At 60.0% G+C, this 57,135-nt stretch carries 56 protein-coding genes, 1 other RNA gene and 1 pseudogene (1 of these 58 only partly in view); 33 read left to right on the top strand and 25 right to left on the bottom strand.

Annotated elements, in window-relative coordinates:
* The 20 genes and pseudogenes from T370_RS0105440 to T370_RS0105350 all read right to left on the bottom strand — a co-directional run.
* On the bottom strand, positions 1–1,180 hold the 5' portion of the coding sequence (locus tag T370_RS0105440; protein WP_029435022.1) for a mannose-1-phosphate guanylyltransferase/mannose-6-phosphate isomerase. It extends 230 nt beyond the left edge of the window; the window shows 1,180 of its 1,410 coding nt (coding positions 1–1,180); its start codon is at positions 1,178–1,180; the stop codon falls past the left edge of the window.
* A 119-nt stretch (positions 1,181–1,299) separates the two neighbouring features.
* Positions 1,300–2,763: a glycosyltransferase family 4 protein gene (locus T370_RS0105435; protein WP_029435021.1), complete on the bottom strand. Its 1,464-nt coding sequence runs from the start codon at positions 2,761–2,763 to the stop codon at positions 1,300–1,302.
* Positions 2,763–3,917, bottom strand: a complete 1,155-nt coding sequence (locus tag T370_RS0105430) for a hypothetical protein (RefSeq protein WP_029435020.1) — start codon at positions 3,915–3,917, stop codon at positions 2,763–2,765. Before T370_RS0105430 ends, T370_RS0105435 begins: the two co-directional genes overlap by 1 nt.
* A gap of 14 nt (positions 3,918–3,931) precedes the next feature.
* A complete protein-coding gene (locus T370_RS26185) occupies positions 3,932–4,444 on the bottom strand; it encodes a KdsC family phosphatase (RefSeq protein WP_345917527.1) in 513 nt (170 codons plus the stop codon).
* Positions 4,427–5,143 (bottom strand): annotated as a pseudogene (gene kdsB / locus T370_RS26180) (3-deoxy-manno-octulosonate cytidylyltransferase); the annotation flags it as partial. The pseudogene kdsB and the gene T370_RS26185, both read right to left, overlap by 18 nt.
* A gap of 1 nt (position 5,144) precedes the next feature.
* Positions 5,145–5,972, bottom strand: a complete 828-nt coding sequence (gene kdsA, locus T370_RS0105420) for a 3-deoxy-8-phosphooctulonate synthase (protein WP_029435018.1) — start codon at positions 5,970–5,972, stop codon at positions 5,145–5,147.
* A gap of 15 nt (positions 5,973–5,987) precedes the next feature.
* Positions 5,988–7,613: a polysaccharide biosynthesis/export family protein gene (locus T370_RS0105415; protein WP_248604220.1), complete on the bottom strand. Its 1,626-nt coding sequence runs from the start codon at positions 7,611–7,613 to the stop codon at positions 5,988–5,990.
* A 201-nt stretch (positions 7,614–7,814) separates the two neighbouring features.
* Positions 7,815–8,996, bottom strand: coding sequence for a KpsE/RkpR family capsule polysaccharide export protein (locus T370_RS0105410; RefSeq protein ID WP_016361075.1), 1,182 nt, complete (start codon positions 8,994–8,996; stop codon positions 7,815–7,817).
* Positions 8,980–9,645, bottom strand: a complete 666-nt coding sequence (locus T370_RS0105405; RefSeq protein WP_005030100.1) for an ABC transporter ATP-binding protein — start codon at positions 9,643–9,645, stop codon at positions 8,980–8,982. The genes T370_RS0105410 and T370_RS0105405 overlap by 17 nt, the downstream gene beginning before the upstream one ends.
* Complete coding sequence (locus tag T370_RS0105400) at positions 9,642–10,376, bottom strand: ABC transporter permease (protein WP_248604219.1); 735 nt, start codon at positions 10,374–10,376, stop codon at positions 9,642–9,644. Before T370_RS0105400 ends, T370_RS0105405 begins: the two co-directional genes overlap by 4 nt.
* Positions 10,377–10,415: 39 nt before the next feature.
* Positions 10,416–10,772, bottom strand: coding sequence for a DVU3141 family protein (locus T370_RS0105395; RefSeq protein ID WP_016361074.1), 357 nt, complete (start codon positions 10,770–10,772; stop codon positions 10,416–10,418).
* Positions 10,772–11,659 carry a KpsF/GutQ family sugar-phosphate isomerase gene (locus T370_RS0105390; protein WP_248604218.1) on the bottom strand — a complete coding sequence of 296 codons (888 nt, stop codon included), beginning with the start codon at positions 11,657–11,659 and terminating at the stop codon, positions 10,772–10,774. Before T370_RS0105390 ends, T370_RS0105395 begins: the two co-directional genes overlap by 1 nt.
* Before the next feature lie 485 nt (positions 11,660–12,144).
* Positions 12,145–13,098, bottom strand: a complete 954-nt coding sequence (locus T370_RS0105385) for a hypothetical protein (protein WP_029435013.1) — start codon at positions 13,096–13,098, stop codon at positions 12,145–12,147.
* Positions 13,091–14,179, bottom strand: coding sequence for a GNAT family N-acetyltransferase (locus T370_RS0105380; RefSeq protein WP_029435012.1), 1,089 nt, complete (start codon positions 14,177–14,179; stop codon positions 13,091–13,093). The genes T370_RS0105385 and T370_RS0105380 overlap by 8 nt, the downstream gene beginning before the upstream one ends.
* On the bottom strand, positions 14,172–15,389 hold the full coding sequence (locus tag T370_RS0105375) for a DegT/DnrJ/EryC1/StrS family aminotransferase (RefSeq protein WP_248604217.1): 1,218 nt from the start codon (positions 15,387–15,389) through the stop codon (positions 14,172–14,174). Before T370_RS0105375 ends, T370_RS0105380 begins: the two co-directional genes overlap by 8 nt.
* A 151-nt stretch (positions 15,390–15,540) precedes the next feature.
* The gene (locus tag T370_RS0105370) at positions 15,541–15,951 is read right to left on the bottom strand and encodes a DMT family transporter (RefSeq protein WP_005030088.1); all 411 of its coding nucleotides are present in this window, start codon (positions 15,949–15,951) and stop codon (positions 15,541–15,543) included.
* Positions 15,948–16,310: an EamA family transporter gene (locus T370_RS0105365; protein ID WP_005030086.1), complete on the bottom strand. Its 363-nt coding sequence runs from the start codon at positions 16,308–16,310 to the stop codon at positions 15,948–15,950. Before T370_RS0105365 ends, T370_RS0105370 begins: the two co-directional genes overlap by 4 nt.
* Positions 16,307–17,269: an alpha/beta hydrolase gene (locus tag T370_RS0105360; RefSeq protein WP_029435010.1), complete on the bottom strand. Its 963-nt coding sequence runs from the start codon at positions 17,267–17,269 to the stop codon at positions 16,307–16,309. Before T370_RS0105360 ends, T370_RS0105365 begins: the two co-directional genes overlap by 4 nt.
* A gap of 52 nt (positions 17,270–17,321) precedes the next feature.
* On the bottom strand, positions 17,322–18,707 hold the full coding sequence (locus T370_RS0105355) for an aspartate aminotransferase family protein (protein WP_034505823.1): 1,386 nt from the start codon (positions 18,705–18,707) through the stop codon (positions 17,322–17,324).
* Positions 18,708–18,829: 122 nt separating this feature from the next.
* Complete coding sequence (locus T370_RS0105350; protein WP_029435008.1) at positions 18,830–19,570, bottom strand: HAD-IB family phosphatase; 741 nt, start codon at positions 19,568–19,570, stop codon at positions 18,830–18,832.
* Between the two features lie 293 nt (positions 19,571–19,863).
* Here T370_RS0105350 and T370_RS0105345 point away from each other — a divergent pair, with 293 nt between their 5' ends.
* From T370_RS0105345 to T370_RS0105310, 7 genes are all read left to right on the top strand, one after another.
* Positions 19,864–21,570, top strand: coding sequence for a sensor histidine kinase (locus tag T370_RS0105345; RefSeq protein ID WP_029435007.1), 1,707 nt, complete (start codon positions 19,864–19,866; stop codon positions 21,568–21,570).
* A 154-nt stretch (positions 21,571–21,724) separates the two neighbouring features.
* Positions 21,725–23,113, top strand: a complete 1,389-nt coding sequence (locus tag T370_RS0105340; RefSeq protein ID WP_034505820.1) for a sigma-54-dependent transcriptional regulator — start codon at positions 21,725–21,727, stop codon at positions 23,111–23,113.
* Positions 23,110–24,084, top strand: coding sequence for a MipA/OmpV family protein (locus T370_RS0105335; protein WP_029435005.1), 975 nt, complete (start codon positions 23,110–23,112; stop codon positions 24,082–24,084). Before T370_RS0105340 ends, T370_RS0105335 begins: the two co-directional genes overlap by 4 nt.
* A gap of 236 nt (positions 24,085–24,320) precedes the next feature.
* Positions 24,321–24,626, top strand: a complete 306-nt coding sequence (locus tag T370_RS0105330; RefSeq protein ID WP_029435004.1) for a helix-turn-helix domain-containing protein — start codon at positions 24,321–24,323, stop codon at positions 24,624–24,626.
* The gene (locus T370_RS0105325; protein ID WP_029435003.1) at positions 24,616–25,791 is read left to right on the top strand and encodes a type II toxin-antitoxin system HipA family toxin; all 1,176 of its coding nucleotides are present in this window, start codon (positions 24,616–24,618) and stop codon (positions 25,789–25,791) included. Before T370_RS0105330 ends, T370_RS0105325 begins: the two co-directional genes overlap by 11 nt.
* Before the next feature lie 595 nt (positions 25,792–26,386).
* Positions 26,387–26,992: a hypothetical protein gene (locus T370_RS0105315; protein ID WP_029435001.1), complete on the top strand. Its 606-nt coding sequence runs from the start codon at positions 26,387–26,389 to the stop codon at positions 26,990–26,992.
* A 15-nt stretch (positions 26,993–27,007) separates the two neighbouring features.
* Entirely contained in the window at positions 27,008–29,680 is a 2,673-nt protein-coding gene (locus tag T370_RS0105310) for a hypothetical protein (protein WP_029435000.1), read from the top strand.
* A 775-nt stretch (positions 29,681–30,455) separates the two neighbouring features.
* Here the strand turns inward: T370_RS0105310 and T370_RS0105305 are convergent.
* Together T370_RS0105305 and ahpC are read right to left on the bottom strand one after the other, a co-directional pair.
* Positions 30,456–32,129, bottom strand: coding sequence for an FAD-dependent oxidoreductase (locus T370_RS0105305; protein WP_005030062.1), 1,674 nt, complete (start codon positions 32,127–32,129; stop codon positions 30,456–30,458).
* Positions 32,129–32,692, bottom strand: coding sequence for an alkyl hydroperoxide reductase subunit C (gene ahpC, locus T370_RS0105300; protein WP_029434999.1), 564 nt, complete (start codon positions 32,690–32,692; stop codon positions 32,129–32,131). The genes T370_RS0105305 and ahpC overlap by 1 nt, the downstream gene beginning before the upstream one ends.
* A gap of 636 nt (positions 32,693–33,328) precedes the next feature.
* On the opposite strand from ahpC, the gene T370_RS0105295 reads away from it, so the two are divergent.
* The 6 genes from T370_RS0105295 to T370_RS0105265 all read left to right on the top strand — a co-directional run bounded on the left by T370_RS0105295 (position 33,329) and on the right by T370_RS0105265 (position 42,887).
* A complete protein-coding gene (locus T370_RS0105295; protein WP_029434998.1) occupies positions 33,329–35,077 on the top strand; it encodes a TraB/GumN family protein in 1,749 nt (582 codons plus the stop codon).
* Between the two features lie 316 nt (positions 35,078–35,393).
* On the top strand, positions 35,394–36,284 hold the full coding sequence (locus T370_RS0105290; protein WP_029434997.1) for a GNAT family protein: 891 nt from the start codon (positions 35,394–35,396) through the stop codon (positions 36,282–36,284).
* Between the two features lie 9 nt (positions 36,285–36,293).
* Positions 36,294–37,382, top strand: coding sequence for a radical SAM/SPASM domain-containing protein (locus T370_RS0105285; RefSeq protein WP_029434996.1), 1,089 nt, complete (start codon positions 36,294–36,296; stop codon positions 37,380–37,382).
* Positions 37,383–39,627: 2,245 nt separating this feature from the next.
* Positions 39,628–40,416 (top strand): ParA family protein, encoded by a 789-nt coding sequence (locus T370_RS0105280; protein ID WP_005030052.1) that lies wholly within the window; start codon positions 39,628–39,630, stop codon positions 40,414–40,416.
* A gap of 766 nt (positions 40,417–41,182) precedes the next feature.
* Positions 41,183–42,154 (top strand): hypothetical protein, encoded by a 972-nt coding sequence (locus tag T370_RS22665; RefSeq protein ID WP_034505814.1) that lies wholly within the window; start codon positions 41,183–41,185, stop codon positions 42,152–42,154.
* Between the two features lie 403 nt (positions 42,155–42,557).
* Complete coding sequence (locus tag T370_RS0105265; protein ID WP_005030048.1) at positions 42,558–42,887, top strand: HU family DNA-binding protein; 330 nt, start codon at positions 42,558–42,560, stop codon at positions 42,885–42,887.
* 49 nt (positions 42,888–42,936) lie between these two features.
* On the opposite strand, the gene T370_RS0105260 is transcribed toward T370_RS0105265, so the two are convergent.
* The 3 genes from T370_RS0105260 to T370_RS0105250 form a co-directional block, all read right to left on the bottom strand.
* The gene (locus T370_RS0105260; RefSeq protein WP_029434994.1) at positions 42,937–44,544 is read right to left on the bottom strand and encodes a GGDEF domain-containing protein; all 1,608 of its coding nucleotides are present in this window, start codon (positions 44,542–44,544) and stop codon (positions 42,937–42,939) included.
* 8 nt (positions 44,545–44,552) lie between these two features.
* Positions 44,553–45,344, bottom strand: a complete 792-nt coding sequence (locus tag T370_RS0105255; protein ID WP_248604216.1) for a substrate-binding periplasmic protein — start codon at positions 45,342–45,344, stop codon at positions 44,553–44,555.
* Between the two features lie 1,252 nt (positions 45,345–46,596).
* A complete protein-coding gene (locus T370_RS0105250; RefSeq protein WP_051643742.1) occupies positions 46,597–47,049 on the bottom strand; it encodes a helix-turn-helix domain-containing protein in 453 nt (150 codons plus the stop codon).
* A 268-nt stretch (positions 47,050–47,317) separates the two neighbouring features.
* Between T370_RS0105250 and T370_RS0105245 the strand changes: the two genes are divergently transcribed.
* From T370_RS0105245 to T370_RS0105160, 20 genes are all read left to right on the top strand, one after another.
* Positions 47,318–47,596 carry a hypothetical protein gene (locus T370_RS0105245; RefSeq protein WP_029434991.1) on the top strand — a complete coding sequence of 93 codons (279 nt, stop codon included), beginning with the start codon at positions 47,318–47,320 and terminating at the stop codon, positions 47,594–47,596.
* A 101-nt stretch (positions 47,597–47,697) separates the two neighbouring features.
* Positions 47,698–49,959, top strand: a complete 2,262-nt coding sequence (locus tag T370_RS0105240) for a DDE-type integrase/transposase/recombinase (protein WP_081847487.1) — start codon at positions 47,698–47,700, stop codon at positions 49,957–49,959.
* 69 nt (positions 49,960–50,028) lie between these two features.
* Positions 50,029–50,766: an AAA family ATPase gene (locus tag T370_RS0105235; RefSeq protein ID WP_081847486.1), complete on the top strand. Its 738-nt coding sequence runs from the start codon at positions 50,029–50,031 to the stop codon at positions 50,764–50,766.
* A 1-nt stretch (position 50,767) separates the two neighbouring features.
* Positions 50,768–51,349, top strand: coding sequence for a hypothetical protein (locus T370_RS23465; RefSeq protein WP_029434988.1), 582 nt, complete (start codon positions 50,768–50,770; stop codon positions 51,347–51,349).
* The gene (locus tag T370_RS0105225; protein WP_051643741.1) at positions 51,346–51,774 is read left to right on the top strand and encodes a hypothetical protein; all 429 of its coding nucleotides are present in this window, start codon (positions 51,346–51,348) and stop codon (positions 51,772–51,774) included. Before T370_RS23465 ends, T370_RS0105225 begins: the two co-directional genes overlap by 4 nt.
* Complete coding sequence (locus T370_RS25350) at positions 51,710–51,916, top strand: hypothetical protein (protein WP_029434986.1); 207 nt, start codon at positions 51,710–51,712, stop codon at positions 51,914–51,916. Before T370_RS0105225 ends, T370_RS25350 begins: the two co-directional genes overlap by 65 nt.
* A complete protein-coding gene (locus T370_RS23460) occupies positions 51,900–52,310 on the top strand; it encodes a host-nuclease inhibitor Gam family protein (RefSeq protein WP_051643740.1) in 411 nt (136 codons plus the stop codon). The genes T370_RS25350 and T370_RS23460 overlap by 17 nt, the downstream gene beginning before the upstream one ends.
* 11 nt (positions 52,311–52,321) lie before the next feature.
* Positions 52,322–52,615: an HU family DNA-binding protein gene (locus T370_RS0105210; protein ID WP_029434984.1), complete on the top strand. Its 294-nt coding sequence runs from the start codon at positions 52,322–52,324 to the stop codon at positions 52,613–52,615.
* Between the two features lie 10 nt (positions 52,616–52,625).
* Positions 52,626–52,880: a hypothetical protein gene (locus tag T370_RS0105205; protein WP_029434983.1), complete on the top strand. Its 255-nt coding sequence runs from the start codon at positions 52,626–52,628 to the stop codon at positions 52,878–52,880.
* A 3-nt stretch (positions 52,881–52,883) separates the two neighbouring features.
* Positions 52,884–52,948: hammerhead ribozyme type II (locus T370_RS24160), an RNA gene on the top strand.
* Positions 52,949–52,966: 18 nt separating this feature from the next.
* On the top strand, positions 52,967–53,161 hold the full coding sequence (locus T370_RS24815; protein WP_156034334.1) for a hypothetical protein: 195 nt from the start codon (positions 52,967–52,969) through the stop codon (positions 53,159–53,161).
* On the top strand, positions 53,158–53,370 hold the full coding sequence (locus T370_RS0105200; RefSeq protein ID WP_029434982.1) for a hypothetical protein: 213 nt from the start codon (positions 53,158–53,160) through the stop codon (positions 53,368–53,370). Before T370_RS24815 ends, T370_RS0105200 begins: the two co-directional genes overlap by 4 nt.
* A 5-nt stretch (positions 53,371–53,375) precedes the next feature.
* The gene (locus tag T370_RS0105195; protein ID WP_156034333.1) at positions 53,376–53,651 is read left to right on the top strand and encodes a hypothetical protein; all 276 of its coding nucleotides are present in this window, start codon (positions 53,376–53,378) and stop codon (positions 53,649–53,651) included.
* 8 nt (positions 53,652–53,659) lie between these two features.
* Positions 53,660–54,091: a hypothetical protein gene (locus tag T370_RS0105190; RefSeq protein WP_029434980.1), complete on the top strand. Its 432-nt coding sequence runs from the start codon at positions 53,660–53,662 to the stop codon at positions 54,089–54,091.
* Positions 54,088–54,711 carry a regulatory protein GemA gene (locus T370_RS23455; protein WP_051643739.1) on the top strand — a complete coding sequence of 208 codons (624 nt, stop codon included), beginning with the start codon at positions 54,088–54,090 and terminating at the stop codon, positions 54,709–54,711. The genes T370_RS0105190 and T370_RS23455 overlap by 4 nt, the downstream gene beginning before the upstream one ends.
* Positions 54,711–55,055, top strand: coding sequence for a Mor transcription activator family protein (locus T370_RS0105180; RefSeq protein ID WP_051643738.1), 345 nt, complete (start codon positions 54,711–54,713; stop codon positions 55,053–55,055). The genes T370_RS23455 and T370_RS0105180 overlap by 1 nt, the downstream gene beginning before the upstream one ends.
* 77 nt (positions 55,056–55,132) lie before the next feature.
* A complete protein-coding gene (locus tag T370_RS0105175) occupies positions 55,133–55,492 on the top strand; it encodes a putative holin (RefSeq protein WP_051643748.1) in 360 nt (119 codons plus the stop codon).
* A gap of 2 nt (positions 55,493–55,494) precedes the next feature.
* The gene (locus tag T370_RS0105170) at positions 55,495–56,211 is read left to right on the top strand and encodes a transglycosylase SLT domain-containing protein (protein WP_029434976.1); all 717 of its coding nucleotides are present in this window, start codon (positions 55,495–55,497) and stop codon (positions 56,209–56,211) included.
* Positions 56,201–56,818 (top strand): hypothetical protein, encoded by a 618-nt coding sequence (locus T370_RS0105165; protein ID WP_051643737.1) that lies wholly within the window; start codon positions 56,201–56,203, stop codon positions 56,816–56,818. Before T370_RS0105170 ends, T370_RS0105165 begins: the two co-directional genes overlap by 11 nt.
* Positions 56,799–57,135 (top strand): DUF2730 family protein (locus T370_RS0105160; RefSeq protein ID WP_029434974.1); only part of this gene is annotated, 337 nt, incomplete at its 3' end. The genes T370_RS0105165 and T370_RS0105160, both read left to right, overlap by 20 nt.

Raw genomic sequence — 57,135 nt, 5'->3', positions numbered from 1 at the left:
GCTTCTGCAGGGAGAGCTCTTCGCCAGGCTGGACGATGATGCGCTTTACCTGGAAGCGATCCCCGCTGGCTAGTGATTCATAGCTGCCCCAGGGGCGGTGGACCAGCGTGGACTGGTGGCATTCCGGCCGCCGTGCATGCTGAAGGCGGCTGAATAGCTTTTTGATATCCTGCGCACGCTGGCGCGGGAGCACCAGGACGGCATCCTTTGTCTCCACCACGACCAGATCCCGTACGCCCAGAACCGCAAGCAGGCGGTGCTGGGCGTTCAGGTAGCAGCCCTCGGTATCTTCGAGCAGCACATCCCCCGTCACGGCGTTGTCCTGCGCATCCCTGTCGCTGTTCTGGAAAAGGGCCTCCCATGATCCCAAATCGCTCCAGTTCAGAGCCAGCGGCATGACCACGGCCCGTTCCGTCTTTTCCATGACCGCATAGTCGATGGAGTCGGAAGGGACGGCTAGGAATGCGTTGCGTCCCGGGCGGATGAACGTGCCGTCCGTCTGGCGGTCCCGCCATGCGGCACGGCAGCCTGTATCCATATCCGGCACATGCCGTGCCAGCTCTTCCAGAAAGACCGAGGCCCGCAGCAAGAACATGCCGCTGTTCCAGACATAATTCCCTTGGGCGAGAATGGACTCAGCCGTTACCGCATCGGGCTTTTCCACGAAACGGGCGACATGGAAGCCTGCCCCAACGGCCTCGCCCTGTTCAATGTAGCCGTACCCCGTTTCCGGGCCTGTGGGCATGATGCCGAAGGTCACGATGGCACCGTCTTCCGCCAGCGGCACGGCCTGAAGCACTTTCTGGCAAAAGGCCGCATCGTCGTCCAGTGCATGATCCGCAGGCAGCACCAGCATCAGGGGATCTTCCTCCCATTCCCGCAGGAAAAGGGACGCGACGGCAATGGCCGGGGCCGTATTGCGCGGCTCGGGCTCAAGAAGGACGTCGGCTTGCAGCCCGCAGGCTTGCAGCCCGTGCAATGCATGGAAGCGGTGTGCTTCGTTACAGACCACAACCGCTCTTTTGCAGCCCGGCAAAGACTGCATGCGGCGCATCGCCTGCGCAAAGAGGGTGGGCTTTTCTCCGAAGTCGACAAACTGCTTGGGGCAAAGTTCCCGCGAGAGCGGCCATAGGCGCGTGCCGCTACCGCCACAAAGGATAACTGGGATGATATCAGGCATGATACTTTCCTTGTCAATATGAAACTTATGGAACTATTAAGATTAGGTATAGGTTTATGACGGCATACCGTTCGGATTTATGATGCTGCTGGCCATGGAGGCGATACCAGACGCCGGGCCTAGTTCAATTTCTGAAGCCTCTTCCCTATGAAACGCAATATCGGATTTTTAGAATCCATGAAGAATTTTACCGGATCCGTCTTGAATTTGCGTATCAGTTTAGATCTACGCATCCTTTTGTCTATTGTTACCGCGTCTATTGCCTTGTCAGCGTTAGCCTTGTTTGAAACTACAAGTGACGCTCTGAAGTTTTCAACCATTTCCTGTGTAACAGTTTTGTTATAGTTGGAGCTTTTTTCTGATAGATAGTTATAGAATGTTTCAAAATGGGTATCCCATCTAGGCATTTTATATGCCTTCATTTTTTCTATTTTAGATGCACGGTATTTTTTATCAGATGCAAATTTCAAAATTTCGTTTTGCCATCCTAACGAATCTATCAGCGGAACGTATGTCAGCAAATCCTGGCCAGCTTCATGGAATATTTCAATATCAGAACATATTACTGGCGTATTCAATGCGATGGCCTCAACCAGAGGCATGCCCCATCCTTCTGTAAAGGATGGAAAAAGCAGCGCCGTAGAATTGGCTACGAGCTGTATCAATTCGTTATCGCTGAGTCCCTGAAGATGGAAAACATGATTCTGAAGATACGGGCAACGATTCATCATATACATTGCGGAATCGTTTTTCCAACCATTTTTGCCTACAAATATAAGCTTTGGTATTGACGCCAACTTATTTTTCTCAATCATATCTCTCCATACATTTAAGAGAAGGATATGATTTTTTCTGGATTCTATTGTGCTGACATATATGAAATAATCTCCCTGTACTATAGGCTTGTTGCTTATGTCTACATCAAGGAAACGATCTTCGATGCCTATTTTGTTTATCAGGCACTTAGGCCGCGTAATATTTTGTTTATCACAAAAATTATACAGCCTTTTTTGTGTAAATTGGGAGTTTACAATGATTATATCAGCAAACAATGCCATTGCTTTGACACGTATTTTATGCTGTTCTTCATCGGGTTCATTGACATGCTCAGGGAAATCTATCGGAATAAGGTCATGCAGGAAAAATATGAGCTTCATTTTTCCCAAAGTCTTAAATACATAGTACGCCTCAACCTTTCCGACGCCATAATGTGATATGTTTACATAGCACCCGTTCGGTTTTTTGGTTATCAGCTCAAATACATTTTTATCTATGCATTTTGCAAACCTGCCGATGGTCTTTTTTATCAACGGCACTTTTGACGCATCATTGATTGATAGCGTTTTCTTCTGGAAAGATACTTTTTTGGATAGTATCCATTTATCATATAAGTATTTGACGATGCTGTCGCCATATTTTTTTTCAACAGCACAAAATACGCCTTTTATTATTGTTAAATAATAGATTTCTTTTTTGCTATCAAGAATTGATTTAGCATAATGGATATCAACTCGATCTATTCCTGTTGGAGTATTTTCATCGAGTCTGGCAATAAACCTAGTTATGTCGTAAAAAAAAATCATTATCTTCCCCACTTCATTTGCAAAGAAAACTTCATAGCATCGATGTATGGATTGGGCGTCGTTTTTATAAAGTCACCTTTATTATGGAGAATATAATCCCAGAAATCCTTTCTCATGAAATCAGCATAAACCGGATTGTAGAATAAAGACATGTTATCTTTATCTTCAAAAAAATATTTCTTTTTCAAAAACCTTTCGCTTTCCAAACCAAAGAATTTCGCTTCAAAAATCCCGCCGCTCGACAGGCCTATGATTTTTACAAACTTTCCGCATCCAAAACAGTCATAAATGTTGAAGTCAGCTATTTTTACCTTCAACGATGAGCAATACTCTATTATTGAACCTGCTTGCTTATTATGAGGATGAGGCTTATAGTACAAATTCGGGTACTTGAGTGAAGATTCCAAAAGCTTTTCCTTTACGAAATCTTCGTTTGCTATTTCACCGTCGCAAATCAATGAAGAATCGATAGGCATTTGCCCAAGGAAGAGGACGGAACATTGCTCAACGCTATCAAAAAGAGCAATCCTAGATGCTTTTGCTTGTGTAATCCTAGCAAATTCGTTGACGATATGATAATCCAGTGCGCATTTCTGAATGCGTTCATACCATTCTGTTACGTTCGTTCTTACGCCATAAAAATAATCTGGAAGGAAACGTATCGGATAGTTTGAAAAATCAATATATGGAATATTGTTTTCGGTAAATATTTCCAATACGGATTCAGGCAGCTCAAACGATATTACAAGGCTACCTTTGAAAGCGGATACTATGTCCTCTGCTATGTATTCTTTATACTCTTCAGATGGAGAAAAGATTTTGGCCCATGAATTGGTGCAAAACGGCAAATCGCATTTTGAATAGATATTCCATCTGAGGCTATGCTGTCCATCGTCATCGCCATAAAAAAACTTATGGCTTATATTATCCAAAGATGCGACGATCTGAGAGCCTGCAATATGATACATCCATTTGCTGTTTTTTTTGAATGGAGTCTCAAAGATATCCTTTTTGCCATCTTCGATTCTCAGAAAGTCTTGTGTCACAATGACAGAGTTGAAGGAAATGTCCTTTTCCTTAATGGAAGTACGAATGGGCATGGCGGTATCTCTGTGAAAAGCTGTTTTTTCCTTAGAAAAAGTGCGAAGAGCCATTATGATATCCTTTTTCATATACTTATAATGTGTTCAACCAGTTCCCGAAACGCGCCTTGGCCACCGAAGCTTTCCAATACGAGATCGGCTTTGGCTTTCACGTAATCCGGCGCATCGCCCACGGTCACGGATACGCCGCAAAGGCCAAAGACCTCCATGTCCGGGATGTCGTCCCCGATAAAGGCCGTTTCCCCAGCGGCAACGCCGCAGCGCTCCATGATGCCTGCCAGCATCGCCCGCTTGTCGGGTTCACCCAGCACGGCCTCAGAAATGCCCAGATCGGCGAGGCGCCTGCGCAGGGCGGGGCAGTCCCTCCCGGAGAGTACTGCCACCCGTATGCCAGCCTTTTGCAGGAGCTTAACGCCTAGACCATCACGGGCATGAAAGCGTTTCAGGCATTCACCATCTGGCCCGTAGTACAGCCCGCCGTCCGTGAGCACCCCGTCCACATCGGTAATGACCAAGCGGACGCGCTTCAGCTTTTCCAGCGCCGCCAGGCGGCGGCGTCCCCTGATGGCCGCACGCACCCGTTCCAGATCCTCCGGCGTGTCTACCCCGGCGCCCATTGGCGGCACTTCGAGGACGCGGATAGGGATGCCCGCCTGGAGAAGCCGGAGCTGTTCCAGCTGTTCCAGCCTTTCCAATGGGGACGGCGGCAGTTGGCTGAACGCCTGCAGCGCCTCTGCCCTGTAGGCATAGATGCCGACGTGCCCTAGGAAGCGGGCCAGCTCCGAGGCGTTCCGGACATAGGGGATCAGGCTGCGACTGAAATAAAGCGCATTGCCCGCGTCATCGCAGACGACCTTGACCTGGTGCGGTGAACGTGCCTGCTCCTCGCTGATGGGGCTGCACAGCGTGGCCACCCGCACGCCGCCGTCGCTCCTGAAGGCGGAAAGCAGCTTTTCGATGGCCGAAGGCTCCAACAAGGGCTCGTCGCCCTGCACGTTGATGTAGATATCCGCAGCCAAGGAGCTGGCGACTTCCCTTACCCGATCGGAACCGGACTGGCAGTCTGGGGAAGTCATAAAAACCTTTCCTCCGAAAGCTCGCACGGCATCCGCGATACGAGCGTCATCCGTGGCCACCACGATATCGTCCAAACCTTCCGCACGGGATATCAATTCATAGACATGCTGAATCATTGGTTTACCGCAGATATCAGCCAGTGGTTTTCCTGGAAGGCGCGTTGAGGTATATCGTGCCGGAATGACTGCTATTACCTTCATATCATATCCCCTTTGCCAACTTATCAAAGGCCTGAAGATGTTCCAGCAAAACGGGCAATTCCCTGATAGCAATCATGTTAGGCCCATCACAGGGAGCCCTATCCGGATCCGGATGGACTTCCATAAACATACCGGCTACGCCTATGCTGGCCGCCGCCTTTGCAAGGACAGGGACAAACTCCCTCTGGCCGCCGCTGCATGTTCCTTGGGCACCGGGGAGCTGCACGGAGTGTGTTGCATCAAATACAACCGGATGGCCGGTGCGTTTCATAATTTCAAGGGAACGCATATCCACAACAAGATTGCCGTATCCAAAAGAAGTCCCTCGTTCACATAAGGAAATGCTATCGTTCCCTGCCGCCTTTGCCTTCTTCAGGATATTGGCCATCTCCCAAGGAGCGAGGAATTGGCCCTTTTTTATGTTGACAGGCTTTCCAGTCGCGGCGACGGCTTCAATGAGATCGGTCTGGCGGCAAAGGAACGCTGGTGTCTGGAGCATATCGACAACCTCCGCCACTGGCGCAGCCTGTTCCGGGCTGTGAACATCCGTAAGAACCGGAACCCGAACTTGCTCCCGAACATCTGCCAGAATAGACAATCCTTCTTCCATCCCAATCCCACGAAAGCTGGAAATGGAACTTCGATTAGCTTTGTCAAAGCTGGATTTATAAAGAAACGGAATCTTCAGATGAGTAAAAATTTCTTTGAGCGCTGACGCTGTCTCTAGGGCTTGTGTACGCCCCTCAATGGCGCATGGTCCTGCAATGAAGAAAAAGGGGCTCGTATTATCAATATGAATGTTTTGTGATTGAAACGAAATGGTAAACATAGCTTCTCCGGATAGCTACAACCCCACAGCAACCTTCGTCGCCACGGCAATTTGGTACAAAATCTGGGTGAAATCCTTAGCCAGCTGCATATTCTTGGAATCAAACCGGGGCATGACCAAGATACGGTCGCCCGGCGCTATGCCCATATTTTGGACTTTGCCCACTTCACCATTCTGCTTGGCGACAAGGATATTGTCCTTGTCCGCACGATCCGAAAGGCCGCCCGCGCTCTCGAGGTATTCGTGGAGGGACATACCCTTTTCATAGGTGATGGCCTTGGGTATCAAGACTTCCCCCGATACATGGACGACATCCGTTTTCTGCGGGATAACAATGACGTCGTTGTCCTCAAGCAGGAGATCCTTGACTGTGCCCCCGCGCGAAACGACGACTACGCCGTCAGGCTCCAGCGTTGCGGCACGACGCACAAAATCCTGAATCAGCTCCGCTTCCCGAACCCGGATGTTGGCTTCATCCACGGACGAAGACGTTGACGTGAGCGCGCTCTGTTCAAGCCTGCGCAGCGAATCGGCAATAATCGCCTTTTGCTGTGCGGCTACACTTTGGCGGCGGATATAGATCGCGGACGTATCAGCAATGGCCGGCTCAATTTCCACGTATTGCAACAACGATTTGAGGGTCGTGTCTTTGCGGACGGGGAACCGGGAAGCTCCCTGAATGGCCCCTGTAACTGCGGCCATGATGGTGCGCCCACGCTTATCGGCCACGAAATCGACAGTGTCCCCGTCCGCAAGCTGAAACTGCGCGAATTCGGCAATGGGGATGTATACGTTGAACGGCGCACGGTTGCGTATCCCGCTGATGCTGACGTGCGAAGCGCTGTTCAACGGCGTAGCGAGATCGAGAAGGTGCGCCCCGGTCGCCGTGCCCATGAATTCATAACGGGCCTGCTGGCGAAGCAGACCGAGAGCGGCGACACTGCTCCCACGTTCATCCACCAAAATCACGTCCCCATCCTTGAGCCGGATGGAAGGCATTTCCCCGCGCAGGGCGAAATCATACAAATCGACCGTCCCGATAAGGGATTTTCCCCGCATCACCTTGATGTGCCGATAACTTCCCCGCTCGGGCGTGATGCCGCCCGCCCTGTCCAGATACGACATGACGGAATCCATCGGCCCACCCGCGTATCTTCCGGGATGGTTCACGAAGCCCGCCACGTAAACGGCTACGGGTTGAGAGCTTTGAAGATTGACGTAAATATTGACGTTGTCGGTGAAGACGGAGGCAAGGCTTGACCGGACGGCTCCCAGAAGCTGCCCCTGCTTCAGCCCGGCCACCCGGATCGGGCCTACTTCCGGTAAAAAGACATTCCCCTGCTGATCGACCATCAGGACATCGTCATACGTCTTGGCTCCCCAAATACGGACCACTATGCGGTCTCCCGGAAGGATGACGTAATCGGCGTTCACACTTTCCGAATAGGTGGAGGCAAAATTCCCCTGAAACAAATTGGCGCCGAAGGGAGGCAGCGTCGCCGAAGCCGGACCGCGCAGAGGCGATTGCGCCCAGGCTGGCGGGGCATCGAGGACGGTAGGGACCGGCGAACTTTCGCGGCTGCCCCATATGGAGCCCTGCGAAGGGAGGCGATATGTCCCCGGAGCTTGCTGCGCGGGCATGGAAGAAGGAACGCCGGGAATACCTCCCGAACTCGCCGGAACGGGATTGGAAGATCGACCGAGCGGCTGTCCATAAGCACTTCCGCCTGTTTGCTGGACGGTATTCTGCGCCCCCGCCGCATACGGCGGAAGGCTTAGCAAAAGAAGGCTTCCGGTCGCAAAAGCCAGGTATGTTTTCCAGTGCATCATATGGTTCATCGGTTAAAACCCTGCGTGTTCTCGGATAGAAGCGGTGATGAGCGAACCCAGCCCGAGAAGAAGCAGGGCGCCGACAAAGACATAGGCCGTGAAAAGGAAAGGACGCGGATAGAGGGACTCATCCGGCAACGTAGGCTGCTGGAACGCGACGACATATCGGGATTTGGCCACTTCGTGGACTCTTGCGGACTCAAGCGCGGACATGGCTGTTACAAGCTGTTTCTGGGCGAACTCGGCTTCGATGGTGAGATCCTCATACTCGCCTACCACAGCGTTGAGATTGCCCTCCTGCGAGCGGAGGCCCGCCAATCGCTGCTTTTCCTGATCCAGTTGGCTCTCCACAGCTTTCAACCGCGTTTGCAGCGCTTTTGTCGCCGGAGCGCTGGAACGCATGAACGACTGGGCTTCCGCCAGCTGCGCACGCAGTTTGACGGCTTCACCTTCCAGTTCCGTCACCACCCCCTGCAGACCAGCGGCCGTCACCCTGGGGTCGAGGAGGGTATGCGCATCCCGGAAGTTACGCATAGCTTCCTGTGCCTTCCTGACGCGCGCCTCCGCCCTCTGGACTTCCGATTGCGCCAGTGAAACGGCGTCCTCCCGGGCACGGAGGTTCATGGTATTCACAAGGGCTTCGCTGCGGGCCAGTACGGCGGCGGCGATCTTCTGCGCCATTTCAGGGGAGTAGGCTTTCGTTTCCAAGGTGATGATGCCCGTATCCTGATCGAGGGCGGGAATGACCGCCCATTTCCAATACCGGAGCTGCTCATCCTGAGTCGGATTATTCGTCAGGCGTGAAAAGACGTCGTGGCCCTTGTCGGAAAAATGCAGATCAACGCCGAGTTCTTTATCAATATCATGAATGATATCTAGCGATTGAATGTACTCAACTACGATATGCGCGTCCGCCCCCGTCGAAGACGAGGAGCGGAGCAGTGCGGAGGCGATATCCAACCCGCCTCCAGACGAATCAGCGCTGCGAATAGCGAAACGCGTCTGGGAAACGTACATGGGCGAAGCCCACAGCAGGTAATAAAGGAACACCGCTACTGTGGGCAGCAGTACAACACACGCAAAAATCTTCCCTTTTCGCGGCAGCCTGCCCCAGCAGGCACGCGCACTGGAAAAAGATCGACGGCCTGACTGTACGGCCAGGGTGAGAGGCGGCGGATTATCGCTTTTGAGCATCACAAATTTCCTGATAGCGGGTAAGCGCGTCCTCCAGGTTGGCAAAGCACATCAGCTTGCCCCCAAAGAGAACCGCAGCGTTATCGCAGTTTTTACGTATTGTTGAAACGCTATGTGAAACGACGATGAGCGTTGAACTGGCTTTGCGTTCCTGAAAAACGCGCTCGCCTTTGGCTTGAAAGGCCGCGTCGCCCACGGAATAGGCTTCGTCGATGAGATAAAAATCGAAACCGATGGCCATGCTGAGGCCGAACGCCAGCTTGGATTTCATACCTGACGAGTACGTGCGCACCGGCATATCCATATATGGGCCCAGCTCCGAAAAATCTTCCACGAACTCAGTTACTTTACGGATATCGGAACCATAGATGCGGGAAGTGAAGCGCAAATTCTCCCGACCCGTGAGGCTCCCGTGGAAACCTCCCGCAAAGCCGATGGGCCACGACACCCGGCTTTTGCGGACGACCTTTCCGCTGTCGGGGAGTTCCGCGCCGCCGATGATCCGCATGAGCGTCGACTTCCCAGCCCCATTGAGGCCGAGAATCCCCATGTTCTCACCGGGACGGAAGGTTATGTTCACATCATCGAGCACAACCTTTTTCCCTCGGGGGAGGGGATAGGACTTGGCAATGTTATGCAACGCAATCATTGCTCGGCCCTCTTGCGCGCATAACGCTCCAACAATCCGCCAAGGCACAACGAAACCACGCAGAACGCCACAATGTAGAGGTAATCGTAAGTGGGAGCCACGTATCCGCGCGATAAGCTCTGACGCAGCAATTCAATGAGCTGCATGACCGGGTTGAGCAGCAGGATGTCCGCAATGTTCTTTGGAAACATCGAAACGGAAAAGAAAATGCCCGATGCAAAGAACAAGATGCGCAGTATCATGGGCACGATTTTCTCCAACGTCGGCCAAAAGACCGCCAATGAAGCGCACAGCATCCCGCAGCCGAGCCCGAGCAAAGGCGTCAGAAGGAATGCGGCGAAAAGCCCCGTCCAGTCGGAGACATAAAGGGATGTGCCACAAAAGGCCGCAATGCCTGTAATCACGCATCCGGAAGAAAGCTGCGTCCCCCACACGACAACGGTCCGGGAGAGCATCAAATCAAGCGGCGTTACCTGCGGAAAGGTCAAAAGCGCCTTGTTGCCATTGACCGCAGTCATACATTTGGTAAGCGTTTCGCTGAATGTGGCCCAGAGGCCAAACCCCGCAAGCAGGAACATCAAAACGGACATGCCGTGCGGAGCCCGCGCCCCGGCTATCTCCCGTATCCCCCAGAATATCCCGATGCCGAACATCGTCTGGATCACAGCCCACAGATACCCGAGCCGCGACGAGCCATAGAGCGTATGCACTTCACGGAGGATCAGGGCCATAATCACCCTTCCCTGCACAATCCAACCCGACGACATGGATTACCTCGGCAGCGGCTCAAAAATCGGTTCCACAAGCGTCCACTCTTCCGAAGGCCGGCGGCAAACGGCAACCGTCATTTCCCTGTGGGGATCCGTCAATGTGGCCCTGCGGCACAGCATCCGGAGCCCGGAAACATACGGACGCCCCACTGAAACCTCAGCGGGCCCTCCAAAAGGCGTTTTCTCGACGGAGGCAATGGTTCCTTCCATCTGTTCCCCAAGCTGGCTGGCGAATCCGGCATACCTGGTTTCCTGCGCCGCAACCCCGCTCTTTTCCCCGCGTCCGCCCTGCTGCACAGCGCATCCGCAAACGACCGTCAGGCATCCCACCATCAGGCAACGCAACATCGTAGACATCAATTGCCCCCCGCCCGCAGGCAGTCATGAACATTCAAAATGCCGACGGGCTCTCCGCTCCGTACGACATACAAACTCGTGATTTTGCTGGACTGCATGATCCCCAGCGCCTTGGCGGCAAGGCAATGTTCATCGACCGTGATCGGATTCCGGCTCATGACCCGTTCGGCGGTCAGCCCCAACAGACCGCCGTCCATATGCCGCCTCAGGTCTCCATCGGTAATGATGCCGACAAGGATGCCTTTCTCCATAATGCCGACACAGCCGAACCCTTTGCCTGTCATGATGCAGAGGATTTCCGTCATCGGGCTGTCAGGGGACGCTAAAGGGAGAGCTTCTCCAACGTGCATGATCTCGCGCACGGTCATGAGCTTCCTGCCAAGCCTTCCCCCCGGATGGAACCGATGGAAATCCTCCGCGCCGAATCCCCTTGCCTTGAGGAGGGAAAGGGCAATGGCATCTCCGAGCGCCATTTGAAGCGTCGTCGACGTAGTGGGAGCGCATCCGATAGGGCACGCTTCCGGCTCATTGGGGAGTAAAAGGACATGATCGGCGTGGCGGGCCAAAAAACTATCGCCCCGCTTCGTCACACCCGTAATCGGGATCCCATGCCGCGAAGCGAACAGGATGATATCGTTCAGCTCGGCCGTTTCGCCGGAGTTGGAAAAGGCGATGACCGCGTCATGCCGCGACATCATCCCCAAATCACCGTGGCTGGCCTCAGCGGGATGGATGAAATAGGCGGGCGAGCCAGTGGAAGCGAGGGTCGCGGCCACTTTTCGGGCTACGTGCCCGCTTTTTCCCATGCCAGAGACCGCGATGCGCCCGGAAATGGACAAGAGACAACGGATGACTTCATCGAATGAGCCATCCAAATCTTCTGCCATATGCCAAAGCGCCTCTGCCTGTTTTTTGAGGGTATCCCCGGCAAAAGACACAAAACTATTCATTCTTCACCCCTTAAAAAAGCGTAGCATTAGTTCCCACTCATCGATTTAATGAGTGGGTTCAAAAAATAAAAAACGTTCCGGAACCGAGATGAAACGGCTCTGGAACGTTTTTCTTTTATACTATAAAATAAGCTAATTACACGCTGAGAGAGAGAGAGAGAGAGAGAGAGAGAGAGAGAGAGAGAGAGAGAGAGAGCATACGGATCACCTCTATTTGCAAAATGCAATCAACTGAAATAACAAGATAAACTTCAATCTATAACCACTCTAACATAAAGGTTTTCCCGATGCAACGGCGGAAAATTTCTCTCTCGTAGAAAAAGGCTGTTTGAGAATGCTGGGAGGGGGCTTTTTCAGTCTATGCATACGACCCAAGGGACGGCACGATACTCTTGTCTCGGCCTCACCCTTTTTATCGGTTTCTAGAAGAAGCGGCGGAGGATTGGGGAAACGCGGGTAGAAGCCTCGGGCTCTCGCAACACCTTTCCAAGGCTCTCCAGCAAGGCGGCGTTTACAGCCCTCTGCCCTTCCTGCCAGCCGCGCAGAGCTTGCGGATCGCAGGGCTCCTGCCCGTCGAGGCGGCTCAGGAACCGCTTGAAGGGGCTCGCGTATTCGTAACCCGACACGTCGCCGCAGACATCCGCGCCGATCACCCTGCCCTCGCAGGCGGCAAGCACGGCCTCGGTATGGCTGAGCCGGAAGACGCCCTGATCCCAATTGGTCTTCACCACGTCTTCCGCGAATACGTCCTTGTCGATGGAAAGATAGATGTTCCCGGCATCCGCCAGTGCCGGGAGCAGCCCGCGCACCAGTTCGTCCGCCGATCCGAATGATCTGCAGCACTCCGCCCGCCCGATCAGGCGCAGCCACGCCGCGTCCGTGCCGACGCTCCAATACGTCAGCTTGCGCCGCAGGAAGGGCGTCAAGCGGTTCTCCCACGCGTGGGCAAGGCCGATGTCCCCCGAGGTGATGCCGATGACATGGACGCGCCGGACGCTCGGCAGCAAGGCGGCGTGCGACACCCACGAACCGCAATGGATGCCGAAGGGATAGCGCATGTTGTCCGGGTGGTTGTCGAAAACGACCACATCAAGGGACGCGGGCGGCAGGCGGCGGCACAGGCGGCGCAGCGGGATCAGCGTGACGTGGTGGAAGTCGCCGCTGCCCATGAACGCACAGCCGCAATCCACAGGCAACACGCCTTCCAGATGGGCTTCCAGCGCACTGAACGCCCGGCGCGTGCAGCCGAAGCGTATGGCCTCCTGCCACGGGCCCAGCGGGATGCGGCGTTCGCCCTCCGCCACAGGCAGGACCGAGCCGTCGAAATCGAGGATCACCGGCGGGGATGGCCGGAAGGATTCGCGGGGGTCATGCATGATCCGTATCCTTATCAGCCGCCTTCGCGCCCACGGCCTTTACGTCGGACTCAAACCAATGCCGGAACATGTACAGGATGCGGCGCAGGATCGGGTTGCGCACCCAGACCAGATGCCGGGTGAACGTAAACCGCGCCCCGAGGCCGGCTTTGACTTCAGGATCGGTCCAGCCCGCCACGTAGAAGCGCAGGCCGCGCTCCAGCGCGTGCTCGAGGTTCACGAACCAGCTCACGAAATAGAGGTCGAGCTCCCGTGCCTGCGGGTAGCGCAGCCCGATGTACTTGTCGATGAGCATCCCGCCGTGCTCAAGGCAGATGTTGTAGCCCACGAGTTCCCCGTCATGGCGGTAACAGAATACCACGCCGCCGATCTCCCGGCTTTGCAGCAGCCCCGCGAAGAAATCCCGCGTCAGCAGGTCGAAATGGATTTCGCTCTGGGCGTAGACGCCGAGGTAGAGGCCGTACAGCTCCTCCAGCACATCAAGGCTGCCGAACCGGGCGTCCCCCAACGGCACGGCTTCGATGTCCAGCCGTTCGCGCGACTTCAGCTTGCGGCGCAGGTTCTTGCGGCGGCTCTTGGAGAGGCGCGACAGGTATTCGTCTGTACTGGAAAAATCAATGGGAACGTAGGCCAGCGCCTGCCCTTCCACGACGATGAACCCCTTGTCCGGCGCAATCCGGGCCAGCCGCATGGCGGCCTCGTTGTCCCCTGCACCCAGCAGCGGGGAAACTTCCGGCACGTCCTTGACGATCAGCAGGGATTGCCCGGCGGCATAGCGCTCGCGGAAGCCGTCCAGAAGCGCGCCCGGCTCCAAGCCCTTCGGGAGCGGCGCGTATTCGGTGGCCGTGGTCCCGGCGAAACGGGCCGGGAAACGCAGCAGGCGCGACCACAGCCCGAACAGGGGAAGCCTGCGGATCTTCGCCAGAATCGCGGGTTCCAGCGTGGTCAGCAGATCGAAATCGGTTCCGAAGACGGGCAGATCCGCTTCGGAAGCGGCGGCAAAGCCCTGCGGCGGGTGGCGCAGGAACAGCTCCACCAACGCCTCGGGTTCGAGCAGATTGGCATGGCGGGCATCAGGCATGGCATATCTCCCCGGCAAGACGGGCGAACGCGGCATCGTCCAGCCAGTGCGTATTGGTGACGGTCAGCATCCTGCCCGCCAAATCCCGCGCCGCCGGGCAGGGCCCGCCCTCGACGGCACCCGCCAGATACGGATAGTCCGGCAAGGCCCGGACGAACAGCTTGGAAACCCCGAGCCCCGACCGCCACAGCGCGCCGAGCGCCCGGTCCCGCCGGTCCCGATCCGGCATGAGGACCATAAAGAAAGGCCATACCCCCTCCCCGCCCGGATCGTCGCGCAGGACTTCCGCGCCCGCCCGCTCCAGCATCCCGGCGCGGCGCACGGCCCGGTCACGTCCGGCCTCGAGGAACGCCGGGAGCCGCTCCAGCGCGTTCGCCGCCACGCGCAGGCGCAGCGGGTCCATGCGGTGCAGGGGGATGTCGTCCAGCGTGAAGGCGTCGCCCACCGCCGCGATCTCGTCGCCCCGGTCAAGCTCGCGCCGCAGCGGGCGCCCATAGGCCAAGGGCAGCAGCGCCGGGTTATAGGCCACGGCGTAGCCGAGCAGTTCAAGGACGCGCCGGGCGTTCCAGAGCAGGCCGGGCCGCAAGACGCGGGAGGCCGTCCCTTGAAGCTCGGCGTGCAGGTCCGGATCGCGGCTGAACAGCACGCCGCCCTCGTACGTGGTAAGCCCCTTGCCCACGGCAAGGCTGAAAAAGCCGATGTCGCCGGACAGCCCCACGCTCCGGCCTCCGAAAGACGCGCCGAGTGCTTGCGCGGCGTCCTCGATCACGACGGCTCCATAGGCATGGGCCACGGCGGAGACGGCGGAAATGTCCGAAGCCCTGCCGCCCAGATGCGCGGGGACCACGGCGAGCGCGGTTTCATCGCAGCAGCGCCCGAGCGCGCCGGGATCGATTCCAAACCCTCCGGGCAGCGTGTCGCACGCCACGGCCCGCAAACCGGCAAGCCGCACGGCCAGCGGGACGAGCGGGCAGGTGTAGGCCGGGACGACGACGCGGCTCCGGCCCGGATTGCGGCGGGCCAGCGTCCGCAGGGCCAACACGAAGGCGGCGGTGCCGGAGCAGGCCATGATCGGTTCGGGGATGCCGAGCCAGTCCCGCAGCCCCGCCGTGAACGGCTTTTCCGGCGCACGGAAGCAATCCCCCATGTGCATGGGCAGTCCTGCGGTGGGCGGCAGCTCGCGCATCCTGAAGCGAGTTCTTTTTAACATGGCAGAGAGGCGTTGGGGAAGGGAGGGAAAACCTTTCTGAAGAAAGGCTTTTCCCTCCCTTCCCCAAACCCCATCCCTCCTTTTCCAAAGACGTTTGTGTTTATCGAATCCTTGTCCGCAGTGTTTCTGGATACGTTTCAAAGAGAACGTCCTACTCTCCGGCCCGGACGGGGGCGGCTTCCGCCTCATCTTCGTCGTCCTTTTCGTCTTTTGCCAGACACAGGACGCCGAGCAGGATGAGCACCCCGCCGAGGATTTTATAGGCGTTCAGAGGCTCGTTGAACAGCCACACGGAAAACAGGGTCACGCTGATGAGTTCAAGGTGCGAAGCCGCGAACGACGGCCCCACCGGGGCATAGCGCAGGAGCGTCATCCACGTCACGAACGCGCCGAGGTAGCCCGCGATGGCCCCGTACAGCCACGGGTTCAGGAACAGGCGCATGAGCCAGTCAGGGCTCAGCTCCAGCGGCAGGGCCTGCGTGGAAGCGTATTTGAAGCTGATCTGGCTCAACGTATCGAACGACATCAGGATGAGGAAGCCGATGATGTAAAAACGCTTCATCCGCCCACCCCCACAATGGCCACCCCGAGCGTAATCAGGGAAATGCCGGTCACGCGCCAGCGGGTCAGCTTCTCCTTGAAGAACAGCCGCCCCGCAAGCATGATCACCACGATGTTGAACGAGCCGAGCATGACGCCCACGGAAAGCTCAACCTGCGAAAGGAACGCCATCCACACGAAAAACTCGAGCACGTAGCAGCAGATGCCGAACCACAGCCAAGGCCGGGAAGCCATGCGCTTCCAGTGCGCGAGGCCGCCCGCCCCGGCGGTATGCTCGCTGGCCGCCGCCTTGAAGAAAAGCTGCCCGCCCGTGTCCACGAGCATGTTGGCGATCCACAGGAAGACGATCAGCGCGGTCATCGCCCCGCCCCCTCCGCCGCTTTTTCCATCCCTTCCGCAACCGAGGAAGCGGGAGATGGAGCGGCGGCGTCCGGCGTTTGCGCAGAGGTCTCCGGCGCGGCGGGGACAGGCTCGCGGGCCACGGCGGCGAGGCGTTCGCGCTCCGCGTCGGAAAGCAGATTCCAGGCGAAACGCGCCGTGGCGTCGCCCACCACGTTGCGCTCCTGATCGATGGTGACCATATGGTAGCTTCTGTCGAGCAGGAGCAGTTCCGTGGGCCCGCCGATGTGGTCGCGCACATACAGGGCGTTGCTGCGCGCGCTGGCGATGTCGTCGTTGCCGGCGTGCACGATGAGCGTGGGCGTCTTGATGCTCGGCAGATCGCGTTTCACCGCCGCCACCAGCCCCCAGAGCTGTTTCAGCGACGCGCCGGGCGTGGCCGTAAAGCCCGCCGCCGCAGCGTCCCCGCTCTGCATCTGCGCGAGGATGCGCCCGCGCAGCTTGTCGTCCATGATGCCGTAGGGGAAGGCTTCCTCAAAACGGTAGCGCTTGCCGAAATAGGGCGTCTTGAGGATGAGCGGCAGAAGGAAGCTCAGCTTGGGGATGGTCCAGCCGTCGTACCGCAGGGTCGTGGAATAGAGGGCCAGCCCCCGCGCCCGCCCCGGATAACGCTGGGCGTGGCGCAGCGAGAGCACGGCCCCGGCGGAAAGCCCGCCCACGAACACCGCGTCCATGTGCTGCGAGAGCGCGTCGAAGGCGTCCTCGACGCTCCGCGACCAGTCCGACCAGCAGGTGGTGATGAGCTCCTCTTCCGAGGCGCAATGCCCGGCAAGCTGCGGGCACAGGACGGTGAAGCCGTACCTGTTCAGGCGCTTGCCGAGGATCTTCATTTCGGCGGGCGTCCCGGCAAGGCCGTGCACCAGCAAAAAGCCGATGCGCCCCCCCGGGAAGAAAGGGCCGAGTCGTTCAAGGCTCTGCATAGAAGGGAAAATCCTTGTCGTCGGGCCGGGGTTTCCCCCGGCCCGGCAAAAGTCAGTTTTTCGTCACGCGGCGCAGGATTTCATCCAGCAGGCGCATGGCAAGATCGACCTCTTCGCGCGTGATGTTCAACGACGGCGCAAGGGTGATCACATTCTTATAGTAGCCGCCCACGTCAAGGACAAGGCCGTACCGCTTGCCGTCGACCATGAGGTCGCCCTTGATGCCCTCGTCCACGATGCGGTCCATCATGGCCTTGTCGGGGGTGAAGCCGTCCGCCGCGCAGATTTCGGCGCGCAGGGCAAGGCCGAGGCCGTCCACGTCGCCGATGATGGCGTAGCGGGACTTCAGCTCGCGCAGGCCCTCAAGGAAGTAGGCGCCCATCTCGCGCACGCGGGTTTCGTAGTCCTCTTCCGCCAGCATCCGCATGGTTTCGAGGGCCACCGCCGTGCCGAGGGGGTTGCTGGCAAAGGTCGAGTGCGTGGAGCCGCAGGGGAACACCTGCGGATTGATATACCGTTCCTTGGCCCAGATGCCTGCGAGGGGGTTCAGGCCGTTGGTCATGGCCTTGCCGAAGACCACCACGTCCGGGGTGATGCCGAAGTTCTGGAGGCCCCAGAGCTTGCCGGTACGGTAGAAGCCCATCTGGATTTCGTCGTCCACGAGCATGATCTTGCGCTCGTCGAGGACCTTCTTGAGGCGCGGGTAATAGCCGTCCGGCGGGACCACATAGCCGCCCGTGCCCTGGATGCATTCCACATAGAACGCGGCGTATTCGGCTTCCCCGGCCTTGGGGTCCCACACGCCGTAATATTCGGTTTCGAACAGGCGCTCGAACTGGTCGGCGCAGAACATGCCGCAGTCGTCGCGGCGCTTGCCGTAGGGGCAGCGGAAGCAGTACGGGAAGGGCACGAACAGCGCGCGTTCCCCGAAGTGCCCGTAACGGCGGCGGTAGCGGTAGGAGGAGGTGATGGACGACGCGCCGAGCGTGCGCCCGTGGTAGCCGCCCTCGAAGGCGATCATGAGGCTCTTGCCGCCGCAGGCGTTGCGCACGAGCTTGAGGGAGTCCTCAATGGCCTGCGAGCCGCCCACGTTGAAGTGCACGCGGCCCTCTTCGCCCCACGCGTCCTTGATGGATTCGCAGAGCATGGCGGCGAGTTCGATCTTTTCCTTGTGCAGGTACTGGGAGGCGACCTGCGGCAGCGTGTCGATCTGGCGCTTCAGGGCATCGTTCAGGCGCGGGTTGGCATAGCCGAAGTTGACGGCGGAATACCACATCTGGAGGTCGAGATAGGGCTTGTCCTCGTAATCGTACAGGAACGAGCCGTTACAGCCCGCGAACAGCTTCGCCGGTTCCAGATAGTGCACGGTGTCGCCGTAGGAGCAATACCGGGATTCGGCTTCGAGAAGCGCCTTTTCGTCTGCTTTCGTGGTCTTCAAGACATTCTCCACAGGTTGGGGGTGAAATGTGAAAGGGGCCGGAGATCTTGGGGAAAGGAGGGATGCAGGTTCAAACAATCCCCTTCGAAATGGGATTTGTTCCAAAGGCAAAGCTCTCCGCCCTAGGCAGCCGGAGCCGCGGCGGGCGCGGCGATGGGCTTCGGCAGGGGTGCGCCGAACGCCTCAAGGATGTCGAAGAAATCAAGATAGGTGAAATACGGATACCCTTCGGCGGCACAGCGGCGGTGCAGGGCCTTGCCCTGCCGGGCCAGCGTGAACGAGGCCGAGCGCGCCAGACAGCAGTCGGAAAGCCCGTCTCCGATGAGCAGGGTCTTGCCGTCCCCCGAGACGGCCTCGGCAACGCCGCACTTGCACACCCCGGAAGCGCAGCCCTCGCGTCCGTAGGGGAATTCGAGGCGGTAGGCCCCTTCCCTGTAGACCATGCGGTTGGCGACCACGGGGACATGGCGCAGGCCGTGCCTGTTCAAGATGCGCTTGATGGGGTAGTCCATGCCGTCGCTCACGATGCCGAGGGGGATGCCTTTCGAGCGGCTGTACCGCACGAACTCCACGAACCCGCCGGTGACGGGGACCGTGTCCAGAAAGGCGTCCAGCCGCTCCAGCGGAGCCTCGATGAGCGGGATCTGCCGCTCCATGCACTGGCGGGCCGAGATGGCACCCCGCACCCATTCGTCCTCGATGGTTTTCCAGGCTGGCCGGGCGAACCGTTCGAGGATCGCGTCGGTCACGTCGAACGGCGTGACGGTGCCGTCGAAATCGCAGATGACGGAATACGGCCCCGCCGCGAAATCGGGCAACTGGAACACGTCTTGCTTCTCCGTGAAGGGGTGATCGGTATGCATGTGGAAACTCCGGGCTGTTTCCCCAAAATAAGCAAACAGCGTGCCACGGCGCCGGAAATCCGGGGAATGCCATTGCTTCCCCTATGATTGCAAAAAAAGGCGCGAGGCGGCGAAAACCGCGGGGATCGAGAGGAAGCAACATAAAATGAAGGAAACGAGCTACAAAAAATGGAGCTTGCTACAGGAAATGGTGTTAGACCCCGCCCAGCGGCTGCGCTATGCTGGGCCACACAACATGCGGTAGTCTCCGTCCCCCGGTTATCCTTAATAATATACGCTGTTCAGGGCGGGTTATGAAGTATTTTCGCGGATTGAAGATATCGCTCGTCGCCAAGCTGGTGCTGGCCTTCGTCCTGGTGGCGGTCATACCCATGCTGGTGGCGAGCAAGATCACCACGGAGCTCATCGCCGATGTGGTGAACAGGAACATCGAGCGCTGGCTCGGGGAAGCCACGACCTACATGCGCCACAGCGTCGAGGAAACGCACGAGCGCCTCAAGGCCGTGAGCCGCCTCCTCGATACCCGCTTCGACGGCAAGACGACCCTCAACAAAAGGGAAGCCGCGGCCCTTTCCTTTATGGATATCGACGCGCTGTGGCTCCGGGACGCGGAGGGGGGGCTGCTCTACGCCACCCTGCCCGAAGGCCGGATCGCGGAGCCGCTGTATCCCGGCGCCCTGTTCAGCTGGGTCCTCATGGCCGACGGTACGCGGCGGGTCGCCGTCACGAGCGAACGGGCATTCACGGCGGACGACGGCAAGGTCCGTACCCTCCAGCTTGCCAGCTGGTTCAGCATCGACTACTCGGACAGCAGCGCCAGCGGCCCGGTGATCCTGCGTATCTTCCTGCCGGAGGGCGGCACATTCCGGCAGGTCTATTCTTCGGCCTCGGACAAGCGTTTCCACATCCCGCGCAGCGCCTTGGAAGAGATCGGGAAAGGGGCCTCAACCGTCTTCATCCCCGAACCCGACTGGACCGACGACACCCCCGGCGCGCATTCCCTGATCGCCGTGGCGCGCGGCGAAAACGGCGAGGTCCAGGCGCTGTTCGTCACCTCCGCCCTCCTGCTCCCCTTCCGGGGCTGGCTGGCGAGCCCGGTGCTGTTCTGGGGCTTTTTCATCTTCGGGACCCTGCTCTCGGCGGGGATCGGGTACGTGCTGGCCCGCAGGCTGATAAGCCCCCTCCGCCAGCTCAACGAGGGCGCGCGCGACATCGCCGCCGGAAAGCTCGACTGCCAGCTTCCCGTCCGGGGGAACGACGAGATCGCCGAGCTGACCGCCGGTTTCAACGTCATGGCGCGGCAGCTGGAAATCATGCGGCACGAGAGCATCAAGTCCGCCCGGCAGGAGCGTTCGCGTATGCTCGGCGAAATAGCCCTCGGCTTCGCCCACGAGATCCGCAACCCCCTCGTGGTCATCAAGACCTCCGCCGAAGTGGTGCTCGCGTCCCTCGCCGTCAAGTCGCGGGAAGTCCGGCTGCTCGGCTTCGTGGTTGAAGAAGTGGCCCGCATCAACAACCTGATTTCCGAGTTCCTGGCCTTCGCCAAGCCCTCGCCGCTGAAACTCGAATATTTCCCGCTGTCCCCGCTGATACAGGAAATCGCGGAACTGAGCTCCGCCGAAATGGACAAGCGCGGCATCCGGTACAGCTTCTCCAACGAGGCGGAGGACGACCGGGTCCTCGGCGAGCGGAGCCAGATCCGGCAGGTCCTGCTCAACCTCGGGCTGAACGCGATGGACGCCATGCCGCAAGGGGGCACCCTCTCCGTGCGCCTGTACGCGGAAGGCGGGCAGATCCGCATCGAACTCAAGGACACGGGCTGCGGCATCCCCCCGAATCTGCTGTCCACAATCCATATGCCCTTCATCTCGACCAAAAAGAACGGGCTTGGCCTCGGCCTGTCAAAAGCCTATGCCATTATTGAAGAACACGGCGGCAGCATCTCCTGCTCAAGCACGGTCGGGGAAGGGACCGTATTTACCGTGTGCCTGAACAGGTAAGGCGGCTTCCTTTTGAAAGCATACGGTTTCAGGGGAAGGGAGGGGTTCCGTTCCGGCGGGGTTGAGGAGGGAGGAGCTTTTCCGGGAAAGGCGCTTCCCCCCAACACCCCAATATCATTTCACAAGCAATGCTGTCCCAGCAAACGGCGGAATCATGTATACAATCCTCATCGTCGACGACGAAGCGAACCTTTTGGAAGTGCTGGCCGTAGCCCTCGAAAACATGGGCTACGGCACGGTCACGGCGGAAACGGCCGAGGAAGCGCTGGCCGTACTCGAAGAACGGGAAGTGCACCTCGTCCTGAGCGATCTCCGGCTTCCGGGGCTGAGCGGGCGCGAGCTGATGGAAAAGGTCAAGGCCGCCAACCCGGATCTGCCCGTGGTGATCATGACCGCCTACGCCTCGCTCAAGGAGGCTGTGGAGATCATCAAGGAAGGGGCGTTCGACTACACGGTGAAGCCGTTCGAGCTCGACGCCCTCGAAGCCACCATCGCCAGCGCGCTGCGGTATTACGCGCTCGGGCGGGACAACCGGGATTTGCGCGAACAGCTCCAGACCGCCTCGGCCGGGCAATTCGTCGGGCAAAGCCCGGCCTACCTCGCCCTGCTGCGCAACGTCAGGGAAGTCTCGGCGAGCAGCGCCAACGTGCTCATCACCGGCGAATCCGGCACCGGCAAGGAAGTCGTGGCCAAGGCCATCCACTACGGCGGCCCGAGGGCCAAAGCCCCCCTCGTGACCATCAACTGCGCCGCCATCCCCGAACAGCTCCTCGAAAGCGAGCTGTTCGGCCACGCCAGAGGCGCGTTCACGGGCGCCACCAGCAACCGCAAGGGGCGCTTCGCACAGGCCGACGGCGGCACGCTGTTCCTCGACGAAATCGGGGACATGCCGCTGGCGCTCCAGGCGAAGATCCTGCGCTGCATCCAGGAGAAGGCCATTGAGCCCGTCGGCTCCAACACCACGCAAAAGGTCGACGTGCGCATCATCGCCGCGACCAACCAAAACCTCCTCGAAGCCATTGAAAAAGGGAAGTTCCGCCGCGATCTGTATTACCGGCTCAACGTCTACCCGATCATCATGCCGTCGCTCAGGGAACGCAAGGAAGACATCCCCCTCCTCGCCGAGCACTTCGCCCTCCGCGCCGCCGGGGAGATGGGCAAAGTCCCGGTGACGTTCACGGAGGCGGCCCTTGAGATCCTCAAGAACCATACGTGGCCGGGCAACATCCGCGAACTGGAGAACTGCATCGAGCGGCTCACGATCATCGCCTCCGGCACCGCCATCACCCCGGAACGGCTGGCCTCCTGCGCCGTGCCCGGCGGCGGGGACGCAAGCCGCCCCTCCGCGCCCGGCTCCGCCTTCCCGCTCGATCTCGATCGGCAGCTCGCGGAAACGGAACGCGACCTCATCCTGAGGGCGCTCGAAGAAACCGGGGGCGTGCAAGTCAAGGCGGCGGAACTGCTTAACATTTCAGAGCGGAGCATGTGGCACCGCATCAAAAAGCTCGGCATCAACATCATCAATAAAAAGGAAATGATATGACGCCCTTTCCGAACGGAACCGGCCCCGCCAACGCGGACACGGGCCCACCCGCTCCCCATGCCGCCGCTGGTACCGGGGGCACCAGCGCCATCGGCGGCGCACACGGGCGGCCATGCCTTTCCGGGGCGGCCTTCCGCCGTTTCACCCTGCCCGCCCTGCTGGGCCTGCTCCTGCTCGCCGCGCCTCTCCACGCCGCGTACGGGACGGAATCCGGCACCCCACCCTCCGGAGACATGGAATGGAAAGGCGAAGCGTCCACCCCCTCCAAGCGCTGCCCAACCCTCCCCTTCGACGGGGAACTCACCCTCGGCGCGGGCGGCAGCGTGAGCAGCTCCCCCTACAAGGGCTACGGCCCGGACTGGCTGCCGTTCCCCATGATCACCTATGAGGGGGAACGGTTCTTCATCCGGGGGTATACGGCGGGCGTCAAGATCATCAACCTGCCCTACTTGGAGCTTTCCGCCTTCGCCGGATACGACAGCACCTCTTTCGAGGCTTCCGAATCCTCCAACCGGCGGCTGCGCAGGCTTGAGGACCGTTCCCCGTCCGCCCAGGCCGGGATGGAACTGCGCCTGTTCTCGCCTTACGGCATGTTCCATGCCAGCGGGGCCGGGGACGTACTCAGCCGCAGCAACGGCTTCAACGGCGACATCGGCTTCATCCAGTCCATAGAATTCGGGCCGCTGGAACTGCTCCCCGCCGTCGGCGCCTACTGGAGCGACGCCCGCTACAACAGCTATTACTACGGCGTGACCCGGAAGGAAGCCCGCAAGAGCGGCCTCGGCGCCTATGCGCCGGGCTCGGGCTTTGCCCCGTATGTAAGCTTCGCCATCGACTACAGCCTCACGGAGCAGTGGGAACTGTTCTGCCAGGGGGAGGTGACGTTCCTGAGCGGCGCGGTCAAAGACAGCCCCATGGTCGGGGAAACGCACACGCAAAGCCTCACCCTTGGCCTGACCTACACGTTCTGACCGGGCGCGGAGGCGGGGAACCATACGCGAGGGAAAGATGCTTCTCCTGTTCCTCACGTTCAGGCTGTTTTTCAGGGGGCTGGGCAAGCTTGTCCAGCCCGGCGCGCTGCCGGGCCCCCGGATGCTTCTCTTTCTCGCCGTCTCCGCACCGTTTGCGGCGCTGCGGAATCCGCGAAAGGCTTTGACAACCATCTATAAAAGAACGATACTCTCCAATAAACGGAGTTTACCGCTCTATGTTGAACGATTATCTGAAAAGCCCGCGCGACGTGCGGCTCGAGCTGGCGGGACGGGCCAAGGCCGAACGGCTGCGCCAGAACCTCACGCAGGAAGCCTTGGCCCATGCCGCCGGGATCAGCCTGTCCACGCTCCGGCGCTTTGAAAAGACCGGGGACATCGCGCTGGCCTCGTTCGTGGAAATCGCGTTCGCCCTGCGCCGCATGGACGGGTTCGACGCCCTGTTCCCCGAACCCCCGGTGCACAGCCTGTTTGAAGCCGCGCCCCGCGAACGCAAGCGCGCGAGGAGGCCCGATGCGTCTTGAAGTATATCTGAATGCCCGGGGCGAAAGGCGGTTCGTGGGCTTATTGGATGAGCGCGGCGGGGACATCCTGTTCGAGTACGACAAGCGCTTCCTCGATTCGGGCATTGAACTCTCGCCTTTCCTGCTTCCCCTGCGGCCCGGGGTGGCGTCCGATCCGAAACGGACGTTCGACGGGCTGTTCGGCGTCTTCAACGACAGCCTGCCCGACGGCTGGGGGCTGCTCCTGCTGGACCGCCTGCTGCGGCGCAGCGGCCTGCCGCTGGAACGGATCACGCCCCTGTCCCGGCTCTCGCTGGTGGGGAGCGGCGGCATGGGCGCGCTGGAATATGAGCCCGTGACCCCGGACCCCGACCCGCTGCCCGAACGCATCGATCTGGACGGCGTGGCCGAAGAGGCGTGGCGCACCCTCAATGAGGACCCGCTGCCCGTGGAGACGCTGCGCACGCTCATGGCCCTGAACGGCTCCTCCTGCGGGGCGCGGCCCAAGATCATGGTCCGGGTGTCCGGCGACAGGCGGCTCATCGTGCCCGACGCCGTCGCCGAGCCCGGCTGCGATCCGTGGCTGATCAAGTTCCCGGCGCGCCATGACGATCCCGCCATCGGCAGGATGGAATACGCCTGTTCCCTCGCCGCGAAGCGGGCGGGGATCGAGATGCCGGAGACAGCCCTCTTCCCCGGCAGGGACGGGGCCGCCTACTTCGGCGTCCGGCGCTTCGACCGCGAGGACGGCGGCAAGGTGCATGTGCATACCGCCTGCGGGCTGCTGCACGCCTCGCACCGGTACGCCTCCCTCGACTACGAAAACCTGTTCCGGCTGGGAAAATCCCTCACCCGCAATCCCGAGGACGTGGAAAAGCTGGTCCGGCTCATGGCGTTCAACGTCCGGCTCGGCAATCAGGACGACCATTCCAAGAACTTCTCCTTCCTCCTCGATGCGAAAGGCCGCTGGCGGCTGGCCCCGGCCTATGACCTCACCCCCTCGCGGGGCGTGGGGGGGGAACAGACCTGCATGGTCAACGGCAAGGGGCGGGACATCACGGACAAGGACATGATCGCCGCGGCCTCGGTCGTGGACGTGCCCGCCCGCACGGTAAAGGCCATCCTCGAGCAGGTCGGCGAGGCCGTAGCCGCGCTCCCGGCCATCCTCGCGGAGGTTTCCGGCTGACGGAACCTCGCCTTCCGCATTCCCGGACATCGGCCTCTCCGCCGATCCGATCAAGAGGCCCATGCCGCGCCCGCGGGCGGCTTCCCGGATACCGCCCCGCTTCCACGCGCCGGGAAACGCCCCATAATGCCCCATATTCCCTCGCGTTATGCTACCAGCCGCCTCAACACGCCGGGGCTCCCGTGGAAGAGGCCGCGAGCCCGGCGGCATTGGGCGGAGCGTACCCGGGGCACACGGGAAAAACGTTGGCACCGCCTCTATCGATGGAGGCGATCTCCAGCCCATGCGCGGCCCCGCCCCGGATGGCCCGGCGCAGGCCATCCCCGCCCGGAAGCGCGCGGCCTCCCGTCCGGATGCTTCCCCGCATCCCGCGGAAAAGCGGGAACGGCAGGCACGGCCCTCATCGTCCGGGGAACCGCCTTTTCCGCATCCGGAGAAGGTGTTGCGGGAACAGCTTCGGCTGGTTATGACTTCTCTGAGCACGGATTTTGCTTGAGCCTTTTGCATGAAGCGCCCGCACGGAAATCCCGGCAACGTCGTTGGCAGGCCCGTGCGGCATGTTCCGCCGTTTTGCGGCATGACAAGGAGTCGGACAATGGACGCTACCATACAGGGATTGCGGCTGCCGGAAGGGTTCGCGGGGATGCTTGAAGACAACGGCCTGCCGTTGCCTCCCCTGCCTCTGGAGGCCATCAACGAACTGGAACAGACCGACGAATGGTTTTTCGCCACGGACGGGCGCGAGCCGCTCTCCGGGCTTGCCGGGCTTTACCTTGAGGATCTGGACGCCGTCTTCGACAGCCCCGAAGCGCCGCAAGGCCTCAGGGAAGGCCCCGTCCGCTATCTTGGCTGCGGGCTCCTCGGCGGGGGGCTCCAGAGTTGGCAGTTCCGCTATCTGCTGGATGCGGGCCGCCTGCGCCTCGGGCTGTCGCTTCCGTGGGGGGGCGCATGGAACGATCCCGAAACGGAACGCCTGTCCCTTGAGGCGGCTTGCAGCTTTATCGAGGCCTGCCAAGCCTGCCTGCCCCAATCGGGCGTGCTGAACGTCGTCCTCGACGCCGAGCGCTGCGCATGGCGTCTGGACACCCCGGAAGGCGACGTGCAGCAACAGGGCGAAGGCCTGTATGCCCTGCTGGATCTGATGCAGGGGCTCGATTCCGGGCTTGTCGGCATGTCCAACGTCAACTGGATGCGCGTCTAGCGCACGGAGGCCACCATGAGCTCCACGATTTTCTCCGCGACGTCCGGGACTTCCATCAGCGTCGATCCCCATGCGGACGTCGAAGGCGCCGGGCAGCAAAACCCCGCAGTTCCCCACGACGCCCAGAACGGGGCGCCGGCCCCCGGAAACCCGCCCAATGAGGATCTCCTCCAGGCCGAGGCGCGGCTGCGCCAGATGCTGGACACCGCCCTTGACCGTTCCGGCGGGCTGCGGGGCATCGGCGGGGATCTGTACGACGCCATCAAAACCGAAATCCCCCGACCCAAAGTCTTCCACGGCGGCTTCCGCATCCACTCCGCCATGCTGAAGGCCGCCAACGCCTGCGACGTGGCGGCGGCGAACCTGCGCCGCATCCCCATCGCGGACTTCCACGCCAATCCGCTTCCCGATGCCGCCTTCGCGGCGCTGGAAGCGTTCGTCGGCGCGCAGAACGAGCTCTACACCCAGATCGGCGCATTCCAGAAGGCCAGCGGCGTCAGCGCCGCCCTGCTCGATTCGCTGGCGCAGGCCACCCAGTTCCGGGCTTCCGAGGCGCTGAATTTCGCCGCCACCATGCAACTCGCGGCGATGCCCGCCGAACGGCGGCAGCAGATAGCCCCCGGTGTCGCGGATCCGCAGGCTCCCACGGCGGGGAAAGCCATGCAGGACATGGCGCACTTCATGCACGGCAGCGGTGACGTCGCCGGGGCATTCAGGGCCGACGCGGCGCGGCTTTTCGGGAGCATCGACGCGCTGGAAGGCCGCAAGGGGCAGATGCCGCTGGCCGAATTCCGGGATACGGCCACCCGGTTGCGCGCCGATCTCGAAGCCCTGCGCGGCCGCATCGACGGGGCGATACACCCCAACGCCGATCCCGGGGGCGGCCCCGTCCTCATCCCCGACCGCACCCTGTTCGCCCCCGCCGAGGCCATGCTCGCCCGTTCCGCCGAGCGGCTGGACGCCCTTGCCTCCGCCGATCCCAGAGCGGGCGTCAAATCCGCCGTGCGCGCGATCCTGCCGCCCGTGGACCAGTCCCTGTTTCCCTCGGCCTCGGCCCTGCCCGGCGGCCTCGGCACGCCGCTCGCCACGGGGCTCGCCCGCTACAACGCCAAGGTCAGCGAGATCATGACCCGCCTCGATGCCGGGGCGCTCTCGCCCGAGCGGCTGGCCCACGAAATGGAAGACGCCGTGCGCATCCTGCGGGCCCCGGAGACTCGCCGGGCCTGCGGCACGCTCCTGACCATGATGGCAATCGCGGAGCACCCTACCATCGGCGCAAAGGAAATCGGCGGCTACTATCAGCATTTCTGCGGCGAACGCATCCCGCGCGGCATGGCGGACCTGTTGCGCCGGAGCGTGGGGCAAAACGGCTTCGTGCTCGTGCCGTCCGAGATGAAAAGGCTCGCGGCCCAGATCGAAAACACGCCCCTGCTCACGCGCGATGGGATCCTCGTTTCCGAGTTTCAGGAGGCCGCCGGGATGCTGCGCTCGACCGGGGCCAACCCGCAGGCGCGGGGCGAATACATCCAGGCCGCGCTGGATCACCATGTGGACATGAATACCATCCTCGAAGCCTCCCTGCGCGGCATCATGGCCGACCAGCTTGAACTCCGGGCGGGCGACGCCATCCTGACCGACACCCGCAAGCTCGGGCAGGGCGCGGCCAATACCGTGCATCTGTGCACGTACCGGGGCAGAGACGGCGAAGACATGAAGCTTGTGTTCAAGCCCGAGGTGGGCGCGCGGCGCGGCCTCGACCATCTGTGCGCGTCCGGCCTCGGCTACCGCAACGGGGCGCGCGTCATGCAGCTCAACGTGGCGGCCTCCCGCGTGGCGGACGCCATCGGCTGCGGCGGAACCATCGCCCGCTCAAGCATCGGCAGCCATGACGGGCAGCTCGGCCTGTTCATGGAGGCCGCCCCCGGCAAGACCTTCTTCGATATCGCCAGAGGCAAGCCCGTCTGCCGGATGCCTGACGGCAAGGAACTCAATTTCCCCGAAACCTGCCGCTTCCTGCGCTCCAACGGGAAACTCGACGCCATGCGCGCCAACCTGATGCGCGAACTGTCCAAAATGGAATGGGCCGATGTCCTTTCCGGGCAGGTGGACCGCCACGGCGACAACTACCTCATCGACATCAATCCGCAAACCGGAGCCGTAAAGATCACGGGCATCGACAACGACGCCAGCTTCGGGACCCGCAAGGCGGGCATGACCGTCGTTGACCTGAGCCGCCCCACCCCGCGCCAGCAGGATTTCCTGAGCAAACTGCGCAGAGAGGGGTACACGATACCGCCGGACGGGCGCATCGACCTTTCGAAGCTCCCCGACAGGCTGCTGAGCGAGACGCGGCAGCAGTTCGGTTTCAACCAGCTGTTCCGGCCCGTGTTCATCGACCGCGATACCTTCGACAAGCTCACAGCCATCCGGGAAGACGACTACCGGGCCATGCTCGCCCCCTGCATGGACAACGAAGCCGTGGATGCCGCGGTATCCCGGCTCAAGGACGCTCAGCGCCACGCCGCCCGGCTCGAAAGGGAGCACCGCGTCGTGGAGGACTGGGCCGCCCCGGGCATCAAGGAAACGTATGCCCGGCATAAGGTCGGCGCAAAGGGTTCATTCGGGGAGCGCATCCAGAACGGTTTCTTCACCCGGGACTTTCTGACGAAGTTCAGCGCCATCCTCTGATCCGAGGGTGCCGCGAAACGCCTCCGGACGCCGCATTTCCTTGGGGATGCGGCGTCTTTTTTTACGGTGCCGCATCCTCCAGGCATGAAAGGGAACGGGAGATATCCCAGATACCGGAGGGAGCCCGATCCGCTTCCTCCGGCGTTTGAAGGAAATGGCAGGCCCGGCTGTACAGGGAATCATACCGTACCCCTCCCTTATTGAGCGTCCATTTTGTATGTCCATTATATAAGTATAACATGAGCGTCCGATCAAGAAGGACAATATGAGCGTCCATTTTGAAAGCCTGTCTTTAAGCAGGTGAGAACGGATATTTTGAGTGTCCATTTTATGCGTCCATAAAGACAGGAAACTGTGAATGTCCACAGATACTTTACAGTACCTATCTTATTGCAAAAACGGAAGAATAAAATTGACATAATAAAAAGATTATGCGCTACTATATTTCTGCGGATAATGCGCGCTCCCACCAGCGCACTTCTCCAATGCACAAAAAGGCCGCAGCGATTCGCTGCGGCCAAGGCTTGCCGGAAAATCTCCGCACAAACGCTTTAAGGAAATCCCTCGGCTTTTGCCCTCTGAAAGGTATCCATTCCAAAGGCGATCCCCGTGCCGTGAAAGCACAGGGCTTCGCAATACGCGCAGCCTTGGAAAGAGAAGGAAGGAAGGAAGGAAGGAAGGCCGCACTGACTGTTTTTGGGAAAGGGAAACCTTCTTCAGAAAAAGCCCCCTTCCCCAGCGTTACCCCTCCCCTTTCAAGGCCCGTCCATGAAAATCAACCAGTCTGCCCGGCCTCCGGTTCTGCCAGCAATTCCAACAACTGGCCGAGCGTCTTCTTGCCGAACGCCACTTTCGCCTTGTTGATGATGAGGCAAGGCACGCTCATGATCTTGTACCGTTCCCGCAGTTCCGGGAAGTGGTTCACGTCGTAGACCTTGGCGGTCACCAGCGGATTGGAGGCGGCGATCTTCTGCGCGGCTATGACCAGTTCCGGGCACATGGTGCAGGACAGGGCAACCACGATTTGCAGATCCAGCGGCCTGTCGATGGCGGCGATGGCCTCGGCAAGGGCGGGATCGATGCTCTGCCCGGGGCCCGCCGCGTTGTACAGGCCCACGACGAACGAATTGAACTCATGCCCGCCGGGGACGCCGTGGAAGGCAATGCCGGTATCGGTCCCGTCCGCCCGCAAAACCCGCACGCAGGGGCGTTCCGGCCCGTCAGACGGCGGCGTCCACTCCACGGTCAGCTTATCCGTCAAAGCCGCAAGCTCCATGAGCATCCGGCGCAGATCTTCCGAAACCGGGCGGCTGTCCGGTTCCGCCTTCAGGATGAGCGGGCGTTCCATGCGGGCGAAGACTCCCGCAAGCTGTTCCCGCTGCTCCGCCGTGAGGAACCCGCCTTCTGTCTCGCGGGCATTTCCGGAAGGGGCTGAGGCTTTCGAGGCTCCGGAAGACGCCGGGGCGGTTGCCGGGCGCTGCGGGCGCAAACCCGTCTTGCGCTGCATGTCCGCCGCATAGCGCTCGATGGAGGTAGCGGCAACGGCCCCGTCGGAAACGGCGGTGACCACCTGACGCAGCCGCTTGTCGCACACGTCCCCGGCGGCGTAGACGCCTTCCGTCCTCGTCCGTTGTTCCCTATCGGTAACGATGTTCCCCTGCCCGGTCAGCTCCGCAAGGCCTTCGGCCAGCCGCGACGCGGGCTCGTACCCCGCGAAGACGAATACCCCGAAGGTCTCGCCCTCGGGCGGCGCATACGTCTCCAGCCGCCCGGTCACGGTGTCGCGGAACACGGCGCGGCGCAGGGCCGTGTCGCCTTCCACCGCTTCCAGAACTGTATTGAAGCGCACCCGGACGGATTCGTGGGCGAGCACCTGCTCGGCGATGCTTTCGGCGCAGGACAGCGTGCTCCGGCGCACGAGCATGGTCACGGAACGGGCGTACCGGGTGAGGAACATGGCTTCCTCGGCGGCGGCGAATCCGCCGCCCACCACAAAGACATCCCTGTCCGTGAAGAACCCGCCGTCGCACGTGGCGCAGTAGGCCACGCCCCGGCCCCGGAACGTTTCCTCGCCCTCAAAACCCACCTTGCGGGGATGGGCCCCGGTGGCGAGCAGTACGGCGAAGCACCGGAAAGCCCCCCGGCTCGTACGCACGATGCGGAAATCCCCGTCCACGTCGATCCCTTGCGCTTCGGCCAGCAGGAACTCCGCGCCGAAATGCAGGGCCTGACGGCGCATGGTTTCGGTGAGCGAATGGCCTTCGGTCTTTTCCACGCCGGGATAATTCACCACTTCGGCGGTGATCGTTATCTGCCCACCGAAGGTGTCCTTTTCCACGACAAGCACCCTGTACCGGGCGCGGGCAAGGTAGAGGGCGGCGGCCAGCCCGGCCGGGCCGCCCCCCACCACCACCGCGTCGTACAGGTCGGCGGCCCGACCGGCGTCCATTACAGCAGGCCCACGAGGTCGAGGCTGGGCTTCAGGGTTTCCGCGCCGGGACGCCACTTGGCAGGGCACACCTGATCGTCGTGCGAGGCCACGAACTGGGAAGCCTGCACCCGGCGGAACAGTTCGTCCGCGTTGCGGCCCACGTTCCCGGCGATGACTTCATAAGCCACGATCCGCCCTTCGGGGTTGACGATGAAACTGCCCCGCTCGGCCATGCCTTCCGATTCGATCATCACGTCGAAATCCCGGGCCAGCTCGCCGGTGGGATCGGCGAGCATGGGGTACTTGATTTTCTGTATGGTCTTCGAGGCATCGTGCCACGCCTTGTGGACGAAATGGCTGTCGCACGAAACCGAATAGATCTCGCATCCGATGGATTTGAAATCTTCATATTTTTCAGCGAGATCCTCAAGCTCCGTGGGGCACACGAACGTAAAGTCCGCCGGATAGAAGAAAAACACGGACCACTTCCCGAGGATATCGGCCTTGGTCACGGTCTTGAAGGCGTTGTCCTGAAAAGCCTGAACGCTGAATTCGCTTACTTCCTTATTGATCAGGGACATAACTATCTCCTTTGGTTTTCGTTGGTGTGTCCGCACGGCATGCCGCCGCGCTTCATTAATTGAATACGAAATTCATTACCATTTAGGACTCCCTTGTCAAGGCTGCGGGAACATGATTTTCCTGAGCGCGCCCGCCCCGGCACGTATCCCCCGCATAGCCCTTCACGCCCACGTACCGCTTTTACCCGCAAGGATACATTACTTTTTCTGTTCCATCCCCACCCGTGCCGCACTCTCATCACGGCATGGGGCATTGCCGTGAGCTTCGCCCGTCCACGCGGCGGCATGAAAAAACCTCGATATGAGCCTGTCCGGTTTTAGTCTTCGCCCCGCCTGCATGGGGCATCTGCTGCACTCCCGGGGCGATTATCAGCAAAGCCCCCGCACCACGCGCCGCTGCATTCCTCACGGCATTACTGGTATCTCTTCCTCAACTTCGCCCCACACGCACTGCGGCATTCCTGAAAGGGATCGGTGCCCCCCCGCTCCATACCCCGGCCCGGTGACCAACGCGGCCCTCCCCGCCCGGCGGATCGCCCCGCATCCCATACGCCGAAGCGCCTTCCGGCCCTCGACAGGTCCGCAGGAAATCTGGTATCCGGTAAGGGACCGTTTCCGCAAAACCGGGAGGACGCCATGCCCGATCTTGCCTCAGTCCTTGAACAGGCCCGCGTGCCCGAGCATTCCGCGCCGTTCATGCAGGCCATGTCGCAAGGGACGGCCTTTCTGGAGGGGGAGTACCTCTTTCTGACGGCTGACGATTGGCTCATGGCCATCGGGTACCCGCTGTCCGGCGAGTATGCCCACGACTCCTTTGAGCGGGCGCTCGCGGCGGCCCTGCGGCGTGTCCCCAAGCGGCTCGAAGGCGTGGACTGCTGGGCCATCGGCCCGGACCTGCCCGCCCGCCTCGCGGGGCACGTCACGGACAGGGACACGTTCTACATCCTGCCGTGCGACGCGCCCGTGCCCGCCCGCCTGCGCCGCCCGGTGGAAATCGCCGCTGAAAAGCTGACCGTGCGCGAGGGCCGCGACTTCACCCCGGCGCACCGCCGCCTGTGGGCCGAGTTCATGAACCGGGCCGTCCTGCCGCCCAACGTGCGCGGGCTGTTCGCCCGCACCGGGGCCGTGCTGGATACGCCGGGGCTGCGCCTGCTCGACGCCGTGGACGCCGAGGGCAACCTCGCGGCGAGCCTCCTCCTCGACGACGCGCCCCGCCGCTTTTGCAGCTACCTCATCGGCGCGCACTCCCGCACGCACTACACGCCCCACGCGGCGGACCTGCTTTTCGCGCACATGCTCCGCTCCGCTAGGGAAGCGGACAAGGAATACGTCCACCTCGGCCTCGGCGTGAACGACGGCATCCGGCGCTTCAAGACCAAGTGGGGAGGCCGCCCCGCCCTGCCCTACGTCATGGCGAGCTGGCGGGAAACGCCCTGCGAGACGGGCAGCGAAACCATAAGCAGCCTCGTCCGCATCCTCCTCGAATCGCCGTCGGATCTCTCCAAGCGCCAGATTTTCGACTCGCTGCCCCAGCAGCGGCCCTTCGCCATGCTCTGGGAACTGACGAAAAACGGCAGGACCTCATGGATAGGCGGCACGGCGCACTTTTTCTGCTATTCGTTCGAGGCGGCTTTCCGCAATCTGTTCGAGCGGGTGGACACCGTACTGTTCGAGGGCCCGCTCGACGCGGACTCGCTGGACGAGGTGGCCCGCATCGGCAAGACGCCCGACGGCAGGCACCCGCCCCTGATCGATCTGCTTGAGGAGCCGGAAATCAGGCTGCTCGAACGGGTCGTGCAGGGCCCCACCGGAAAGCTCGCCCGCTTCTTCAACGCGGCGAACCCCAACCCCGCCGACGTGCGGGGGCTGCTCGCAACCACCCGGCACTGGTATGCATTCTTCTCGCTGTGGACGGCGTATCTCGAACGGCAGGGCTGGAACCAGTCCGTGGATCTCTGCGCGTGGCACACCGCGCTCGAAATGGGCAAATCCGTCATCGGCATGGAAAGCCTTGAAGAACAGGTGGCGTCCCTGGAGTCCGTTCCCCTCGGACGGGTGACCGCCTTCTTCAGAGGCTGCCGCTCATGGAAGGGCTACGCCCGGCGCAACATCCATTCGTACCTCGACGGGGATCTTGAGGGGATGCTCGGCACGAGCACCGAATTCCCCTCGCGCACGGAACAGATCATCGACGGCAGGAACCAGCGTTTCCGCGAGCGTATGCGCCCGTTCCTCGAAGAAGGCCGCGCGGCGGTTTTCGTGGGGTCGGCCCACATGCTGCAACTGCGGGATATGCTCGCCGAAGACGGCTTCACGGTCCGGCAGGCGTACCCCACGTGGCGGCACAGGCTCCGCGCCGCGATCAGGGGCAGGAATGGCGGTTAGCCGGGGAAATCCGGGGTTCGGCCACGGGCCCCGCCGGAGAAATTCCCCCCGGACCCCCTCGAAATGGGGGAACGCCATTTTCCGCCATTTGGTGAAATCGAGCCCTCGGAATGGGTAAAGGGGCTGAAAAAGGGCTCCCGCAGGCCACAGTCTTTGAAGAAGATCGGGGTCGTGAATGAAATCGGTTCCCTCCGCAGGGGGGATAGTCATAAAAAGTTTTTCGTCCCGGCGGAGTGCAATAACGCCGGCGGGCCCTGCCTGTTTCCCCATCAACCTTTTCCCTGAGCGCGCGGCGCGCGGGTTCCCGGAGAATGCCATGCCACCATCACGTTGGGCGTCGTTTGCCGCCGAGGCAGCCGTGCCCGAGCAGCTTGTCCCATACGTGCGCGCCGTTTCCGATCTCGAGCCGCTGGAATGCGGGGGCTTCCTCGCGTGGCGCAGCGGCCCGGCGCTGGTGCTTGTCGGGCATGACGCCGGGTTGAAGCAAGGCGGGGCGGAACAGGAGCGCAGCCGCCCGGAAGCGGTCCGCCTCGACGCGGCGGTGGGTGAAGCCTCCTCCCTGCGCGGCATCGAGTCCCTGACCGTCCTCGCACCCTTCCGGCCCGATGCCGCCCCGGAATGGGCCGTTTCCACCAAACCCGACGCCTATTGGGGCATCCCCCTCCCCACGGATGCGGCGGACATGGCCTATGGCCAAAAGCTCCGCAACCAGCTCCGGCGCGCCCGCCGGGACATTCTCATTGCGCGGGAGGGCTGGAAACCGGATCATGCCGAACTGGTGGAACAGTATATCCGTTCGCGGCCCTTCGCGCCGGGGACGCGGCATCTTTTCCGGCACATCGGCCCGTATGTGGAGGCCGTGCCCGACGCCCTGCTGTTCGCGGCGCGGGACTGTGAAGGCGCGTTGCAGGGCTTCGCCGTGGGCGATTACACGGCGCTCGGAACCGTTTTTTACCTGTTCGCCTTCCGCTCCCCGGAAAGCCCGCCCGGCACGACGGACGCCCTTTTGGACGCCCTCGCCGCAGAAGGCATCCGGCGCGGGCATACGCTCCTGAACCTTGGCCTCGGCATCAATCCGGGCATCGTGTTCTTCAAACGCAAGTGGAACGCGACGATCCTCCGGCCCCACGTGGAAACGTCATGGGCGGTGCAACGGCCCCAGGAAGCCGGCCTGCTCGGGTCCCTGAAAAAACTGTTCGGCATGTAGGAGAACCCCATGGCAAAAGACGGCGGCGCGGCCGATCCGCTGCGCAACCCCCGTTTTCAGGAACCTTCGGTTTGGCAGCTGTTCCGGGAAAGCCTGTTCGGCAAACCCCGCCTGCTCGACTGCATACAGGTGGAAGTCACCTCCGTTTGCCCGGGGCGCTGCGTCTATTGCCCGCATACCACGCAGGCCGGATACTGGCGCTCGCGGCACATGGAAGCCGCGACTTTCGCCCGCCTGTGGCCGCTCATGCAGGAGAGCGGGCGCGTGCACCTGCAAGGCTGGGGCGAACCGTTCCTGCACCCGCGGTTCATGGATTTCGCGGCGCTGGCGCGCAAGGCGGGCTGCCGGGTCTCCACAACCACCTGCGGGCTGCGCATGGACGAAACGCTTGCCGGGCAAATCGTGGAGAGCGGCATCGACATTGTGGCCTTTTCCCTCGTGGGCACCGACGAGGCCAGCAATGCCCCGCGCGCGGGCGTGCCGTTCAGCCGCGTCCGTGAGGCCGTGCGCACGCTCCAGCGCGTCCGCAAAGCCAAAATGGGCGTGCATCTTGAGCTGCATTTCGCCTACCTCATGCTCGCCTCGCAGATGGAAGCCGTGGAAGGCCTGCCCGATCTTATGGACGAACTGGACGTACACGCGGCGGTGATCAGCACGCTGGACTACATCGCGGCGCCGGGGCTGGAGGCGGAAGCCTTTTCCCCGCACGAGGCCGGGAAACTGGACGCCGCCCGGGACATACTCGAACGCGTCGCCGAAGAAACCGCCAAACGCGGGCGCGGCCTCTACTACAGCCTGCCCTCCCCTCGGCCCGATGACGGCTGCGGCCTGTTCCCCTGCCGGGAAAACGCAGCCCGGACGCTCTACGTGGACGCGGAAGGGCGCATGTCCCCCTGCATCTACCTGAACCTTCCGGTGGATGCGCCCGCCTCTTCGCCCGAGGCCGTGAACCGCCGCGTGTTCGGGTCCGCCGTAGAGGAAGACCCCCTCGGCATCTGGCAAAGCGGCCCTTTCCGCATGTTCCGCGATGCGCTGCAAAGCCCGCTTCCGGATATCCCCTGCCGCACCTGCCCCAAACGTTTCGAAACGGGGAACTGACGCCTACCCCCTCCCGGTAAAACGATGCCCCGGAAACTTTAAATTCCGGGGTTCTTCTTTTGGGCTTTCAGGCGGGTAACGCACGTCCATGACATCGTGGAGACAGGCCATAGTTTCGCTTAAATTCGGGCCCCCGATTTTTTATTGAACGCCCTACCCTACCGCAATCCGTATGAGCCATAGGCAGGAAGAAGGCTCGATAGCGCGTCCCCCCTATTGATAGTGAGGACCCCGTAAAAGATCGGGAAGGGCTTGAAGGAATGTTTCCTTCACACAGCGTCGCATAGAAACAACGTGCTTTGGGAAACCCTTTTGGGGATGTGTTTACTTGAAATAGGGAACAGCTTGAAGCGTTTTTTCCTGCTTTGAAATCAAGAACAGAAAGATCTGACTTTTTCTTTCTTTCTATCATGTGGGGTAAAACGGAAAAAAGGCCGTCCAATATGGACGCGCAGAATATCCGTCCATTTCGTCCTCTCTTGTATGTATATATTGTTTTTATTATCTATTTTTGAATAGGGACATTTCTTTTCGTCATAAATATGATTGTCCGCGAAGAGCGGCCATTCTGTCCTTGCATGTTGGACAGGCATACTGTCCCGGGACACGCTGGGCGTCCAGACTGCAAGGACAGCGTGTCCTGACATGCTATCCCCGCTCATTGGACTTCCAAAATGTCCCTACTTCCCGGCGATCTGCATGTCCTTTCAGTGTGTCCGATCTGAATATCCTCACAAAAAGGACATACGTTTTGTCCGAACAGTTTGTTTGAGCACAATGGCCGATCAAAATATGCATAGCCGTTTTTCCGGTCAAAATATCCTGCCATACTAGACGCTCGAAAAGGACTCTCATATGTTCCACCCAAAATGGACACTCATAATGTCCATGCAAACCGTATATGGTTGCCTGTCTCCGCCAGAGCGATTGGGAATGCTCCGGTGGGGAGCAACAGCTCTGGACCTGCAGTGATACCTTCCGTTTCTGAGGGAGGAACGATGGTTGGGGAAAGGAGCATATGGGGAAAACGGTCCCTCAGGCCTCTTCTTTTGGTGACCGGTGGAGGATAGCCGATTGTTGTAAGGACGGTGGCCAACCGGAGAGGCGGGGGGACGTTCCTGATGATGGGGCGGCTTATGGATAATGTGGGTGTCCACTAAGGGAGTCCATATTGGATGCTTTCAGGGCGACGGGCGGATACTCAAAAGATTTGCAGTTCCTCCCTGTATGTTGGAAGAATACAATATGATATGAGCGTGTCCATTTGAGCGTCCATTATGATAGTCCGTTTTGAGTGGATATTTTGCTGTAAAAATTCAGTTTTTTCATGTTTAAAGAATGAGAAAAAACATTCATTTTATAAAGATGCTATCAGAATATCTCTGCGTGTTTTTTGGAATATAAGAATATGGACATGCAAAATGGACACTCAAAAAAATGGATCAACATGTACTCTCAAAATGGCCTCTCAGAAAGTCCTCGCAGAAAGGAGGGGATGCAACAACGCTACGTAGAGAAGAATACCATAAGCTCGGGTACGTGGTTACATGTGGGGAATAATCAGGTCAGTCATGGCCTCACGAACTTTGGGCTAAAATGAATACGCATTGGAGGATGTCGGCATCAGCAATGGTACTGGTGCAATAGGGGAGGGTAGATGTTCCGCCGTAGAGTTTGTTTTCCTGCGCCGTTGAAACGTTCGTTTTGTCCAGGGATGGGCCCATGCTGACATCGTTCAATCTTTTTGAAATCGTGTTTCGCCCTATGGTGAATAAAGGCATGGCTCGTGGAGTAAGCGCTATCCTCCAACGGGCTCCGGGGCTGAAAGATTTTTGAGTGGGCGGTCTAAGGGCTGGGAGGATGGCCCCCCTGAAGGCAATGGAAAAGGAATATGATAACAGCCGATGATTTCCGTGTGGCGTATCCCTGAGTGGGTGGATACTCGCAAAAACATATTTGATATACGAATTTTTTCGGGTAACCATCCGTCCTTCAAGCATTCTTTTTTTGTATGTCCGCTTGTCTGAAAAATAACAGGTATGGATTTGTAATATGCTGAAATAAAATGATTTTATCTCAAACAAAAAATCCATCAAGGGAACCGCTCTTGATGCGCGAGCCCATCCGCTGCGTAAGGGCGAACATTCATCGAAAGAAATATAGAAAAAAAATAGACTAAAAATGTTGTGCTTCAACGTTTTTTATTCTATCTGAAAACCAAGTCGTTCACTAAAAGGAGATTCCGATGGGCAAGATCATTTCGGTCGTCAACAACAAGGGTGGTGTGGGGAAGACGACGATCACCGTCAATCTCGCACATGCCCTGGCCATGCAAGGGAAAAAGGTGTTGATCGTCGATGTGGACAGCCAGTGCAACTCCACTTCCTTTTTCAACCTCGCTCCCGGCTGTGCTTCGCTTTACGAGCTGCTTGCCTCGGTTTATGACGAAGAAGCCCCCGAAATCAAACCTGAATCTTGCATCTATCCCACAGAGATCGGTTGCAGCATCCTCCCGAACGTTGAGGAGATGGCCTTCATCGAAGCCGAATTCTATAAGAACGAGTCATACATCGTCGCCCTCCGTGAACGGCTGAGAGAGTATGCGACCAAAGAGTTTGACATCACCCTCATCGACTGCCCGCCTTCAATGGGGGCTTTCGTGTATATGGCGATGATCGCCTCCGACTTTATCATTGTGCCCATCCGTGCGGGGTCGCGTTTCTCGCTCGACGGTATCACGAAAACCATCAATGCTATCAACCAGATCCGCCGCACGAAGCTGAACGAAGGGCTTGTCCTGCTTAAGTTCCTGTACAATATGGCTGACTTGCGGCGGCTTGCGGACAAGCACTCGCTGACCATCCTGAACAACCGCTATCCCGGACAGGTCCTCACCGAGTACATCAGTGAGGCGACCATGCTCCGATCCTCCGAGATGCTTTCCGAAACGGTGTTCCAATCTTCACCCCGCAGTAAGGTGGCGGCGAAATTCCGCTCCGTCGCCCGTGAAATCCTCGCCGCCCTCGGCATGTAAACAGGAGCCTCTGATGACCCCCGGACAGACGCATCCCCGCAGACGCGGCCTCAACGAACTGATGGAATCCGTCGCGGCCAAGCTGGCAGAGCGCCCAGATCACATCGCGGCGGCCAGAGTCCTTGAGGAGATGCAGGCTGACGCCGCGAAAATCTCGCATAAGGCGGATGGTGTGGACGTGCAGAATGGACAGTCTGAAATGTCCTCCTCCTCCTCCTCCTCCTCCTCCTCCTCCTCCTCTGTGGACGCGCAAATTGATTCTCCTGAGTGTCCTGACAAAGTGGACGATCAGAACGGACTTGCAAGTGGACTCGCCACGGAGGCACGAGCTGGCGTCTCTGTGAAGACAGAAGTTGAGGACATGCAAAATGGACAGCCTGATACCACTGTCAAAGTGGACGCTCAGGCGTCTCAGCACTCCCCTTCGCAACGAGAAACAACGGGAAAATATTCTGAAACTTCAAGCCTTGAGTCTCTGAGCGCGCCCTCTACGTGGACGCCGATAGTGGACACTCTACATGGACATTCAAAGGCATCTCCGGCTGTTTCCCGTCCCGATGGACGGAAACGTCCTTATCAAGTGGATGTTCAGAATGGACACTCAGAATATCCTGACAAAAGATCCTCTCACCATGAAGAGCTGCCTGAGCGGAATCCAGAGGTACCGGTGGAGAACAGACAAGAGGCGGGGGCTTCCACGGAGCAGGGGACGTCTGCCTCTCGTAAGCATGATCAGGAACAAGCCGTACCTGTCCAGGCCGCTGCGATGACATTGCGTTCGCCCACATCAGACGCTCTGAATGGCCGCTCACGCCGGACAGCCAAAGTTGACGTGCAGACAGGGGCCCGGTGCAAACCCAAGAGGGTCGGAGAAGGGCAGATCAGCCTCCTCAGGCCTCTGGCTCCAGTGCATGGGGCCAATCCGACGAAGCTCTTCAAGTGGCTTTACGGGATCGGCAAGAAAGAAACCATCGACCTGACCCTCCCCATCATTGAGGAGACCATCGGTATCGATGCGCGGACCTGCCGTCGGATTATCGCTACATGGGCGGAAACGGGCGTGTGCGAGAAAACGGTCCATCGGCGGGGGATGCGTATCAGGCTTCTTATGGATGAAAAGGAGGCACTCGGCGCGCCGCGTGCCGCTTCCCCTTCCGTGTCGGCTTCTCCGGCGGATGAGCTGGAGAGGGCGCTGCCCGAGCTGTGCCCGAGGCTGATGGAGGTCGGTTTCACCGCCAAGCATCTGCGCCGGATCAAAGAGCTCCTCGCCGTGCAGAACATTGACCCCGGTTCCCTCACGGACGCCCTCCGGTATGCGGAGTACGAGCTGGAACACGGCCAGATGGTGGACAGCAAGGGCCAGCCCGTTTCGCGTCCGGTGGATTGGGTCTTTCGCTGCCTGTCCAAAGACGGGACCTACCGTATCCCCACGGGGTATGTTTCTCCGGCGGAATTACGCCGCCGGGAACGCGAAGAGGCCGTGCGCCGGGAACGCGAGGCCTTGGAGGCCGAGCGGAGGCTGCTCGAAGAAGAGGCCGCCCTTGCCCTTGAAAAAGAGGTCGAAGCGATGTTCCGTCAGATGCTTGATGAACCCGACGGCCCGTTTGCCTCACAGATCCTGGAGAAGGTTCCCGCCGTCCTGCGTTCGCGCGGGGGGTTGGAAAACCCGCTGGTGCAGAAGGCCTGCCGGATGCAGATCAGCTATATGCTCCAGGACGCCGTCGGAGCGGGGCAGTAGGGCTATTCTGTATGTCCATTCTGTGTGGACATTTTGGGCGGATAATCTGTCCGTCCGGGATGCGTGCGGTTGCGCATGGACAGGCAGCCCGTCCGGAAGGCCCGGACAGCGTGTCAGGGCAGGATGTCCGGACATGTTGGACACCCAATCCGTCCGAGGATGTTGTGAGCGGCCTGTGAGTCAGGACAGAATGGCCGCACACGCCGGACAGTCTTCTTGGCGATGTCCCGGACACTCTGACAGGAAAAAAAGGCTGTAAAAACAGTGTAGACTCTCGTGAAGGGACAACTTGATCGTCCATTTTGATCGGATAATCTGATCGGACATTCCTTTCGCCTATAGAAAGAGAGAAAGAAAAACTCTTTCTCTCCCCAACGATTCAAGACAGAAGGTGCTGCTGCGAATGGCTTCCAAATCGACCAAAAAAGATCTTGTCCAACACATAGCGAAGGCTCTGGAAGTGAGCCCTGTGGAAGCCGAACGGGTTATGCTCGTGGTTATGCGGTACGTCCGGCGGCAATTGCTTGAAGATACGTCGGTGATCCTGCCGGGCATCGGGACGCTGGCCGTGACGGAAACCGCGGCCCGTCTGGGGCGCAATCCCCACACGGGGCAGCCGGTGCCCATTCCCCCGCGCAAGACGATCAAGCTCAAGGTGTCCAAAGACCTCAAGGAAGCGATGGAGCCTTCCGAAACCGTGCGCACGGGCGGGGCCGATTTTGACGCCCAATAGCTCCGCCGTTCCGGAGCACGCCTGAAGGCGGAGCCTGGCCGGAAGGGGCTTATCCCTCGAAAAGGACGATCCGGTTTCTGCCGGACGTCTTGGCTTCATACAGCGCCTGATCCGCATGGGTCAGCACTTCGCAGATGTCCGCATCTTCCCCGAACGAGCGGTGCGCAATGCCGATGCTGACCGTCAGCTTGCCCGTCCGGGAATCGGGATGGACAAGGTCCAGTGCGGCCACTTCTTCCAAGATGCGCTGTGCCACGGTCATGGCCGAATACTGTCCGGCCCCGGCCAGAATGATGGTGAATTCTTCGCCGCCGTACCGGAATATCCTGTCCGAATCCCGCAGGAGCGCTTTTTGCGTGGCCTGCGCCACGGCTTTCAGGGCGGCGTCCCCGGCCTGATGCCCGAACCGGTCATTGTAGTTCTTGAAGAAGTCGAGGTCGAGCATCAGCAGGGCGAGCGGCGTGCGCGCCGGGATGCGCTCCATCGTTTCCTCAAGCGCCCGGCGGTTGTATACGCCGGTCAGCGCATCCCGGAAGCTGAGGTCAGCATACTGGTCCCGTTCCTGCGCGAGCTGGCCGGAACGGGTGTTCAGTTCGTCCATATGGCGGCTGATGTCGGGCAAAACGTCGAGTACGTCCTGCAATTCCCGGATGCGTACCCGGGGAAGTTCCGAGATGGAGTGCCCGGAACGGATGGTCCGCAGCGCCTGAGAGAGCAGGGACAGGGGGCGGAGGATCTGAAGGTGGATGAGCAGCAGCGTGGCCAGCAGCCCCGCGAGCAACGCGGTCCCCATGATCGGGAACAGTTCCTTGATGCGTGAAACTTCCTCGTTGATGTGGGACATGCTCCGGTAAATCCATTCGGCCTCGTGGGTCGAAACGGCGTCGCTGAGCTCGCGCAGTTTGCCGTCGAGGGTGTTCCAGAGCTGTTTGGCTTCCACGTGGCCTCTCGCGAGCTGCGTCCAATTGGACACGATGCCGTCCCAGTTCGTCCGGAATTCCCCGCAGTCCTTGAGCAGCGTCCGTTCAGGGGGTTCGGCCTGTTCCGCCTTGGCGCACATGTCCATCAGCGGGCGCAGGCTTTCCTGCAGGCCCTGCTTGTTGGCCGTGTTTCTGGAGAAATCCTTGTCCAGGTGCCGCGCACTGTGCCTGAGGGGATAGCTGTATTCCATCCCCGCCCGCATAAGCAGCCGCCCGAGCACGTTCGAAAAAAAGATTTCCGCATGATGGAGCCGATCCTCGGCCAGATAGCTCTGCTGCCTCAGCTCAATGAGACGGAGGAGTTGCGGCCTGATCTCATCCATTTTGCTGGAGAAGTCCACCGACGTCTCCTCAAAGACCGATTCCGCGATCAGCGCCTGGGCGGTGATGCCCGCGTTCCGGCTGATGGTGGGGTCGGACGCGCTGTACACCAGCGCGATGTTGCGGCGCATGTTTTCGACGTTGAGGAGCATCTGCTGCTTGGCAAGGATCTGCGGCAGATGGCTGTTGCTGGTGGAGAGCGCCAGATTTTTGATCCGTTGAAGGTCATTGGTGAAGATAAAAGAGACGAAGGCCAGCAGCGCCAGCAGGGGCACTGAGACGAGCACGGGGAAAAGGTTGATGCCGAGTTGTCGTTTCCGCTTCGGCTCCGCGTTTCGGGAAGGCTTGCAGTACATGAACGCGCTCAATAAATGCTGAAGGGGAAATATTTGCGTACGATGCGGTCGTACTCGCCGTTCAGTTTGATATGGACGATGGCTTCGTTGATCGCCTCGATCAGTTCGGAATTGTTTTTCCGGACGCCGATGTGGGCATAGGCGAGGTCTTCGTCGGGCGGGAGGGGATCATCCAGTATGGCGAAAGGCTGGCCGCGCTCGCTCTGGAGGAATTCGTACCCGGACAGACCGTCCACGAGGATGGCGTCCAGCTGTCCGGCGCAGAAGGCGTCGATCAGTTGCCCATAGGTAGGAAAACGGATGATTTCAGCCACGTTGACCCAGTGACTCCGGAGGAAGCTCTCCTGCTGCGTATGATCCTGGACGCCAACGCGTTTCCCTTTCAGGCCTTCGGCGCTGACGGCCACGCTGCCCGGAAGCCCCAGATAGATGGAACGGGAGTGGTAGTAGCTGTTGGTGAAATCCATATACGCCAGCCGTTGTTCGTTTTTGGCAAGCCCGGCAACGATCATGTCCAGCTCGCCCCGGCGCATTTTTTCGAGCAGCGTGCCGAAAGCAAGGGGCTCGACCGTGCAGGAACGGCGCATGGCCTTGCACAACGCCTCAGCGATCTCCGGGTCGAATCCGGCCTGCGTGCCCTCGGCGGGAAAGGAGAAGGGCGCATAATCGTCTTCCACGCCGATGCGGAGGATTTCCTCGGCTCCGCTGCGGGGCGGGAACCCCGCGAACAGCAGCGCGAGGAGGAACCCAGCCAGAAGAACGGGCCGGAGTGAAGAAAAAGACGGTATCGTGATTCTCAAGGGAAACTCTCTCGGGGGGCAACCCGCAGCCCCTGCGCCGTTTTCGGCGGGGCTCGCGGGACGCTTCAATGTGATGCTCTCGTTTTCAAGGAGGAAAAAGCGTTCCTCAGGCCTTAACGTTGGGAAGTTCCCCAACAACCAAATCGGGAAAACGACGGAGCGGTGGGAACCCCGGAGGAGCCGGGATAAAACCGTGCGGCGGAACTGGCGGCGGGTAGCGTCAGTTCCCGAAACCGCTCGATACGCGGCGTCGGGACCGGACAGCCGGATGGGGTTGGCCGCTTTTCCTGAGGTGCGACCTGTCCTTTTCTAAAGGATATTTCGGCCCGTTGCAATCAGTGTTTGGGGAGGAATAACGCTTTATTATGATAAATTGCCCCGCTTTATGGCGAAGTGGGGGATGGACGTGAAAGCGGCCCCGGGCCTGAGGGGAACGCCTCCGGATGCCGCGGTTTTCGGAACAAAGGACCGGTGCGGGCAAGGTATCTGCACATAATCATATGGAATGGCTATAAAATTGCGGGGAAGGCCCCTTCCCCGCTGGGGATACCACAGCGGCGAATGCCGGGGAGAAGCGGGCGGGGAGAGCGGGCACGGGAGCAATCATGCGGGGGAGAGGCTGGCGTGCTGTATTTTGTTTTTTCTCCGCAATCCTGTGGCGTGTTCCCCGTTTTTTGGGCGATCGGTTCTCCGTTCCGCACGGAGACTCTGTCCGGCATCCGTTTGGGATACGGGGCCGGGCGGAGCCCGCCGGTGCTTGCGCTCCGCCAACAGGCGGGGAGGGCACTATTTTATCGCATAATCTTTTAAATTATGTCAATTTTATACCACGGAAAATAGCTGCGAAATCCTTCCCCCCAATGCCCGGCATATGCGCGATCCGCTGCAACCGAGTGCCGCGCATTCGTAATCAAAAAAAAATTATAACACAGTAGAATTATAAAAACAAATCCATCCCCGTTTCTGGACGAGGCGGGATTTGGAGCCAAAGGCGCTCACTGTGCCATGCCAGATAGTATTGGGTATTTTGGAAACTGGGAAATAATGGGAGTTAGGGGGAAGTAGTGGGAATGGTAGTTATGTGAAGTAGGAGGTTTAGGTAGAGGTAATGTGGGAAAATCGGTTCGCGGCGTCTAGGTTGTGTCGCGCCAGATGCTTTTTCCAAATTGCGCCGAAACGAAACAGAATTTTGGTATACGCAAATACCCCCGTTGCATGTCAATTCTGACATAAAACGGGGGTATTTTTTTATCTATCCAAGGTTGCCCATTTCAGCAGTGCCACGGCTAACAAGCGGTTTATCCATGCGTTCCTCAAGCCGGGCGCATTTCTCTCGTAATTCACCGTTTTCCTTCCAGAGGTTACGGTTTTCAGCCGCCAGTTCGTCCCTCTGCTCCTCCATTTTCTCCAGTTTTGCCTCTAACTTGACGCATCGTGCACATTCGCCGGATGACGCTACGGGCTGTTGATGGTGCTCAGGCTCCGGGATTTTTTCGCCCGGGCGCATAGGGCCGCGCCCAAAAATAAGCCAATCGGATGAAATATTTAGATAAGAACAAAAATTCTCTAAAAATTTGGCATCTGGAGTTTTTTCTCCCCGCTCGTACCTGCTTAGACTGTTTTGAGCTATCCCAATATGGATAGATATATCCTGTTGTGTGATGTTTCCACGTGCTGCCTTTATTCGCTTCCCAAGAGTATCCATAGGTGTAACAGTTCCTCATTCGTTCTGTAACGAGTTCTGTAACACCGCGCATACGTAATATCTTATTGTATTATTTGATAATAATACAAATATCCATATTTGTATTCTGTAACAACATTTCTGTTGACTTTTATATCCATATATGGATAAAAGAAGGTGTACGGGCGGTTTACATGCAATGTTTACAAGCAAACTCTATCCGCCCGGCTCCATAAGATCAATGCCTGCATAGGCGTGGCGCATACGCGCAAAAAAACGGGAGGGAAACATGAACTGGGCGGACAAGGGCATGACGCTCCGGAAGGAGTTGAGCGAGCGGCGCTGCTTTTACTCGATGCGCATCCATGAAGCGCTCAGACGCAACGGAATGAGTGCGGCCGTGGTGGCCTATGAACTCGGCATTTCCCGCGCGTCCGTCTCCGCCACGATTCTCGGCAAGAACCACAGCGCCCGCGTATTGGACGCGCTCCGCTCGGCGGGCGTCCCGGAAAAGTACCTTTTTGATCCCCGCCGCGTTGAGGCGGCGGAGAAGGAGGCGGCGGCGTGAATCCCAACTACGCCTAGCCATTTAAGAAGGATCGGGTGTTCCGTAAACAGTTTTTTTGTCATCCAGCTACCGCGCCCGTGTAGGCCGTCCCGAGTTCTTCCATGCAGGGGCGGCAAAACCTGCACAACGGCGGATACCGCGCCAACCTACGCGGGACGTTTCCCCGGCACGGCACAAGTCCGGGGCGAATTTTGAGAGGTGAAGACGTGAACGGGATGAAGGAAATTTATACGACGCAGGAGATTGCAGTTCTCTGGGGGACAAGCAAGATGGCTGTCCTTCGTCGTGCCAAGCGTGAAGGCTGGCAATCCCGCCCCCGCGCCGGACGCGGCGGCGGCAACGAGTGGTTCGTCGCATCAATGCCGGAATCCACCCGCCTCGCCATCGCCGCCAAGGTGGCCCTGTTTACGCCGGTACCGGTCAAGGCTCCCGCCCCCGTTACCCTGTCGCTTCCGTCCCGGTTTGCCGGGAACGGCAAGACCCGCGCCGAGGCGAAGGCCGCGCTCTTCTTCCTGTACCGGATGTTTACTAAAACCGCCGGGCTTCCGAAGACGCGTGGCATGGAAACCTTTTCGGTTCGCTGGAATGCCGGAGAGATCGAGTCCGAGGCATGGCTTCGGGAAGCGATCCCGCACGTCAGCAAAAATACCCTGCTCAACTGGGAGCGTGCGATCAAGACGGAAGGCACGGCGCGGCTCGCGGGCGACTACGGCAAGGGCAAGCGCGGCAAGGGCTGCATCGACGGCCAGCCGGAAGTCAAGGCGCTCATCGTTGCGGCGGTCTGCGAGCACCCGGAAGGGAAGGCGGGCAACGTGCGGTACAAGCTCGAGCACGTAAACGAACAGCGGATCGAAGACGGGCTTGAGCCGTTCGAACTTCCCTCCCTGCGCCGCCTGCAATGCTGGATACGGGACTGGAAGGCGAGGAATCCCGCATTGTTCCTGTCCGCCACGGCTCCCGGCAAGGCGCGCAACAAGACGATGCCTTCCTTCGGCGATTTCTACGCTTTTGTGACCGGGATCAACCAGCGGTGGGAATACGACGGCACGCCGTCGGACGTCATGCTTTCGGACAACAAGCGGTACGCAATCATCGGCGTCATCGAAATCTACACCCGCCGCGTGAAGTTCCGGGTTGTCGAGCGCTCAACGTCGCAACAAGTCGCCTGCGTCACGCGGGATTGCCTTCTCGACTGGGGCGTTCCCGAAACGGCTGTAACGGACAACGGGAAGGAGTTTACGTCTCGGCAGATGCAGCGGCTTTTCTTGGATCTGGGGATAGCCTGCGACATTTTGCCGCCGTTCCGCCCGGACCTGAAACCGGCCATCGAGCGCGTGTTCCACACGTTTTCCCATGACCTGTTGCCGATCGCGCCCTGTTATGTGGGGCATGACGTGGCCACAAGGCAACGTATCCGGGATCAGGAAGACTTTGCGAAGCGCCTCATGAAGCGGGCGAAGAAAGGCGAAGAAGCCGAAGCGCTCACCATCGGCATGAGCCCGGAGGAATTGCAGGCGTTTTGCGACAAGTGGACGGATTCCGTTTACATGCACCGTCAGCATAGCGGTTTGAGGGGAAAAACGCCGTACCAGATGCTCTCTGAATATCCGTACGGCGTCCGGCGCATCCCGGAGAAGTATCATCAGGCGCTCGACGTGCTGCTTTTGCCTGTCATCGGCACGCGCCGCGTCACAAAGGAAGGGATCGAAATCGGGGGAAGAACCTACATCGCTCCCGAACTTGGGCGGCCTGACGTCGCACAACAGGATGCGGAAATCAGATTCGACAAAGCACGGCCGCAATACGCCTATGTCTACCTTGACGGCCTGTTCGTCTGCCGGGCGAAGTGCGTCGACGCTATGGCTCCCGAAGAACGACGCCAGATCGCCGTTGACGCCCGCAACGCCATGAAGTCCGTCCGCAACGCCATTTCCCAAATCAAAAAGGACGCCAAAAAGAACCATCTCGACACTATGGCGCAAGACATCATCGAAATGCTCACCGAGCGGGCGCAGAAGCTCGTGGCCGACAACCCCGTTCCGACACGGGAGGTCATCGAACACGTCACGTTTGATCTGATGGAAGCCCAGCGCGCGGCGTCGGGCGAAAAGCCCATGCAGACCCTGACGCCGGAACAGGCCGAGGAAGCCCGTGCGCAAGCCATCGAGCTTGTCGCCGAAAACGAATTTACGGTGCCTCAGTCCGCTCAGGCCCGCAATGCACTTTTTGAGGCATTGCAGACCCGCACGATCAGCGGCGAGGCATTGTCGGCCGACGAGCTGAATTGGATATCAATGTACAGAACCAGCGCAGAACGCGCAGGTTTTGAGGCCATGAACCAGCTTTACGCCGTCAACCAATAAAAAGGCCCGTTGTTGACGCAACGGGCCGGGATGGAGAGGCACATCTCCATGTCTATGAGGGAAATAACTATGCAACAGACAACAGCAAGCGTCAATACGGGCATTGCCCCGCTCACCAACGTCGCCCTGTGCCTCGGCACGCTCAAGCGGGCGATCGACCGCCCCCGGCATTTGCCCGGGATCACGGTCTTCTACGGCCCTTCAGGGTTTGGCAAGAGCACGGCCGCCGCCTGCGCAGTCATCCAATGTCGTGCCTGTTATGTGCAGGCCCGCAGCTCGTGGACGCGCAAGGCTGCGCACGAGACGATCTGCAAGGGACTCGGGCTGAAGCCCGGCAAGACCATCTCCGAAATGCTCGATCAGATAGCCGAGGAACTCGCCCTGTCGGGCAAGCCGCTGGTCATCGACGAGGCCGACTTTCTCGTCGAGCACAAACAGATCGAGATCGTCCGCGACATCTATGAAGCGTCCCAGGCCCCGATCATGTTGATCGGTGAAGAATGGCTCCCCGGCAAGCTCGAAAAGTGGGAACGGTTCCACGGGCGCGTGCTCGACTGGTGCCCGGCGCAGCCGGTGTCTTTTGAGGACGTCAAGGCGTTGTGCAGGCTCTACGCCGCCGGGACCGAGATCGCCGACGACCTGTTGCAGCGCATCTACACGGTGTCCAACGGTTCGGCCCGCCGCGTCGTCGTCAACCTTGCTCTCGTTGAAGAGGCCGCAAAGGTCGAGGGCCGCAAGACCATCAGCCTCGCTGATTGGGGCGCGCGGCCGCTGTATACCGGCGAGGCTCCGAGCAGGAGGCGCTAACATGGCCGAACTGTTTTCAAGTACGCCTTACGCGGCGCTTACCGCCAGAGAACGGATATGGGCGGCCATCCGTGAGATGAAGACCGTTACCGTCCGCGAAGTGGCGGATCGGTGCGACGCGAAGGCCGACGCCGTCCGGGGGTACTTCGCCGGCCTTGTCGCCGCTGGCGTCCTCGACGTGATCCACCGGGGGACGGGCGGAAAGCACAGCGTCTACACGCTCAAGCGCGATCTCGGCGTCCATGCGCCGCGCGTCAGGAGGGACGGGACGTTCCTGCCCGATTCAGTCCGCTCCCGGTTGTGGAACGCCATGCCGATTTTCGGGATCTTTACCGCCAGCGAGCTTGCGATGTCCACCACACTCGCGGAGTCGCCGGTTTCGCGTGCCGAAGCGCTGGACTATTGCCGCTGGCTGGCGCGGGCGGGCTATCTTCGCGATCTCGGCGATGAAAAGTTCCGGTTCGTCCCGGCCCGGCACACCGGAGCAAAGGCCCCCCAACTAGTGCTGGTCACGCATGTTTACGATCCGAATATCGATCAGCTCGTCGTCCACGGGCCGCTTGCAGGGAGGGACGACGAATGACGAACCGCGAGAAAGCCGAGGCCGCCTGGGGAACGCCGCTGCCGGACTGGATCGAAAAGCTGGCCACGGCCTGCGACGGCAAGGGGCTGCGGAAGACTGCGGCGGATCTTTCCGTCTCCCCGGCCATTGTGAGCCTCGCCATTCGGCGCGGCCGCGCGAAGCTCGACTTCATCCGGAGCCGCGTCGAGCACCTTCTCGGGATTTCCATCATCCCCTGCCCCGTGCTCGGTCTTATCAGCCGGAAGGAGTGCCGGGACAACCAGCAAAAGCCGTTTTCATCCATCAACCCCATAGAGGTGCAGCTTTTCCGGTCATGCCGGGGATCCTGCCTGTACAGCGAACTCAAAAAGGAGGAACGCCATGATCTCCGAGAATCTCGAAAAATGCCTCGACGTGCTCGACAAGCTCACGAAGCGCGGCAATGACGACATCCGGGAGCTTGCCCCGTTCATCGTCAACGAAATGCGTCGGGAAGTGCTGCGCGTACGCGAGCTTGAAGAAGACGTTTACCGCTCTGCCCACGTCGTTTTTGAAGTCAGAGGAGGACTCCATGCCGAAGCGCGTTAAGCCGAACCTTTCCCCCGCCGCGTTTCCCGTCCATTCGCTGGAGGACGTCGACGCCGCCCTTGAGCTTGCGATCGGGCGTTTCGCCGAAGCGAGCAAGGCGGAACTGTTCAGCAAAAAGAAGTCCGTGCAGCTCCAGTTCGGGATCGTGGGCTTCCGGGCGTCCTCGAAGCTCAAAACGCTCAAGAAATGGACGTTCGAGCGCGTGCTCACGACGCTCCGGGATACCGGGATGCGTGAGTATATCCGAGTAAAAGAGGAGGTCGACAAGGAAAAGCTCAAGGGCCTCGCGCCGGAAACCCTCGCGGGCATCGGCTGCACCGTCGTGCAGGAGGACGTCTTTTACTACGAACTTCCCGAACAACCCGAACCCGAAACCCAACCTTCAACCCTATAAGGACGAGCATCATGACCAAGACCGAACTCATCAAGAAGTGGCAATCCGATTTGCAGACCTATTGCAGCGAAGACGTATACCCCCTCAATCAGCTTGAAGTCCTCTTCGGGTGCCTGTGCGGCGTCATGTCTTCCGAGCTGTTCGAGGGCGGAGAGGTTTCTTTGCCGGGCATGGGGAAACTTTCGGCCGTCCACACCAAGGCCCGCGACGGCCGCAACCCGAAGACCGGGGAAAAGCTCCATATTCCCGCTCGGCTGCGGGTGACGTTCAAGCCCTCGAAGGCGTTTAGGGAACTGTTGAACTGAGGGGAAAGACATGGGCAAAAGAAATCCCGGCGCGCTGAAAGAATACAAAGTGAACGTGAACGTCATAGGCTCCGCGAGCAGGACGGTTCTTGCCGCTTCAAAGGAAGAGGCGGAACGCGCTGTTGAAAAGATGCTCCTGCAACCAGACGGACAGACGCCGCAATCCAAAACGCTTTGCGCTTTCGATTGGGGGATTCCCCATTTTTACACTTACGGCGGTTCGGACGGATACTTTTCATCTGACTGCATAGCGATCGAAGAATAACCAGCGCGAAACGGCCCACACGGGCCGTCGTCCGGCGGTGGCGCGCCGGGCCTGATGAGCAGCCTCCAATAACGGAAGGAGCACCCATGCAACTCGCGATCCATGCAACGTGTCAAAATTGCGCCGCGCTGGTGCGTCGGTATCGGCGCGGCCAGCCTCCGGCATTCCGTTGCCGCCTCGGGTATCCTCTCCATAATCTGGCCCCGGCCGCTCTCTGTCCGAAGCCATTGAGCGAGCGCGAAGTCGTCCTCGCCCGAAAACTGTACAGGAGGAAACGATGACACGCTATGTCGCCACGGTATCCGGCGCGGGCGTCCACGCCATCAAAGATATGGAACGGGGTGATACGGTATGTCTTTTCATGCTTAAAAGGGGCGGAAGCTTCGAGCAGCTCAGAGACAACCTGAATACCTGCCTTCGTGCCCTGAACTACGTCGACGAGCAACGTAAGGAGAAAAAGCATGGACTGGCGTCGGATTCCCCACGCTGACGGGTATGAGATGTCCGAGTCCGGTGATGTCCGCCGGGCGGACGGGCCGCTCGTTCCTTATTACCGCTTGCTGTGGGGGGGGGCGTCACGCGGTCATGTCGGCGGAAACGCTCTATCGCATGACCTTTGACGGCCCGCTCCCTGAGCGTTCCTCGGGCGCTCCCCACAGCGTGGATGTCGACGAAAGGCGTCTTGAGGCCGCACAGCGCCTTGCCGAAAAACTCCGGCATGAAAACGACGAGCTCCGCGCCCGGTTCGCGGCGTTCGGCATCGATATTTGAGGTTCAGGATGAAAACTCCCGTTTTCTGCGGTTCACTCAGCGTCCGGAAAGGTTCCCGGCGCGTCCGTTTCGAGCTGGCCAAGGCCGAGGCGTACGGCGGCCCAGCGGGTTGCTACCGGGTGCGCGTGGATCGCGTATGGCATGACCTCGACGGCAAACCTGCCTTCCTTACCCCCGCGCAGATCGTCAACATGGCCGTCATGATGACACTCGGCAACTTTGAGCCGGAACCGCTCCCGGACATCCCGCGCGGCACCCGCGTCAGCCACCAGACCGCCCCGGCCGACGGCGACATGCCGGAACGCCGCGAAACGGGCTGGACGATGACGGAACCGATCCGGGCGCAGGACGGCCTCGCGTACGTCGGCGTCAGTGTTTACGGACGGGGCGTCGTCATGCTTCCCGTAAACAGTCTGTCCATCATCGGGAGGACATCATGATCATCGACTTCGCCACGGGCAAGGTGAAAAAGCCCGCCCCGCCTGAAACCGCCACGCCCGTTTCCTCTCCGGAACCGAAAAAGCCCTATACGCCCGCGAAGCGCAAGCCCGCAAGCCTTCCCGTGGAGAACCGCCGCGCGGAGCTCGCCAAGATCCATGTGGCGAAAAAACAGCTTGCGATGGATGACGAGACGTACCGGGCCATGCTCATGTCGCAGTTCGGCGTAGAGTCGGCCCGCGACCTTTCAGCGCACCAGCGCAAGAGCTGCATTTTGTACATGCAGCGGCTCGGATTCGAGGGCAAGCGCGGCAAGGCGTCCCCGCAGCGCACCGGCGAGCGCCGCAAACGCCGGGACGTGCCGCTGACGCTGGAAAAGGACGACTCCGGCCTCGGGCGCGACGTCTACATGCGTAAAATCGAGGCTCAGCTTGCCGAAAAAGGACGCGCCGAGGGGACGAAAGTGCCGTGGGGATACGCCGTGACCATCCTGAAAAAACAGTCCGGGGGCGTCACGAAGTGTTTCGAGCACGCGACGGTCGAGCAGCTCCGGGGCGTCATCGCCGCATTAACCTATGACGCCAAGAAAAAGGGCCGATACTCCGGCGCGTGGGGGACGTGATGGATACCCCGTACTATGCCGAACTTCTCGACGGCGTCGCCGCGCGGGTTGCGGGCATGGCCCGTTCCGGCCTTCCCGCCGTTAATGACGAGGAGGCCCGCGAGTTCGGGCGGCGGGTCGCCGATATGCTCGCCGAGGATTGGGGCGGTTCGTCAATCTATATTCCCAAGAACCTCGCGGCCCGGTTCCGCAAGCGCGACGCCACGTTGTACCGGGAGTTCACCGGGAACAATATCGCGGAGCTTGCTCAAAAGTACGGCCTCACACAGCAGCGGGTATATGCCATCCTGAAAGCCGAGCGCGCCCGCCGGGGGAGCGGGCAATTGCGGTTCCCCGGTTTGTAGCCGTTTTCCTAAAGCCCTTTCAAAGACGCCTCCATGTGTTTCTTCTACTGTGAAGGAAACACATGGAGGTTTTCTTTATGTTTAAACGTCTTTTTTCCGCCCGCCGCTGGCTTGCCCTGTGCGGCCTCGTCACCGTCCTGATCCTCGCTTTCCTTGCCGTCATTTCCCCGCAGCAGCTCCCGGTCATCGCATACAAGGCCGGGCTCGTATCCTTCGCCGCGTGCATCGGCGTGTGGATCGACCGGGCCATTTTCCCCTATGCCCGACCGTCGGGGTATCTGAAAAAAGACTGGCTCCGCGATCCCGACGCCGACGGCGGGGACGATGAAGTGGATTTTGAGATATGCGCCGGGTATCTCCGCGCCTTCACCGTAGCCACCATCCGGCGCGGGATCATGGTGGGCATGGTGATCCTCGGCATGTGTTTGGGGCTGTGATTATGCGTATCGATCCGCAAAAGCTCCTTTTCTCCTGCACCGAGGCGTTTTGCGTGGGAGTCGCGTTCGCCGTGGGCGCGGCCATCGTCGTATCGGTGCTGTTTGGCCTGCTCGCCTTTTTTGCTGGCGACGCCGAGGCCGCCGAAGTCCAGATACCCCGCGCCGCGCTCCAGCACCGGGCGACGCTGATCCGCGAAGCCCGCGCCGCGTGGGGATTGAATGCCCCGGTGTCTATCTTCGCCGCCCAAATCCATACGGAATCGTGGTGGCGGAATGACACGGTGTCGGCGGCGGGTGCGCAGGGACTGGCGCAGTTTATCCCATCGACGGCGACATGGCTTCCGAAAGTCGCCCCGGAAGTCGGCAAGCCTCAGCCCTTCAACCCCACGTGGTCGCTCCGGGCGTGCGTCGTCTACGATAAATACCTTTGGGATCGCATGAGCGCCATGAGCACCGGGAAAAGTCTTGCCCCCTGCGATCGTATGGCTTTTGTGCTGTCCGCTTACAACGGCGGCGCGGGCTGGGTGAACCGAGACCGGAACCTCGCCGCAAAGAAGGGGCTCGATCCGGATCGCTGGTTCAGACACGTCGAAACCGTAAATGCGGGCCGCAAAGATAGCGCGATCCGGGAAAACCGCAGGTACGTCTCGCGCATCATCGAATACCAGCACGCTTACATCCGGGCGGGCTGGGGGCCGGGGGTGAGTTGTGCTGGGTAAGATTCCTTCGTGGCTCTGGGCCGTCCTCGTCTGCGTTGTCATTTACGGTGCGGGCGTCTGGCGGGGGCTCGACGTCGTGACTGAAGAGTACGAGGCCAAGATTGCAGCAATGAACGCCGCCCGTGCCGAAGAGGAAAAGGCCCGTGCCGAAGCCGTGGCCGCCTCCGAAAGACGAGCTCATGAGGCGCTTGTGGCGGCCACGGCGCGGGGTGAGAAGCTCGCCCGCGAACTCGCCGCGAAAACCGCCGAACTGGACGCTGAGCGCGCCAGCATCAACAGGAGGATCAGGGATGTATCAGAAAAGGCTCGCCGTGATTGTGCTGGTTTATCTCTTGAGTGGGTGCGCCTGTACAACGAGGCCCTCGGCCTTGCCGGTTCCTATCATAGCGCCGGAAACGAAGGCTCCGCCCCCGGCGGCGCTGACGACGCTCCCGGTTCCGCCGGAGCCGCTGGAGCCCAGGTACAGCCGGACACACTAGCGACGCCGGAAGACGTGCTCGCTCATGTCCGGGACTTTGGCGGGTATTGCCGGAAGCTCGAAGCCGGGTATCGGGCGCTCATTACCTTCTATAATGATGGAGGCTCCCGTGGCCGACATACTGACTGAGCTTGACCGCTGGTGGCCGGTGCTCGGAATACTCGCCACACTCGTCTACGGATGGGGCGTCTATCACCTGTCCCGACGTTTTGCGACCAGAGCGGAACACCACGACACGCAAAAGACCGTGGCCGAACTCGGAGATCGCGTCGAAGAGCTCGAGCGCCGGATGGAAACGGTTCCCGACGGCAAGACCATGCACGCCATACAGCTTTCTCTTGAAGAGTTGCGGGGTGACATGAAAGCGATAGGCACCCGGATGGACGGTATGAAAACGTCGGTGTCCGGCCTTGAAAATCAAATCGCCATGCTTGTACAGCATCATT

The sequence above is a fragment of the Bilophila wadsworthia ATCC 49260 genome (assembly GCF_000701705.1).
In the GTDB taxonomy this organism is placed as follows: Bacteria; Desulfobacterota; Desulfovibrionia; order Desulfovibrionales; family Desulfovibrionaceae; genus Bilophila; species Bilophila wadsworthia.
Note: the sequence above shows the minus strand (reverse complement) of the source record. Positions and strands in the feature narration are given on the sequence as shown.

Coding starts and splice junctions, on each gene's coding strand:
- T370_RS0105345 (WP_029435007.1), top strand. CDS start 19,864: ATGAAGTATTTTCGCGGATTGAAGATATCGCTCGTCGCCAAGCTGGTG.
- T370_RS0105360 (WP_029435010.1), bottom strand. CDS start 17,269: ATGCAGAGCCTTGAACGACTCGGCCCTTTCTTCCCGGGGGGGCGCATC.
- T370_RS0105350 (WP_029435008.1), bottom strand. CDS start 19,570: ATGCATACCGATCACCCCTTCACGGAGAAGCAAGACGTGTTCCAGTTG.
- T370_RS0105200 (WP_029434982.1), top strand. CDS start 53,158: ATGACACGCTATGTCGCCACGGTATCCGGCGCGGGCGTCCACGCCATC.
- ahpC (WP_029434999.1), bottom strand. CDS start 32,692: ATGTCCCTGATCAATAAGGAAGTAAGCGAATTCAGCGTTCAGGCTTTT.
- T370_RS23460 (WP_051643740.1), top strand. CDS start 51,900: ATGCCGAAGCGCGTTAAGCCGAACCTTTCCCCCGCCGCGTTTCCCGTC.
- T370_RS0105250 (WP_051643742.1), bottom strand. CDS start 47,049: ATGGATACTCTTGGGAAGCGAATAAAGGCAGCACGTGGAAACATCACA.
- T370_RS0105290 (WP_029434997.1), top strand. CDS start 35,394: ATGCCACCATCACGTTGGGCGTCGTTTGCCGCCGAGGCAGCCGTGCCC.
- T370_RS0105415 (WP_248604220.1), bottom strand. CDS start 7,613: ATGCCCGCGCAGCAAGCTCCGGGGACATATCGCCTCCCTTCGCAGGGC.
- T370_RS0105435 (WP_029435021.1), bottom strand. CDS start 2,763: ATGATTTTTTTTTACGACATAACTAGGTTTATTGCCAGACTCGATGAA.
- T370_RS0105295 (WP_029434998.1), top strand. CDS start 33,329: ATGCCCGATCTTGCCTCAGTCCTTGAACAGGCCCGCGTGCCCGAGCAT.
- T370_RS0105240 (WP_081847487.1), top strand. CDS start 47,698: ATGCAGGGGCGGCAAAACCTGCACAACGGCGGATACCGCGCCAACCTA.
- T370_RS0105225 (WP_051643741.1), top strand. CDS start 51,346: ATGACGAACCGCGAGAAAGCCGAGGCCGCCTGGGGAACGCCGCTGCCG.
- T370_RS0105235 (WP_081847486.1), top strand. CDS start 50,029: ATGCAACAGACAACAGCAAGCGTCAATACGGGCATTGCCCCGCTCACC.
- T370_RS0105265 (WP_005030048.1), top strand. CDS start 42,558: ATGGCTTCCAAATCGACCAAAAAAGATCTTGTCCAACACATAGCGAAG.
- T370_RS0105190 (WP_029434980.1), top strand. CDS start 53,660: ATGAAAACTCCCGTTTTCTGCGGTTCACTCAGCGTCCGGAAAGGTTCC.
- T370_RS0105245 (WP_029434991.1), top strand. CDS start 47,318: ATGAACTGGGCGGACAAGGGCATGACGCTCCGGAAGGAGTTGAGCGAG.
- T370_RS23465 (WP_029434988.1), top strand. CDS start 50,768: ATGGCCGAACTGTTTTCAAGTACGCCTTACGCGGCGCTTACCGCCAGA.
- T370_RS0105400 (WP_248604219.1), bottom strand. CDS start 10,376: ATGGCCCTGATCCTCCGTGAAGTGCATACGCTCTATGGCTCGTCGCGG.
- T370_RS0105195 (WP_156034333.1), top strand. CDS start 53,376: ATGAGATGTCCGAGTCCGGTGATGTCCGCCGGGCGGACGGGCCGCTCG.
- T370_RS0105305 (WP_005030062.1), bottom strand. CDS start 32,129: ATGGACGCCGGTCGGGCCGCCGACCTGTACGACGCGGTGGTGGTGGGG.
- T370_RS22665 (WP_034505814.1), top strand. CDS start 41,183: ATGACATTGCGTTCGCCCACATCAGACGCTCTGAATGGCCGCTCACGC.
- T370_RS0105430 (WP_029435020.1), bottom strand. CDS start 3,917: ATGGCTCTTCGCACTTTTTCTAAGGAAAAAACAGCTTTTCACAGAGAT.
- T370_RS0105285 (WP_029434996.1), top strand. CDS start 36,294: ATGGCAAAAGACGGCGGCGCGGCCGATCCGCTGCGCAACCCCCGTTTT.
- T370_RS0105340 (WP_034505820.1), top strand. CDS start 21,725: ATGTATACAATCCTCATCGTCGACGACGAAGCGAACCTTTTGGAAGTG.
- T370_RS0105370 (WP_005030088.1), bottom strand. CDS start 15,951: ATGAAGCGTTTTTACATCATCGGCTTCCTCATCCTGATGTCGTTCGAT.
- T370_RS0105380 (WP_029435012.1), bottom strand. CDS start 14,179: ATGCCTGATGCCCGCCATGCCAATCTGCTCGAACCCGAGGCGTTGGTG.
- T370_RS0105280 (WP_005030052.1), top strand. CDS start 39,628: ATGGGCAAGATCATTTCGGTCGTCAACAACAAGGGTGGTGTGGGGAAG.
- T370_RS0105180 (WP_051643738.1), top strand. CDS start 54,711: ATGGATACCCCGTACTATGCCGAACTTCTCGACGGCGTCGCCGCGCGG.
- T370_RS0105395 (WP_016361074.1), bottom strand. CDS start 10,772: ATGTCTACGATGTTGCGTTGCCTGATGGTGGGATGCCTGACGGTCGTT.
- T370_RS0105325 (WP_029435003.1), top strand. CDS start 24,616: ATGCGTCTTGAAGTATATCTGAATGCCCGGGGCGAAAGGCGGTTCGTG.
- T370_RS0105405 (WP_005030100.1), bottom strand. CDS start 9,645: ATGATTGCGTTGCATAACATTGCCAAGTCCTATCCCCTCCCCCGAGGG.
- T370_RS0105310 (WP_029435000.1), top strand. CDS start 27,008: ATGAGCTCCACGATTTTCTCCGCGACGTCCGGGACTTCCATCAGCGTC.
- T370_RS0105205 (WP_029434983.1), top strand. CDS start 52,626: ATGGGCAAAAGAAATCCCGGCGCGCTGAAAGAATACAAAGTGAACGTG.
- T370_RS0105315 (WP_029435001.1), top strand. CDS start 26,387: ATGGACGCTACCATACAGGGATTGCGGCTGCCGGAAGGGTTCGCGGGG.
- T370_RS0105365 (WP_005030086.1), bottom strand. CDS start 16,310: ATGACCGCGCTGATCGTCTTCCTGTGGATCGCCAACATGCTCGTGGAC.
- T370_RS0105210 (WP_029434984.1), top strand. CDS start 52,322: ATGACCAAGACCGAACTCATCAAGAAGTGGCAATCCGATTTGCAGACC.
- T370_RS0105375 (WP_248604217.1), bottom strand. CDS start 15,389: ATGTTAAAAAGAACTCGCTTCAGGATGCGCGAGCTGCCGCCCACCGCA.
- T370_RS0105385 (WP_029435013.1), bottom strand. CDS start 13,098: ATGCATGACCCCCGCGAATCCTTCCGGCCATCCCCGCCGGTGATCCTC.
- kdsA (WP_029435018.1), bottom strand. CDS start 5,972: ATGTTTACCATTTCGTTTCAATCACAAAACATTCATATTGATAATACG.
- T370_RS24815 (WP_156034334.1), top strand. CDS start 52,967: ATGCAACTCGCGATCCATGCAACGTGTCAAAATTGCGCCGCGCTGGTG.
- T370_RS0105330 (WP_029435004.1), top strand. CDS start 24,321: ATGTTGAACGATTATCTGAAAAGCCCGCGCGACGTGCGGCTCGAGCTG.
- T370_RS0105170 (WP_029434976.1), top strand. CDS start 55,495: ATGCGTATCGATCCGCAAAAGCTCCTTTTCTCCTGCACCGAGGCGTTT.
- T370_RS0105175 (WP_051643748.1), top strand. CDS start 55,133: ATGTTTAAACGTCTTTTTTCCGCCCGCCGCTGGCTTGCCCTGTGCGGC.
- T370_RS0105260 (WP_029434994.1), bottom strand. CDS start 44,544: ATGTACTGCAAGCCTTCCCGAAACGCGGAGCCGAAGCGGAAACGACAA.
- T370_RS0105410 (WP_016361075.1), bottom strand. CDS start 8,996: ATGCTCAAAAGCGATAATCCGCCGCCTCTCACCCTGGCCGTACAGTCA.
- T370_RS0105335 (WP_029435005.1), top strand. CDS start 23,110: ATGACGCCCTTTCCGAACGGAACCGGCCCCGCCAACGCGGACACGGGC.
- T370_RS25350 (WP_029434986.1), top strand. CDS start 51,710: ATGATCTCCGAGAATCTCGAAAAATGCCTCGACGTGCTCGACAAGCTC.
- T370_RS23455 (WP_051643739.1), top strand. CDS start 54,088: ATGATCATCGACTTCGCCACGGGCAAGGTGAAAAAGCCCGCCCCGCCT.
- T370_RS0105390 (WP_248604218.1), bottom strand. CDS start 11,659: ATGGCAGAAGATTTGGATGGCTCATTCGATGAAGTCATCCGTTGTCTC.